Origin of the sequence: Pseudomonas sp. CHM02 (assembly GCF_000612585.1) — a bacterium.
Lineage (GTDB): Bacteria > Pseudomonadota > Gammaproteobacteria > Pseudomonadales > Pseudomonadaceae > Aquipseudomonas.
This window is the reverse complement of record NZ_JFCA01000046.1, coordinates 1-55,036: the sequence shown is the minus strand read 5'-3', so window position 1 is coordinate 55,036 and position 55,036 is coordinate 1. Positions and strand designations below refer to the sequence as shown.

Annotated in this window: 55 protein-coding genes; 28 read left to right on the top strand and 27 right to left on the bottom strand. The window is 61.1% G+C overall.

Features of this window, described 5'->3' with window-relative positions:
• Window positions 1–55: 55 nt before the first annotated feature.
• The gene (gene fadD2 / locus BM70_RS0124275; protein ID WP_025858445.1) at window positions 56–1,744 is read right to left on the bottom strand and encodes a long-chain-fatty-acid--CoA ligase FadD2; all 1,689 of its coding nucleotides are present in this window, start codon (window positions 1,742–1,744) and stop codon (window positions 56–58) included.
• A gap of 222 nt (window positions 1,745–1,966) precedes the next feature.
• On the opposite strand from fadD2, the gene BM70_RS0124270 reads away from it, so the two are divergent.
• Together BM70_RS0124270 and BM70_RS0124265 are read left to right on the top strand one after the other, a co-directional pair.
• On the top strand, window positions 1,967–2,911 hold the full coding sequence (locus BM70_RS0124270; RefSeq protein ID WP_025858444.1) for an alpha/beta hydrolase: 945 nt from the start codon (window positions 1,967–1,969) through the stop codon (window positions 2,909–2,911).
• Window positions 2,912–2,980: 69 nt separating this feature from the next.
• Window positions 2,981–3,451 (top strand): MaoC family dehydratase, encoded by a 471-nt coding sequence (locus BM70_RS0124265; protein ID WP_010208208.1) that lies wholly within the window; start codon window positions 2,981–2,983, stop codon window positions 3,449–3,451.
• 86 nt (window positions 3,452–3,537) lie between these two features.
• On the opposite strand, the gene BM70_RS0124260 is transcribed toward BM70_RS0124265, so the two are convergent.
• Entirely contained in the window at window positions 3,538–4,005 is a 468-nt protein-coding gene (locus BM70_RS0124260) for a PA2169 family four-helix-bundle protein (protein WP_025858443.1), read from the bottom strand.
• 205 nt (window positions 4,006–4,210) lie between these two features.
• On the opposite strand from BM70_RS0124260, the gene BM70_RS0124255 reads away from it, so the two are divergent.
• Window positions 4,211–4,447, top strand: coding sequence for a DUF3820 family protein (locus tag BM70_RS0124255; RefSeq protein ID WP_010208204.1), 237 nt, complete (start codon window positions 4,211–4,213; stop codon window positions 4,445–4,447).
• 11 nt (window positions 4,448–4,458) lie between these two features.
• Window positions 4,459–5,634: an aminotransferase class V-fold PLP-dependent enzyme gene (locus BM70_RS0124250; protein WP_025858442.1), complete on the top strand. Its 1,176-nt coding sequence runs from the start codon at window positions 4,459–4,461 to the stop codon at window positions 5,632–5,634.
• 144 nt (window positions 5,635–5,778) lie between these two features.
• Here BM70_RS0124250 and BM70_RS0124245 read toward each other — a convergent pair whose 3' ends face one another.
• The 3 genes from BM70_RS0124245 to zwf are packed head-to-tail and all read right to left on the bottom strand — an operon-like array spanning window position 5,779 to window position 8,628.
• Window positions 5,779–6,444, bottom strand: a complete 666-nt coding sequence (locus BM70_RS0124245; protein WP_025858441.1) for a bifunctional 4-hydroxy-2-oxoglutarate aldolase/2-dehydro-3-deoxy-phosphogluconate aldolase — start codon at window positions 6,442–6,444, stop codon at window positions 5,779–5,781.
• A 17-nt stretch (window positions 6,445–6,461) separates the two neighbouring features.
• A complete protein-coding gene (pgl, locus tag BM70_RS0124240; protein WP_025858440.1) occupies window positions 6,462–7,175 on the bottom strand; it encodes a 6-phosphogluconolactonase in 714 nt (237 codons plus the stop codon).
• Window positions 7,162–8,628, bottom strand: coding sequence for a glucose-6-phosphate dehydrogenase (zwf, locus tag BM70_RS0124235; RefSeq protein WP_025858439.1), 1,467 nt, complete (start codon window positions 8,626–8,628; stop codon window positions 7,162–7,164). The genes pgl and zwf overlap by 14 nt, the downstream gene beginning before the upstream one ends.
• Window positions 8,629–8,847: 219 nt before the next feature.
• Between zwf and BM70_RS0124230 the strand changes: the two genes are divergently transcribed.
• The gene (locus BM70_RS0124230; RefSeq protein ID WP_170039859.1) at window positions 8,848–9,708 is read left to right on the top strand and encodes a MurR/RpiR family transcriptional regulator; all 861 of its coding nucleotides are present in this window, start codon (window positions 8,848–8,850) and stop codon (window positions 9,706–9,708) included.
• Window positions 9,709–10,002: 294 nt separating this feature from the next.
• On the opposite strand, the gene BM70_RS0124225 is transcribed toward BM70_RS0124230, so the two are convergent.
• The 10 genes from BM70_RS0124225 to BM70_RS0124180 all read right to left on the bottom strand — a co-directional run bounded on the left by BM70_RS0124225 (window position 10,003) and on the right by BM70_RS0124180 (window position 21,220).
• Window positions 10,003–10,848, bottom strand: coding sequence for a D-hexose-6-phosphate mutarotase (locus tag BM70_RS0124225; protein ID WP_025858438.1), 846 nt, complete (start codon window positions 10,846–10,848; stop codon window positions 10,003–10,005).
• A 144-nt stretch (window positions 10,849–10,992) separates the two neighbouring features.
• Window positions 10,993–12,339, bottom strand: coding sequence for a carbohydrate porin (locus BM70_RS0124220; protein WP_025858437.1), 1,347 nt, complete (start codon window positions 12,337–12,339; stop codon window positions 10,993–10,995).
• A gap of 132 nt (window positions 12,340–12,471) precedes the next feature.
• Window positions 12,472–13,635 carry an ABC transporter ATP-binding protein gene (locus tag BM70_RS0124215; RefSeq protein ID WP_025858436.1) on the bottom strand — a complete coding sequence of 388 codons (1,164 nt, stop codon included), beginning with the start codon at window positions 13,633–13,635 and terminating at the stop codon, window positions 12,472–12,474.
• Between the two features lie 2 nt (window positions 13,636–13,637).
• The gene (locus BM70_RS0124210; protein WP_025858435.1) at window positions 13,638–14,483 is read right to left on the bottom strand and encodes a carbohydrate ABC transporter permease; all 846 of its coding nucleotides are present in this window, start codon (window positions 14,481–14,483) and stop codon (window positions 13,638–13,640) included.
• On the bottom strand, window positions 14,476–15,384 hold the full coding sequence (locus BM70_RS0124205; RefSeq protein WP_025858434.1) for a carbohydrate ABC transporter permease: 909 nt from the start codon (window positions 15,382–15,384) through the stop codon (window positions 14,476–14,478). The genes BM70_RS0124210 and BM70_RS0124205 overlap by 8 nt, the downstream gene beginning before the upstream one ends.
• Before the next feature lie 166 nt (window positions 15,385–15,550).
• Window positions 15,551–16,837 (bottom strand): ABC transporter substrate-binding protein, encoded by a 1,287-nt coding sequence (locus BM70_RS0124200; RefSeq protein WP_025858433.1) that lies wholly within the window; start codon window positions 16,835–16,837, stop codon window positions 15,551–15,553.
• Between the two features lie 104 nt (window positions 16,838–16,941).
• Complete coding sequence (locus BM70_RS0124195; protein WP_025858432.1) at window positions 16,942–18,201, bottom strand: AGE family epimerase/isomerase; 1,260 nt, start codon at window positions 18,199–18,201, stop codon at window positions 16,942–16,944.
• A 115-nt stretch (window positions 18,202–18,316) separates the two neighbouring features.
• Entirely contained in the window at window positions 18,317–19,162 is an 846-nt protein-coding gene (locus tag BM70_RS0124190) for a hypothetical protein (RefSeq protein WP_025858431.1), read from the bottom strand.
• A 114-nt stretch (window positions 19,163–19,276) separates the two neighbouring features.
• Window positions 19,277–20,275, bottom strand: a complete 999-nt coding sequence (locus tag BM70_RS0124185) for an NAD(P)-dependent oxidoreductase (RefSeq protein ID WP_025858430.1) — start codon at window positions 20,273–20,275, stop codon at window positions 19,277–19,279.
• Window positions 20,276–20,326: 51 nt separating this feature from the next.
• Window positions 20,327–21,220, bottom strand: a complete 894-nt coding sequence (locus BM70_RS0124180) for a LysR family transcriptional regulator ArgP (RefSeq protein WP_025858429.1) — start codon at window positions 21,218–21,220, stop codon at window positions 20,327–20,329.
• Between the two features lie 100 nt (window positions 21,221–21,320).
• On the opposite strand from BM70_RS0124180, the gene BM70_RS0124175 reads away from it, so the two are divergent.
• From BM70_RS0124175 to BM70_RS0124150, 6 genes are all read left to right on the top strand, one after another.
• Window positions 21,321–21,920 carry a LysE/ArgO family amino acid transporter gene (locus tag BM70_RS0124175; RefSeq protein ID WP_025858428.1) on the top strand — a complete coding sequence of 200 codons (600 nt, stop codon included), beginning with the start codon at window positions 21,321–21,323 and terminating at the stop codon, window positions 21,918–21,920.
• Between the two features lie 178 nt (window positions 21,921–22,098).
• Window positions 22,099–22,695 carry a superoxide dismutase gene (locus tag BM70_RS0124170; protein ID WP_003212997.1) on the top strand — a complete coding sequence of 199 codons (597 nt, stop codon included), beginning with the start codon at window positions 22,099–22,101 and terminating at the stop codon, window positions 22,693–22,695.
• Between the two features lie 130 nt (window positions 22,696–22,825).
• Window positions 22,826–23,047, top strand: coding sequence for a hypothetical protein (locus BM70_RS0124165; RefSeq protein WP_025858427.1), 222 nt, complete (start codon window positions 22,826–22,828; stop codon window positions 23,045–23,047).
• 212 nt (window positions 23,048–23,259) lie between these two features.
• Entirely contained in the window at window positions 23,260–25,311 is a 2,052-nt protein-coding gene (locus BM70_RS0124160; protein WP_025858426.1) for a bifunctional diguanylate cyclase/phosphodiesterase, read from the top strand.
• 127 nt (window positions 25,312–25,438) lie between these two features.
• Entirely contained in the window at window positions 25,439–26,782 is a 1,344-nt protein-coding gene (locus BM70_RS0124155) for an imelysin family protein (protein WP_025858425.1), read from the top strand.
• A 169-nt stretch (window positions 26,783–26,951) separates the two neighbouring features.
• Window positions 26,952–28,406, top strand: a complete 1,455-nt coding sequence (locus tag BM70_RS0124150) for a TrkH family potassium uptake protein (protein WP_025858424.1) — start codon at window positions 26,952–26,954, stop codon at window positions 28,404–28,406.
• Here the strand turns inward: BM70_RS0124150 and BM70_RS0124145 are convergent.
• The gene (locus tag BM70_RS0124145; protein ID WP_025858423.1) at window positions 28,363–29,421 is read right to left on the bottom strand and encodes an AraC family transcriptional regulator; all 1,059 of its coding nucleotides are present in this window, start codon (window positions 29,419–29,421) and stop codon (window positions 28,363–28,365) included. The two genes, BM70_RS0124150 and BM70_RS0124145, sit on opposite strands and share 44 nt — an antisense overlap.
• 160 nt (window positions 29,422–29,581) lie before the next feature.
• On the opposite strand from BM70_RS0124145, the gene BM70_RS0124140 reads away from it, so the two are divergent.
• From BM70_RS0124140 to BM70_RS0124125, 3 genes are all read left to right on the top strand, one after another.
• Window positions 29,582–29,893 carry a DUF962 domain-containing protein gene (locus BM70_RS0124140; protein WP_025858422.1) on the top strand — a complete coding sequence of 104 codons (312 nt, stop codon included), beginning with the start codon at window positions 29,582–29,584 and terminating at the stop codon, window positions 29,891–29,893.
• Between the two features lie 349 nt (window positions 29,894–30,242).
• Entirely contained in the window at window positions 30,243–30,425 is a 183-nt protein-coding gene (locus BM70_RS0124130; RefSeq protein WP_025858420.1) for a hypothetical protein, read from the top strand.
• Window positions 30,426–30,531: 106 nt separating this feature from the next.
• Window positions 30,532–31,728: an MFS transporter gene (locus BM70_RS0124125; RefSeq protein ID WP_025858419.1), complete on the top strand. Its 1,197-nt coding sequence runs from the start codon at window positions 30,532–30,534 to the stop codon at window positions 31,726–31,728.
• On the opposite strand, the gene arfB is transcribed toward BM70_RS0124125, so the two are convergent.
• The 3 genes from arfB to BM70_RS0124110 form a co-directional block, all read right to left on the bottom strand.
• Entirely contained in the window at window positions 31,725–32,138 is a 414-nt protein-coding gene (gene arfB / locus BM70_RS0124120) for an alternative ribosome rescue aminoacyl-tRNA hydrolase ArfB (RefSeq protein ID WP_025858418.1), read from the bottom strand. The genes BM70_RS0124125 and arfB overlap by 4 nt on opposite strands.
• Before the next feature lie 12 nt (window positions 32,139–32,150).
• Window positions 32,151–32,834: a pentapeptide repeat-containing protein gene (locus tag BM70_RS0124115; RefSeq protein WP_025858417.1), complete on the bottom strand. Its 684-nt coding sequence runs from the start codon at window positions 32,832–32,834 to the stop codon at window positions 32,151–32,153.
• A 104-nt stretch (window positions 32,835–32,938) separates the two neighbouring features.
• On the bottom strand, window positions 32,939–34,360 hold the full coding sequence (locus tag BM70_RS0124110) for an amino acid permease (RefSeq protein ID WP_025858416.1): 1,422 nt from the start codon (window positions 34,358–34,360) through the stop codon (window positions 32,939–32,941).
• A 639-nt stretch (window positions 34,361–34,999) separates the two neighbouring features.
• Here BM70_RS0124110 and BM70_RS33390 point away from each other — a divergent pair.
• Together BM70_RS33390 and BM70_RS0124100 are read left to right on the top strand one after the other, a co-directional pair.
• Entirely contained in the window at window positions 35,000–35,137 is a 138-nt protein-coding gene (locus BM70_RS33390) for a hypothetical protein (RefSeq protein ID WP_003175756.1), read from the top strand.
• Between the two features lie 73 nt (window positions 35,138–35,210).
• Window positions 35,211–36,170, top strand: coding sequence for a hypothetical protein (locus BM70_RS0124100; RefSeq protein WP_025858415.1), 960 nt, complete (start codon window positions 35,211–35,213; stop codon window positions 36,168–36,170).
• 194 nt (window positions 36,171–36,364) lie between these two features.
• Here the strand turns inward: BM70_RS0124100 and rluB are convergent, their stop codons facing one another.
• The 6 genes from rluB to BM70_RS0124070 form a co-directional block, all read right to left on the bottom strand.
• Window positions 36,365–37,576 carry a 23S rRNA pseudouridine(2605) synthase RluB gene (rluB, locus tag BM70_RS0124095; RefSeq protein WP_025858414.1) on the bottom strand — a complete coding sequence of 404 codons (1,212 nt, stop codon included), beginning with the start codon at window positions 37,574–37,576 and terminating at the stop codon, window positions 36,365–36,367.
• A 144-nt stretch (window positions 37,577–37,720) separates the two neighbouring features.
• The gene (locus BM70_RS0124090; RefSeq protein ID WP_025858413.1) at window positions 37,721–37,912 is read right to left on the bottom strand and encodes a DUF1289 domain-containing protein; all 192 of its coding nucleotides are present in this window, start codon (window positions 37,910–37,912) and stop codon (window positions 37,721–37,723) included.
• A gap of 118 nt (window positions 37,913–38,030) precedes the next feature.
• Window positions 38,031–38,969 (bottom strand): SMC-Scp complex subunit ScpB, encoded by a 939-nt coding sequence (gene scpB, locus BM70_RS0124085; protein ID WP_025858412.1) that lies wholly within the window; start codon window positions 38,967–38,969, stop codon window positions 38,031–38,033.
• A gap of 12 nt (window positions 38,970–38,981) precedes the next feature.
• A complete protein-coding gene (locus BM70_RS0124080) occupies window positions 38,982–39,680 on the bottom strand; it encodes a ScpA family protein (protein ID WP_164365898.1) in 699 nt (232 codons plus the stop codon).
• A 120-nt stretch (window positions 39,681–39,800) separates the two neighbouring features.
• Window positions 39,801–40,430 (bottom strand): L-threonylcarbamoyladenylate synthase, encoded by a 630-nt coding sequence (locus tag BM70_RS0124075; RefSeq protein ID WP_015885581.1) that lies wholly within the window; start codon window positions 40,428–40,430, stop codon window positions 39,801–39,803.
• Window positions 40,431–40,443: 13 nt separating this feature from the next.
• Complete coding sequence (locus BM70_RS0124070; protein WP_025858410.1) at window positions 40,444–41,307, bottom strand: PHP domain-containing protein; 864 nt, start codon at window positions 41,305–41,307, stop codon at window positions 40,444–40,446.
• A gap of 87 nt (window positions 41,308–41,394) precedes the next feature.
• Between BM70_RS0124070 and BM70_RS0124065 the strand changes: the two genes are divergently transcribed.
• From BM70_RS0124065 to BM70_RS0124035, 7 genes are all read left to right on the top strand, one after another.
• Complete coding sequence (locus BM70_RS0124065; RefSeq protein WP_025858409.1) at window positions 41,395–41,991, top strand: septation protein A; 597 nt, start codon at window positions 41,395–41,397, stop codon at window positions 41,989–41,991.
• 1 nt (window position 41,992) lies between these two features.
• Complete coding sequence (locus BM70_RS0124060; protein ID WP_025858408.1) at window positions 41,993–42,292, top strand: YciI family protein; 300 nt, start codon at window positions 41,993–41,995, stop codon at window positions 42,290–42,292.
• Between the two features lie 106 nt (window positions 42,293–42,398).
• Window positions 42,399–42,806: a translation initiation factor 2 gene (locus tag BM70_RS0124055; protein WP_025858407.1), complete on the top strand. Its 408-nt coding sequence runs from the start codon at window positions 42,399–42,401 to the stop codon at window positions 42,804–42,806.
• 7 nt (window positions 42,807–42,813) lie between these two features.
• A complete protein-coding gene (locus tag BM70_RS0124050) occupies window positions 42,814–43,491 on the top strand; it encodes a response regulator transcription factor (RefSeq protein WP_003193803.1) in 678 nt (225 codons plus the stop codon).
• Between the two features lie 145 nt (window positions 43,492–43,636).
• On the top strand, window positions 43,637–44,101 hold the full coding sequence (locus BM70_RS0124045) for a Spy/CpxP family protein refolding chaperone (protein WP_025858406.1): 465 nt from the start codon (window positions 43,637–43,639) through the stop codon (window positions 44,099–44,101).
• Window positions 44,102–44,169: 68 nt separating this feature from the next.
• Entirely contained in the window at window positions 44,170–45,513 is a 1,344-nt protein-coding gene (locus tag BM70_RS0124040; RefSeq protein WP_025858405.1) for a HAMP domain-containing sensor histidine kinase, read from the top strand.
• Between the two features lie 41 nt (window positions 45,514–45,554).
• Window positions 45,555–46,904 carry a CoA transferase gene (locus BM70_RS0124035; RefSeq protein WP_025858404.1) on the top strand — a complete coding sequence of 450 codons (1,350 nt, stop codon included), beginning with the start codon at window positions 45,555–45,557 and terminating at the stop codon, window positions 46,902–46,904.
• A 106-nt stretch (window positions 46,905–47,010) separates the two neighbouring features.
• Here BM70_RS0124035 and BM70_RS0124030 read toward each other — a convergent pair whose 3' ends face one another.
• A complete protein-coding gene (locus BM70_RS0124030; RefSeq protein WP_025858403.1) occupies window positions 47,011–47,874 on the bottom strand; it encodes a DNA-3-methyladenine glycosylase in 864 nt (287 codons plus the stop codon).
• On the bottom strand, window positions 47,871–49,298 hold the full coding sequence (arcD, locus tag BM70_RS0124025; RefSeq protein ID WP_025858402.1) for an arginine-ornithine antiporter: 1,428 nt from the start codon (window positions 49,296–49,298) through the stop codon (window positions 47,871–47,873). Before arcD (BM70_RS0124025) ends, BM70_RS0124030 begins: the two co-directional genes overlap by 4 nt.
• Window positions 49,299–49,748: 450 nt before the next feature.
• Here arcD (BM70_RS0124025) and arcD (BM70_RS0124020) point away from each other — a divergent pair, with 450 nt between their 5' ends.
• From arcD (BM70_RS0124020) to BM70_RS0124000, 5 genes are all read left to right on the top strand, one after another.
• Window positions 49,749–51,176, top strand: coding sequence for an arginine-ornithine antiporter (gene arcD, locus BM70_RS0124020; RefSeq protein WP_025858401.1), 1,428 nt, complete (start codon window positions 49,749–49,751; stop codon window positions 51,174–51,176).
• A 24-nt stretch (window positions 51,177–51,200) separates the two neighbouring features.
• Window positions 51,201–52,457 carry an arginine deiminase gene (gene arcA, locus BM70_RS0124015; protein WP_025858400.1) on the top strand — a complete coding sequence of 419 codons (1,257 nt, stop codon included), beginning with the start codon at window positions 51,201–51,203 and terminating at the stop codon, window positions 52,455–52,457.
• Window positions 52,458–52,526: 69 nt separating this feature from the next.
• Window positions 52,527–53,537, top strand: a complete 1,011-nt coding sequence (locus BM70_RS0124010; RefSeq protein WP_025858399.1) for an ornithine carbamoyltransferase — start codon at window positions 52,527–52,529, stop codon at window positions 53,535–53,537.
• A gap of 156 nt (window positions 53,538–53,693) precedes the next feature.
• A complete protein-coding gene (arcC, locus tag BM70_RS0124005) occupies window positions 53,694–54,623 on the top strand; it encodes a carbamate kinase (RefSeq protein ID WP_025858398.1) in 930 nt (309 codons plus the stop codon).
• 18 nt (window positions 54,624–54,641) lie between these two features.
• Window positions 54,642–55,004 carry a DUF5064 family protein gene (locus tag BM70_RS0124000; RefSeq protein WP_025858397.1) on the top strand — a complete coding sequence of 121 codons (363 nt, stop codon included), beginning with the start codon at window positions 54,642–54,644 and terminating at the stop codon, window positions 55,002–55,004.
• The last annotated feature ends 32 nt before the right edge of the window (window positions 55,005–55,036 follow it).

Below are 55,036 nucleotides of genomic sequence, written 5' to 3'. Positions count from 1 at the left end.
GGACGCATCGCCGGCAAGCCGGCTCCTACAGGGTGTGTTGCATTTCAATTCATGGTCAGGCGATGTCGCGCAACTCCCTGCGCAAAATCTTGCCCACCGGCGTCATCGGCAACGACTCGCGCAGCACAATATGCTTGGGCACCTTGTACCCGGTGAAGTTGGTCTTGCAGTACGCCTTCAACTCCTCAAGGCTCACCCCTTCCGCGCGCGCTACCACGAACAGCTTCACCGCCTCACCGGTGCGATCGTCCGGCACGCCGATCACCGCGCAGTTGGCCACCGCCGGGTGGGCCATCACCACGTCTTCGATCTCGTTGGGGTACACGTTGAAGCCCGAGACGATGATCAGGTCTTTCTTGCGGTCGACAATGCGCACGAAACCATCATCATCGATCACCGCGATGTCTCCGGTCTTCAGCCAGCCCTCGGCGTCCAGCGCCTCGGCAGTGGCGGCCGGTTGCTGCCAGTAGCCCTTCATCACCTGCGGGCCCTTGATGCACAGCTCGCCGCGCTCGCCCAATGGCAGCTCGACGCCCTGGTCATCAATCACCTTCATCGCCGTGGCCGGCACGGGAATGCCCACGGTGCCCAGGCGGGATTTGTTGCCGTAAGGGTTGGTGCTGGCCACCGGCGAGGTTTCCGTCAGGCCATAGCCCTCGCCAATCGCGCAGCCGGTGATCTGCTCCCAGCGCTCGGCCGTGGCCTTGATCAGCGCGGTGCCGCCGGAGTTGGTGAGCTTGAGGTGGGAGAAATCCAGGCTCTTGAAGTCCGGATGGTCCATCAATGCCACGAACAGCGTGTTAAGCCCCAGCAGCCCGGTAAAGCGCCACTTCTTCAGCTCCTTGATAAAGCCGCCGATGTCCCGCGGGTTGGTGATCAGCACGTTGTGGTTGCCGGACACCATCATGCACATGCAATTCGCGGTGAAGGCATAGATGTGGTACAGCGGCAGCGGCGCGATCATTACCTCCTGCCCTTCCTTGATCAGCGGGTGGCCGTCATCGCCGGTCTGGGACATGCAGGCGCGCACTTGCTGCATGTTCGCCACCAGGTTGCCGTGAGTGAGCATCGCACCCTTGGCCAGGCCGGTGGTGCCGCCGGTGTATTGCAGCACGGCGATATCGTCCAGCGTCACCGGGTGGCGCGTCACGCCCAGGCCCGCGCCCATGCGCAAGGCGCGCTTGAACGACACCGCGCGAGGCAGGCTGTAGGCCGGGACCATCTTCTTGACCTTGTCGACCAGGGTGTTGACCAGCCATCCCTTGGCGGCGGGCATGAAGTCGCCCATTTTCGCTTCGATCAGGTAGTCGATCTCAGTGTCGCTGCACACCTCCTGCACCCGCGAACCGAACAGGTTGAGGTAGACCAGCGCACGCACGCCGGCATCCTTGAACTGGTGGCGCATCTCGCGCGGGGTGTACAGCGGGTTGGTGTTGACCACGATCAGCCCGGCACGCAATGCACCGAACACGGCAATCGGGTAATGCAGCACGTTGGGCATCTGCACCGCGATGCGGTCGCCGGGCTTGAGGTCGGTGTGTTGCTGCAGGTAACCGGCGAACGCTGCGCTCTGGCGTTCAAGCTCGGCGTAGGTCAGGGTGATGCCCATGTTGCTGAATGCAGGACGGTCGGCAAAGGCCTTGCAGGAACGCTCGAACACCTCGATCACCGACTTGTAGGCCGAGAGGTCGATGTCGTTGGGAACGCCCGCCGCGCGTTTGTCATTCCAGAAATCAGGTTGCATTATTCTTGTCCTCTTACCTGAGTGTGTCCGGCCGCTGCAGGTGTAAAACCTCTACATCTATAAAAAGCGGAGCTTTGGGGACGTTAGCAGCTATGGCCAAACAGGCAAATACAGGAAAGAGCGTCATTAATTGCGTGAATCTTCCTACAAGGCCTTGCGCTGATCAGGCGCTTCCCGTGGGATGAGCTATACACTGCAACGACCCTGAGCAAAGGAAGCGCCATGAACCACAGCACCTTCTGGCTGACCGCGAATGACCGCAGCCGCCTGTACGTCAATCAATGGATGCCCGACGCCCCGCCCAAGGCCCTGGTGATGCTGTCCCATGGCATGGCCGAGCACAGCGGGCGCTATGCGCGCCTGGCCGAGGCCTTGTGCGGCGCCGGCTACGGTGTATATGCGCTGGACCAGCGTGGCCACGGCCGCACCGCCGACGAAGGCACCCTGGGCCTGTACGCCGAGAAGGACGGCTGGAACAAAGTGGTGGGCGACCTGGCCAGCCTCAACCAGCATATCGGCCAGCAACAGCCGGGGTTGCCGATCATTCTGCTGGGCCACAGCATGGGCAGCTACATCGCCCAAGCCTACCTGCTGCACCACAGTGCCAGCCTCAATGGCGCGATTCTCAGCGGTTCGAATTTCCAGCCAGTGGCGCTGTACCGCGCCGCACGGGTGATCGCCCGGGCCGAGCGCTTGCGCCAGGGCTTGCGCGGACGCAGTGCGCTGATTGAATTCCTGTCGTTTGGATCGTTCAACAAAGCGTTCAAACCCAATCGCACTGCTTTCGACTGGCTCAGCCGCGACCCGGCGGAAGTCGACAAGTACATCAACGACCCGCTGTGCGGGTTCCGTTGCACCAACCAGCTGTGGATCGACCTGCTCGGCGGCTTGCAGCAAATCAGCAAAGCGTCCAATCTCGCGCAGATCGATCCGGGCCTGCCGATCCTGGTAATGGGCGGCGAATGTGATCCGGTGAGTGAAGGCAAGCGTCTCAAAAGCCTGGCCCACGCCCTGCGTGACGCCGGCTGCCAGCACCTGCAACTGAATATCTACCCGCAGGCACGTCACGAAGTGTTCAATGAGACCAATCGTGACCAGGTCACAGCGGACGTGCTGACATGGCTCGACCAGGCCCTGACCTTGCGCAGGCCGACCCGCTGCGAATGACTTTTCTTTTAAAATCAGCCGTTTAAAATCGGCCGATAATGACCGTTTAGCCACAGGATGCACCTTTAGATGACCCAGGTAACCAACACCCCGTACGAAGCCCTCGAAGTCGGCCAGACCGCCAGCTACAGCAAATTGGTGGAAGAGCGCGATATCCAGCTGTTCGCCGCGATGTCCGGTGACCATAACCCGGTGCACCTGGATGCCGAGTACGCCAAGGCGACCATGTTCAAGGAGCGTATCGCCCACGGCATGTTCAGCGGCGCTCTGATCAGCGCGGCAGTGGCCTGCGAGCTGCCTGGACCGGGCACGATCTACATTGGCCAGCAGATGAGCTTCCAGAAGCCGGTGAAGATCGGTGACACCCTGACCGTGCGCCTGGAAATCCTCGAGAAACTGCCGAAGTTCCGCGTGCGCATCGCCACCCGTGTGTTCAACCAGCGCGATGAACTGGTGGTGGACGGCGAGGCGGAAATTCTGGCGCCGCGCAAGCAGCAAGTCGTGACGTTGACCGAGTTGCCGCCAATCAGCATTGGCTGATAGCAATTCAAGGGTCAACACAATGCAAATGTGGGAGGGGGCAAAAGCCCCCTCCCACATTTTCTACAGCGTTTACAGCCCAGGGCTTACGACTGAGCGCGAGCCTGGTTACGCAGGGCTTTCACCTGGTCGTGGTTGCGTTGTGCGCCGTGGAACTGACGCTCAACCAGGTCACGAATACCCAGCAGGTTGTGCTTGTTGATCTTCTCGATCGCTTCCTTGTAAGCCTTCAGAGCGTGGTCTTCGCCGCGCTCGGCTTCGTTCAGCACGGCCTCTTCATCTTTGCCGGTGACCAACGACTTCACGTCGACCCAGCCACGGTGCAGGGCGCCAGCCACACTGCCCGACTCTTCGGGATCGCCACCCAGGGCGCGAACAGCGGTTTGCAGCTCGGCGGCCGCGGTAGCGCAATCGGCGGAGCGTTTCACGAACAGGGCTTTGAGCTCTGGATGCTTGATGTCTTCAGCACAAGTCGCGAAGCCTTTCTGGCCGTCTTTGCTGGTCTCGATCAGGTCGTTGAGTACGGAGATCGATTCTTTGTTGATGTCAGTCATTTTTCAATTCCTTGTGCGGGTTAAGAAACTTATCTTAATGATTGCAGCGCCCGTGCCAGGTTTTCGATAACGACTTTATCCTTAATTTTCAATGACCTACGATTTATTGAACCATCTGTATGTACGTTATTTGCATGATCTGTCATTTGGCCTTCATGCAGAATGCCTGTATTTTCGAAGACCTCGCCTCTACCGCTCGAAGCTCATGAACCCGGAAAAACTCGAACTGCTGATCACCCGCGAAATGCCCTTCGGCAAATACAAGGGACGGATCATCGCCGACCTGCCCGGCCCCTACCTGAACTGGTTTGCCCGCGAAGGTTTCCCCCATGGCGAGCTGGGTGGTCTGCTGGCCCTGATGCAGGAAATCGACAGCAACGGCTTGTCTGAATTGTTAGAACCGCTGCGCGCAAAACACGGCAAACCCGCCCCTCGTCATTAAGAGCCCAGCCCATGCCACGGAATGCAGACAACGAGCTTCACTGGCAGGCCATCGCCCAGCGCTACCCGCTGGAGCCCGGCCCGATCAATCTGGAAAACGGTTACTTCGGCCGCATGAGCCGCGCGGTACAGGCGCACTACCTGGAGCAGGTTGCGTTTATCAACCGTAGCAACTCGTTGCATGTGCGCCAGCAATTCGAGCGTGGCGAAAACGACGCGATCCGCCGCCAACTGGCCGGGCTGATCGACGCCGACCCCACCGCTGTGGCCTTCACCCGCAATGCCACCGAAGCCCTGCAATCGCTGATCCGCAACTACAACCGCCTGCGACCGGGCGATCAGGTGCTGATCAGCGACCTGGAGTACGACACCGTGAAAGGCGCCATGCGCTGGCTGGCGAACTATCGCGGCGTGGAAGTCATCGAACTGTCCCACACGCACCCGGCGAATTTCGACAGCCTGGTGCAGACGTATCGCGATGCATTCGTGCAGTACCCGCGCTTGAAACTGATGGCACTGACCCACGTGACCCACCGCACCGGGCTGGTCATGCCGGTAGCCGCGATTGCCCAGGCTGCGCGGGAGCATCACATCGACGTGATCCTCGACGGCGCCCATGCCCTGGGCCAGATCGAATTCAACCTGGCCGAGTTGGGGATCCAGTTTGCCGGTTTCAACCTGCACAAATGGATTGGCGCCCCGCTGACGTTGGGTTTCCTGTACATCGCCCCGGAACGCCTGGCTGACATTGATCCAGACATGGGCGAGTTCCACTACCCCGCCACCGATGTCCGTGCCCGTACGCCCTACAGCACACCGAACTTTCCGGCCTTGATGACCTTGCCGCTGGTGTTCGAAGAGCATCGGCAACTGGGCGGCGCGGCGGCCAAAGGCGCACGGATGAACTATCTGCGCGACCTGTGGGTTAGCAAGGTGCGGGCGTTGTCGAGGATAGAGGTGCTGACACCGGATGATCCGAGGCTGTATTGCGGGATTACGGCGTTCAAGTTTGTCGGACGGGATCAGCAGGTGATGGTGGATCGTATGCTCAGGGACTATGACTTGTTTACCACCACGCGCACGGGCGCGGCGTTTGGGACCTGTATCCGCGTTACGCCTGGGTTGCTGACGTCGGCGGCGAACATCAATGTGCTGGTCAACGCCATTAATAAACTAAACGCAGATTAAACCTGTGGGAGCGGGCTTGCTCGCTCCCACATTTGGATCCGTGGTGGGTTTGAGGTTTTCTGCAGGCAAAAAAAAGCGGCACACCGACCAAGTGCACCGCAAAAATGCCGTTAAGCACAGCAACAACGATTCAGTAAAAGCAGATCAATCCAGCAGCGCCAGCGCCTCGGCGGTGACTTCCTGGATGCGGGCCCAGTCGCCGTTCTTGACCCATTCCGGGTCGAGCATCCAGCTACCGCCCACGCACATCACGTTTTTCAACGCCATGTAGTTTTTGATGTTGGCCGGGCCAACGCCGCCAGTCGGGCAGAATTTCACTTCGCCGAACGGGCCGCCGAGGGCCTTGATGGCGGCAACGCCACCGCTGACTTCAGCCGGGAACAGCTTGAAGCGACGATAACCCAGGCCATAGCCCTCCATGATGCCCGAGGCATTGCTGATGCCTGGCAGCAGCGGGATCGGGCTGTGCACCGAAGCTTCCAGCAAGTCGCGGGTAATGCCGGGGGTGACGATGAATTGCGAGCCGGCCACTTCGGCCGCTTCAAGCATGTGGCGGTCGAGCACGGTGCCGGCACCGGTGCACAGTTCAGGGCGTTGCTCGCGCAGCACCTGAATGGCCTTGAGGCCGAACTCGGAACGCAGGGTCACTTCCAATGCGGTCAAACCACCGGCTGCCAGGGCATCGGCCAGCGGCAGGATGTCCTGTTCGCGGGCGATGGTGATCACCGGCAGGATCCGCGCCTTGGCGCAGAGGCTGTCGATCAGGGCAACTTTATCCGCCATGGACACGGTCGGTTGAGGGCTTTTCATAGCGGCTGATCCTTGGCTCATGGGCACCAGTAAATCTCTAATGTAGGTTGCAAAAACGCGCGAATCGGCATGGCAGCAACGTCGTCACTGGCCAGCGCGGCGCTCAAGGTGGTCAATTTCGAACTGCCGGAAATCGACAGTACGGTGTAGTGGGCCGTGGCCAGTAACGCGCGACTCATGGTCAGGCGCTGGTGCGGCACGGTCGGCGCCAGCATCGGCCAGCAACGGCGGGTACCGTCGGCCTGCAGCGCTTCGGCGAGGTTCGGGCTGTTGGGAAACAGCGATGCGGTGTGGCCGTCATCGCCCATGCCCAGGACCAGCACATCAATGGCTGGCAGTTCGGCCAGCAGGCGATCGGCCTGCTCGGCAGCGTCTTCAAGATTGGCGGCAGCGCTGTAAAGGCTGAGGAACGTGGCCTTGGCCGCCGGGCCTTGCAACAAGTGTTGCTTCAACAGGCCGGCATTGCTGTCGGCGTGCTCCACCGGCACCCAGCGCTCATCGGCCAGGGTGATGGTGACCTTGGACCAGTCCAGGCCCTGCTTGGCCAGGTGCTGGAAAAACGCCACGGGGCTGCGGCCACCGGACACCACCAGGGTCGCTTCACCACGGGCACTGATGGCCGTGCGCAACTGCTCGGCCACGTCATTGGCCAGGCCTTCCGCCAACAGCACCGGGGTACGGTACTCGTGAGGCGTGACGCCCTGGGGCAGTTTCAATTCAGATATCGCCATACCACGACCTCCCATCCCGCGTGATCAGTGCAATCGAGCTCATCGGCCCCCAGGAGCCCGCCGCGTACGGCTTGGGCGCATCACCGGATTTTTTCCACCCGGCGATCAACTGGTCACACCACTTCCACGCGGCTTCGATTTCATCTTTGCGAACAAACAGGTTCTGATTGCCGCGCATCACTTCCAGCAACAACCGCTCGTAGGCATCCGGGATACGGGCGCTGCGGTAGGTGTCGGAAAAATTCAGTTGCAGCGGACCGCTGCGCAGTTGCATGCCCTTGTCCAGGCCCTGCTCCTTGGTCATCACACGCAAGGAAATACCTTCGTCCGGCTGCAGGCGGATGATCAGCTTGTTGCTGATCTGCAGACGCTGCTCGGGGGCGAAGATGTAGTGGGACGGTTCCTTGAAGTGGATGACGATCTGCGACAGCTTCTGCGGCATGCGCTTGCCGGTGCGCAAGTAGAACGGCACCCCGGCCCAACGCCAGTTGCGGATATCGGCACGCAGGGCGACGAAGGTCTCGGTGTCGCTCTGGGTGTTGGAATTCTCTTCTTCCAGGTACCCCGGCACGGGCTTGCCTGCGCTGTAGCCGGCGATGTACTGGCCGCGTACAACCTGAGTGGTCAGGCCATCCGGGCTGATGGGCGCCAGGGCCTTGAGTACCTTGACCTTCTCATCGCGGATGCTATCGGCGGACAGGTCGGCCGGCGGGTCCATGGCGATCAGGCAAAGCAGTTGCAGCAGGTGGTTCTGGATCATGTCCCGCAGCTGGCCGGCCTTGTCGAAGTAGCCCCAACGGCCTTCGATACCGACCTGCTCGGCCACGGTGATTTCCACGTGGGAGATGTAGTTCTGGTTCCACTGGGTTTCGAACAGGCTGTTGGCGAAACGCAGGGCGATCAGGTTCTGGACGGTCTCTTTGCCCAGGTAGTGGTCGATGCGGTAAGTGCGGTTTTCCGGGAAAAACTGCGCCACGGCATCGTTGACCTTGCGCGAGGACTCCAGGTCCGAACCGATGGGCTTTTCCAGCACTACGCGGGTGTTTTCGGCCAGGCCGACCTTGGACAGGTTCTCGCAGATCGCGCCATACACCGCCGCCGGGGTGGCGAAGTAGGCGATCAGGCGCTGCTCGGTGCCGGCGATTTCAGCCAGGGCCACGTAGTCATCGGCTTTCATGAAGTCGACGTGAACATAGGTCAGGCGCGCCAGGAAACGCTGGGCGATGGTCTCGTCCAGTTCCTTGCCGACGTATTTACGCAGTTCTTTTTCAATGTGCGCCAGGTGCTGCTGCTCGGAACCGGCTTCACGGGCCAGGGCCAGGATACGCGTGTCGTCGTGCAGGAGCGCGGCGCCATCCAGTTGATAGAGGGCAGGAAATAACTTGCGCAGCGCCAGATCACCCAAGGCGCCAAACAGGGCAAAGGTGCAGGGTTCTACGGTTATCGAAGGCATGATGTTTGTTCTTTTATCAAGTTAAGCTACAAATACCTTTTTTCAAGGCATCACTCAAGGAAAAATGTAGTAATAACCACAACATTCTCCCGAAATACGCATTCCGAGTGGTGGTGTTCAGCTACCCTCAGTAGGATAGGCCACCGCAAAAGACCACTCATCGATTGGTTGCCACCTTTTATTTGCATCGTCGCCCGAAGGAAAGACTGAATGGACCGCGTGCGAAATCTTCTGGAACAGATCCGGAACCGCCTCGAAGAATTGAACAAGGCCGAGAAAAAAGTCGCCGAGGTCATCCTGCTCAACCCGCAGCAGGCGACCCGCTTCTCCATCGCCGCCCTTGCCCAGGCTGCCTCGGTCAGTGAACCGACGGTCAACCGTTTCTGCCGTTCGTTCGGTGTCAGCGGTTACCCTGAACTGAAATTGCAGCTGGCGCAAAGCCTGGCCAGTGGCGCCGCATACGTCAGCCGCGCCGTGGAGGCCGATGATAACCCTGAGGCCTACACCCAGAAGATTTTTGGCAGCGCCATCGCGTCGCTCGACAGTGCCTGCCAGGCCCTGGACCCGGCCCTGATCAGCAAAGCCGTGGACCTGCTGATCCAGGCCCGGCAGATCCACTTTTTCGGCCTGGGTGCTTCGGCCCCGGTGGCCATGGATGCGCTGCACAAGTTCTTCCGCTTCAACCTGGCGGTGACCGCGCATGCGGACGTGCTGATGCAGCGCATGATCGCCTCGGTGGCGCACACCGGTGAGCTGTTCGTGATCATTTCCTACACCGGGCGTACCCGTGAGCTGGTGGAAGTGGCGCGCATCGCGCGGGAAAATGGCGCATCCGTACTGGGCGTGACTGCCGAGAACTCGCCGCTGGCCAAGGCCAGTACGGTGAGCCTGAACATTCCGCTGCCGGAAGACACCGACATCTACATGCCGATGACCTCGCGGATCATCCAGCTGACGGTGCTGGATGTGCTGGCGACCGGCATGACCCTGCGCCGTGGCGTGGATTTCCAGCCGCATTTGCGCAAAATCAAAGAGAGCTTGAATGACAGCCGGTATCCGGTGGGCGACGAGTTCAACTAAACCTGCAACACCGCTGCCGGTGAGAGGGAGCTTGTATGTGGTGAGCGGGCTTGCCCCGCGCTGGGTGGCGAAGCCGCCCTGAAAAACGGGCACCTCGGTACATCAGGTACATACACAGTGCCTGTAATGGGGCTGCTTCGCAGCCCAGCGCGGGGCAAGCCCGCTCACCACAGCAAGCCCGCTCACCACAGCAAGCCCACTCACCACAGCAAGCCCGCTCACCACAGCAAGTCTGCTCACCACAGCAAGCCAGCTCACCATAACAAGTCCGCTCACAACAACCGCAATGCCACGCTAAACCCCAGCTCTTGCCTGCAAGCTGAGATGCGCCCTCTCCCCCGGCGCCAGGCTCGCCCCGGCCATCGCCGACTCCACGCACACAAACCCCGACGCCTCGTTGAAGCTCACGCCCAACAGTGGCCGGCTGCCAGGGTGCCACACCACCGTGTCGGCGCTGTCGCCGGTGTCGATGCACAGTTCACGCTGCCAGGCGTGGTCCTTGAGCTGCAATTCGCCCTCGTGCTGGAACACCCGCTGGCACCCGCCCTCCACTCGCAGCTCGCCTTCCTGCTGGCAAACCTGGCGATTGAGCTGGTCGTAACCTTGCGCACCGTCGAGCCCAGACAGCGCTATCTCGTCGACGTGACCAATACGCCAGTAAGCATGCAAAGCGTGGCTCAACTGGCACGGCAACTCGTCCTGATGCTCGGTGCTCAGGCGTAGTTCCAGGGTTTCGCCCAGGTGTGCGTGCAGGTCGACCTGCCAGTCGCACAGCTGCAATTGCCAGTGCAAGCGTACGCCATCGTCGTCGGTGCTGCTGTCGAGCAGCTTCCAGTCGATCAGCCGCGCCCAGCCATGGGACGGCCAGGCGTTTTCGCTTGGATGACGGCCATACCATGGCCAGCACACCGGTACGCCACCACGGATGGCGCCGACTTGCGGCCACTTGGCTGCACACCACAGCCAGGGTTTCTGGCCACGAGGCTGGAAGTGCAACAGTTGCGCGCCCTGGCGACTGAACACCGCCTGGCACAGCGGATGGTCGATCACCAGCACGTCACGCATCTGGAAGCGCTCCCAGGCGAACACGGGACGCTCGCGCAGGGATTTGAAAAAGCGTTGCAGCGGATGCTCATGCATGTGCCACGGTCCTGAATATCATTGTCGCTGGCTTCGGTAGGAGCCGGCTTGCCGGCGCCCACAGTGGCCATCTCCCAAAAAAAAGCGGATAGCCATGGCTACCCGCAAAATGCGCACAGAGAGAAGGAGCTTATCGCAACAGCGTTAGAACGTAGACTGAATTTTCAGGCCAGCCACCAACGCGTTGTCGACTTTGTCCACGCCGCCAGGTTGGACGATGTATTGCAGGTTAGGACGTACGGTCAGCCAGTTGGTGACGTGGAAACCGTAGTTGAGTTCAACGTTGTACTCGGTCTCGCGAATTGGCGTGTACAGCGGATTGTCGTAGTCGTTCACACCATTGGCGACGTTGAGCAGTTCAGAGTTCTTCTTCACGTCATCGTTGACGTGCAGGCGAGCGACACCGATGCCGACGTCATCTTTTGGACGCGCGTCGAATGGGCCTTTGTACACCAGCATGATCGACTGATAGTTGTCGACCAGGTTGGTTTCCTTGTCGTGGAAGGTGGCATTGGCCGCGATGTTCAGGCCGCGGGAAGCGTCGCCGTTGTGCGTGGTGAGTTGCTGTTGAGCAACGAACCAGTAGCCTTTCTTGCTGCTGCGGGTACGGTAGGCGGCGCCAGTGGTCGCCGCATCGTTGCCGTTGATGTCTTCGCGGACGTCAGAAGCATCGGCGGCACTTTTGTAGTAACCCACACGGTATTCGCCCGGCAGGTTGTTGACCTTCGGCGACCAGACCAATTCCACCGGAATCACGGTGCCCTTGGTGCCACTGCCGCTGAGTTTGAAGCCGTTGCCGTGCTCCAGCTGCGATGGGTTCTGGTTGTAGGCACCGATCTGCGCATACAGCTCAGGCGTAATGTTGTACTTCACGCGGATCGCGGCCTGGCTGACGGGCCAGTTGTACCAGGTGTTTACATAGTTACCCACTTGCGAGCCGCAGAACGACAGGTTCTGGAAGTCGCACGGGAAGGTGTTGAAGTCTTCGCCTTCACCGAAGTAACCGAGTTTGACGTCCAATTTGTTGTCGAACATCTGGTGCTGGATCCAGAACTGGGTCAGACGCACCATGTGGCCACGGCCATACACTTCTTGAGACGAGCTCAAGGTGCCGGCACGCGGGTCGCCGATACGGTCGTTGGAGATGTTCTGGCCGTTCCGGCTGGTCATCTGGATCTTGGCCTGGGTGTTATCCCAGCCCCACAGCTTTTGCAGGTCGAGTGCTACGCCCAGACCAAACTGGTCAGCGTAACGACCGGTCTTGTCGTCGTTGTAGCCGCCGTGGGCGTTGTAGCCGGCTTCCCCTACGTAGTCAGCCTTGATGTCGATACCTTGCTCGATCAGCTTGGTACGCTCGCCACCCCAATCCCCGGTCATCCACTTCGAATCAGCACTGAATGCATCGGCCGCCATCGCATTGGCGGACAAAACCAGGGCTGCTGCAGCTGACATTTGGCAGATCAGCCGAGTGTTGTTGTGTTGCTTTTTCATCCCTACATCCTCGTCTTTATTGTTATTAAACTGTTTTTATCTAACGCGGTTTACTTTTTTATCTAAAACAACAACTTATCTGCTTCTGTGGGAGCCGGGCTTGCCCGCGATGCAGGCAACTCGGTCCTTCAGTTACAACGCAGTGATGCCATCGCGGGCAAGCCCGGCTCCCACAGGGACAGGCTGTGACTGCACAGTGCCCAGTCGCTCGCCGGTGTTGGCGTCGAACAGCAATACCTTGGAAGGATCGAATTGCAGGGTCAGGGTCTCGCCCACCTGCGGTGCCACGTCGGGTGCCAGGCGGCAGCAGACCTTGGTGTCATTGAGCTGCACGAACACCAGGGTGTCCGGGCCGGTGGGCTCGGTCACCTGGACTTCGGCACGAATGCTCGAGGCACTGTTGGCCTCGCCCGTCGCCAACATGATTTGCTCCGGACGCAGGCCCAGGATCACGTCGCGATCTTCAAGGCCCGCGTCGGTCACATTCAGCGCCAGCTCGCAACGAGCCTGGCCGCTGTCGAGCAGCGCCACCAGGTGACCGTCCTTGCGTTGCAGGCGCAGGGGCACGAAGTTCATCGGCGGCGAACCGATGAAGCTCGCCACGAACTGGTTGGCCGGGTTGTTGTAGATCTCTTTCGGCGTGCCGAACTGCTGGATAATGCCGTCCTTCATCACCGCCACTTTGTCGCCCAGGGTCATCGCTTCGATCTGGTCGTGGGTCACGTAGACCGTGGTGGTCTTGAGGCGCTGGTGCATCAGTTTCATTTCGGTGCGCATCTCGACACGCAGCTTGGCATCGAGGTTGGACAACGGTTCGTCGAACAGGTAGATCTTCGGCCGACGCGCCAGGGCACGACCCATGGCCACGCGCTGTTGCTGGCCGCCGGAGAGCTGGCCCGGCTTGCGGTTGAGCAGGTGTTCGATCTGCAGCAGCTTGGCCACGCGCGCCACTTCGGCGTCGATATCGGCCTGGGGCATCTTGCGAATCTTGAGGCCGAACTCGATGTTCTCGCGCACGCTCATGGTCGGGTACAGCGCGTAGGACTGGAACACCATGGCGATGTCACGGTCCTTGGGGCTCATGCCGCTCACGTCCTGATCACCGATCATGATCGCGCCGCCGGTGATGGTCTCAAGGCCGGCGATGCAGTTCATCAGCGTGGATTTACCGCACCCCGAAGGGCCGACCAGGATCAGGAATTCGCCTTCCTTGATCGACAGCTCGATGTTCTTCAAGGTGTCGGGCAGGCCGGCGCCATAGGTCTTGTTTACATTGCGAAGTTCAAGCGTAGCCATGATTACCCCTTGACCGCGCCGGCCGTGAGGCCGCGCACGAAATACTTGCCTGCGATCACATAGACCAGCAGGGTCGGCAGCCCGGCGATCATCGCCGCCGCCATATCCACGTTATATTCCTTGGCCCCGGTGCTGGTGTTGACCAGGTTGTTCAGCGCCACCGTGATGGGCTGGGAGTCGCCACTGGAGAACACCACACCGAACAGGAAGTCGTTCCAGATCTGGGTGAACTGCCAGATCAGGCAGACCATGATGATCGGCGTCGACATCGGCAGAATGATCTGACGGAAGATGGTGAAGAAACCGGCACCGTCCAGGCGTGCCGCCTTGATCAGCGCATCCGGAATGCTCACGTAGTAGTTACGGAAGAACAGCGTGGTGAACGCCAGGCCGTAGACCACGTGCACAAACACCAGGCCGGTGGTGGTGCTGGCCAGGCCCATCTTGCCGAGGGTGAACGAGGCCGGCAGCAGCACGGTCTGGAACGGCAGGAAGCAGCCGAACAGCAGCAGGCCGAAGAACAGCTGCGAACCACGGAAGCGCCAGAACGACAGCACATAACCGTTCAACGCACCGATGGCGGTGGAGATCAGTACGGCGGGAACGGTGATCTTGATCGAGTTCCAGAAGTAGCCATCCACGGTGGCCCAGGCCTTGACCCAGCCGATGCCGGAGACCACGGTCGGCCAGCTCAGCAGGTTGCCGGTGCTGATGTCTTCCGGGGTCTTGAAGCTGGTCAGCAGCATCACCACCAGCGGCACCAGGTACAGCAACACGGCGAGGATCAGCACCGCGTAGATCGCGATGCGACTCAGGCTGATGACAGGTTTGGAGGCGAGACTAGTCATTACGTTTGGTCCTCAGCTCGGAGTAGAGGTAAGGCACGATGATCGCGAGGATCGCACCGAGCATCAGGATTGCACTGGCCGAACCCATGCCCATCTGGCCACGGCTGAAGGTGAACGAGTACATGAACATCGCAGGCAGGTCGGACGAGTAGCCCGGGCCGCCGGCGGTCATGGCCGCTACCAGGTCGAAGCTCTTGATCGCAATGTGCGCCAGGATCATCACCGCACTGAAGAACACCGGACGCAGGCTTGGCAGCACCACGCTCCAGTAGATGCGCGGCATGCTCGCGCCGTCGATCTGCGCGGCGCGCACGATCGATTGATCGACACCGCGCAGGCCCGCCAGGAACATCGCCATGATGAAGCCGGAGGCTTGCCAGACGGCAGCGATCACCAGGCAGTAGACGACGCGGTCCGGGTCGATCAGCCAATCGAGACGGAAGCCTTCCCAGCCCCAGTCACGCAGGAGTTTGTCCAGGCCCATGCCCGGGTTGAGCAGCCATTTCCAGGCAGTACCGGTAACGATCATCGAGAGCGCCATCGGGTACAGGTAAATAGTGCGGATAAAGCCTTCACGACGGATTTTCTGGTCGAGGAAGATCGCCAGTGTCACGCCGATGACCAAGGTGATGCCGATGAACATCCCGCCAAAAACAGCCAGGTTCTTGCTCGCGACCCACCAGCGGTCGTTGTCGAACAACCGTGCGTATTGCGCAAGACCGGCCCATTTGTAGCTTGGCAGGAACGTGGAATTGGTGAACGAGAGTACAAACGTCCACAGGATGTAGCCGTAGAAGCCCACCAACACGATGAACATGCTGGGCGCCAGCACCAGTTTGGGTAGCCAGCGCTGCAGTGCATCGAACGGCGAGGCTTTGCTGAACACAGCAACAGAACTCATGGGGAAATCCAATACAGGGAAAAAGGACTACAAGGTGAGTCGCTAGTCGAGCGCGGTTTCTGTGGGAGCTGGCTTGCCTGCGATGGCGTCACCTCGGCCTAAACGACACACCGAGTTGCCTGCATCGCGGGCAAGCCCGGCTCCCACAGAAAGCCGCTACCAGACGTTACTTGGCTGACTTGATCGCAGCGCCCAATTTCTTGGCGGTGTCGGCCGGGTCGGCTTTCGGGTCGTTGATGTAGTTGGTCACGACGTCAAAGAACGCACCTTGCACCGCCAGGGTGGTGGCCATGTTGTGCGCCATGCTTGGCTGCAGGCCGCCAGTCTTGGCGTCTGCCAGGAAGTCCTTGGCAGCGGTCTGGGCGCAGGAGTCGAAGCCATAGGAGTCCATTTTGTTCAGCATGTCGTTACGCACAGGGATCGAACCCTTGTTGATGCTGAACACTTTCTGGAAGTTTTCACCCAGCACGACCTTGGCGATGTCCTGCTGACCAGCAGCCGTGCCTTTGTCTTTCTGCTTGAACACCGCCAGGGAGTCGATGTTGTAGGTGAAGGCTTTGTCGGTGCCCGGGAAGGCTACGCACTCGTAGTCCTTGCCGGCGACTTTCTTAGCGGCCGTCCATTCGGACTTGGCCCAGTCACCCATGATCTGCATGCCGGCCTTGCCGTTGATGACCTTGCCTGCTTCGAGGTTCCAGTCCTGGCCTTTACCGTCGACGTCCATGTAGGTCGCGACTTTCTTCAGCTCAGTGAGGGCCTTGACCATTTCCGGACCGGTCAGTGCGCCGTTGTCCAGGTCGACCAGGGCTTTCTTGTAGCCATCGGCCCCCATCACCGACAACACCACCGCTTCGAACACGGTGCTGTCCTGCCAAGGCTGGCCACCGTGGGCGAGCGGAATGAAGCCCGCGGCCTTGAGCTTGTCGCCGGCGGCGTAGAATTCTTCGAGGGTGGTCGGGTTCTTGGTGATACCGGCTTTCTTGAAGACTTCCGGGTTGATCCACAGCCAGTTCACGCGGTGGATGTTGACCGGTACGGCGACGTAGTCACCTTCGTACTTCACGGTATCGGAGACTTTCTTGTCGAGCAGGGAGTCCCACTTTTCTTCTTTGGCGACGTCTTTGAGCACGTCGGTGTCGAGCAGGCCGGTGGAGGCCCATTCCTGGATGTCGGGGCCTTTGATCTGGGCAACACCTGGCGGGTTGCCTGCAACCGCGCGGCTTTTCAGCACGGTCATGGCGGTGGCACCACCGCCACCTGCGACGGCACCGTCTTTCCAGGTGAAGCCGTCTTTCTCAACTTGGGCCTTCAGGACATCTACAGCCGCCTTCTCACCACCCGAGGTCCACCAATGCACAACTTCAACCGTCCCTTTCGAGTCGGCGGCAAATGCACTGAGGGGAAACAACGAGGCAATGGAAATAGCGACGGCGAGGCGATTAATCGCGTTCATCTGAGTACCTTTTCTTGTTGTTATGCATGCAAGTCTTAAGCTTGCGCTGCACGGAGTTTAAACATGGTTTTTTGAAGCGCAGGTAACAAAGGGACGCACAAATGTCACCAGCTGGTGACATAGCGCCCAGCCCCGATGGCACTGGCCATGCTGGGTGCCAAGGGCAGTGCAGGCAGCACGACCGCTTGCCAGGCATGGTACAGGTCCGGCTTGCCACCCCAGATCTTGCTGCTGGGTTGGTTGTGCGGGCTGAGTTCGTGGTGCCAGCTGCCGTGGATACGGTCGATAAAGTGGGTTTCGCAAAACTCCCAGAACCGCCGGTACCAGGTTTCGTAATGCAACTCGCCCGTGCGCTTGAGCAAGGCCTGGGCAGCGGCACTGGCTTCGGCGTGAGTCCAGTGCAGACGTTCGCGCACCACCGGCCGGTGGTTCCAGTCCAGGGTGTAGACGATGCCCGGGGCGCCATCCACGGACCAGGCGTATTCGCAGGCACTGGCAAACAGGCCCTTGGCGTCGGTCACCAGCCAATCCGCCGTGGCCAGCCCGGCTTGCAGGCGCGCCGCTTCCAGGTGCAGCACCAGCCGCGCCCACTCAAAGCCGTGGCCGGGGGTGATGCCGTAAGGGCGGAAGCCGTCTGCTGGGTTGTCTTCGTTGTAGCCCAGCAAGGGTTGCCAATGAACGTCGAAATGCTCGATGACCATGAACTGATTGCTGGCAGCGTGGGTGTGGATAACGCGCTCGACGATGCGCAGCGCGCGGTCCAGCCAGCGTGTATCGCCGGTCACATCGGCCAGGGCGAGGAAGGCCTCGGTGGCGTGCATGTTGCTGTTGGCGCCGCGATAGGCTTCGACACCGCTCCAGTCCTGGGCAAAAGACTCGAGCATCACGCCCTCCTCTTCACTCCAGAAAAACTGGTCGATGATATGGACCGCGTCGTCCAGCAGGTTTTGCGCACCGGGAGCGCCCGCCACCACCGCCGAGCTTGCGGCCAAGGCGACAAAGGCGTGCAGATAGGCGGCCTTGCCACGGTTGCCATCGAGGGCGTGGGGCGCGGCGAACCAGCCACCGTGCTCACTGTCACGCAACGGGCCACTCAGGGCTGCAACACCGTGTGCCACCAGCTCGGCATACCCCGGCAAACCCAGGGCATGAGCCATGGCGAAGCTGTGGGTCATGCGGGCGGTGTTCATGGTTTCGGCGTGGGCATCGGCCGGCAACTGGCCTTTGTCGTCCAGATTGCCGAAGCCATCGGGCAGTCGAGACGCCTTGGCGAATGCCAGCAGGCGCCGGCCTTCGGCAGCGAGCCAGGCGTGATGGGCAGGCGCGTTCAGCCAACTGCTGGCAGGCAGTGGTTGCGTGGTCATGGGTGGCCCTTATTATTTTTTGTGGGATGACCGGAGTCTAAACAAGGGCGCGGTAGCGGCAAGTAACGAAGGGGATAGGAAATGTCACCGAATGGTGACATTTCCATCAGGACGCTTATTGGCCGAGCGGGGTGATTTTCGCCGGCGCGTTGAGCTGCTGGTTGAGGGTCTGCACCTGGCTCTGCAAGGTGGTGATATTGCGCGTGGTCTGGATGCGGAACACATCGAACTCTTTGTTGGTCGGCGCATCACTGTTGGCCGGCGCGTTGTCCTGGGCGCTCTTGAGCACGACAAGGTCCTGCTCGATACGCGCAATGGCTGCGCTCGGGTTGCCCTGCTTCTTCAACGCCGCCACGTCAGCGGAAAGCTCCTTGATCTCGGCATCACGCTTGCCGGCATCACCTTGTGCCGCCTTGAGGGTCGCCACGGCGTCGGTCAATGCCTGGACCTGGCCTTGCAGCTTGCTGTTGGCGTTGGACAGGTCGGTGGTACTGGCTGTCATCTGGGCCAGGCGCTTGTCCAGCTCGGTGGCCTGGCCGGCCACGCCGACTTGCTGCTTACCCTGCTCCAGCAGCTGGCTTTCGAGTTGCTTGATCTGCAATTTCAGCGCTTCGCTGCCATTGTTGACGCTGGCTTCACTGGCCACCACCTTGCCGGAAATATCCTGCAGGCGCCCCGCCGCTTCTTCGCTGATGCGCGCGAAGCTTTCCTGGGTGGCAACCAGTTGCTGGCCCATCAGGGAAATCTGCTGGAAGCTCCACCAGGCCAGGCCCGCAAAGGCGATCAGCAGCGCACCGATCAAGGCCCACAACGGGCCGGTGCTGGCGCTCTTGACCTTGACCACCTTGGTCGTGCGCGAACGCACCGAGGTGGCGGGAGAAGGTTCGAAATCATCGTCATCCCCGACATCCGCCCGCAAACTGGGAACGTTGTCGAAGTCGTCTTTAGCATCGTTGCGCATGAATCAACCCTGAATCGGTGAAGTGGCGAGCGACGGGAGTATAAACCGCGTTCCCGGCGCACTGATCGACCCGGGAGGCTAAATTCGGTTCCCGAAGTGTTGCCTCTTGTGTGCTTACTTGAACCCCGGATCCTGGGCTTTCCACCAACTGCAGAACTCGTCGAGGGCGGTCCACAGGCTGACTTTGGGCTCGTAGTCCAGATAATGCCTGGCGCGGCTGATGTCGAGGGTGAAATCTTTGTTCATCACTTGCATGCCCAGGCGCGACAGTGCCGGTTCCGGACGACCGGGCCACATCGCGCAAAACGCTTCGTTGAGCGCCGCCACGCTGTAGGACAAACCGGAGGACCGATACCGCGTCACTTGCGGCAACTCCATTTGGCGCATCACGTAGTTCACCACATCCCACACCGGCACTGGCGTACCGTTGCTGATGTTGTAGGCCTTGCCCAGCGCCGAGCCGGGGGCGAGCAGGCTGCTGAGCAGCGCTTCGTTGAGGTTGTGCACGCTGGTGAAATCGACCTTGTTCAGGCCGTCGCCGACGATGGCCAGGCGGTTCTTGCGCTGCATGTTCAGCAGACGCGGGAAGATGCTCATGTCACCGGCGCCGGTCACGAAGCGCGGGCGCAGGGCCAGCACTTCGAGGCCGAACTCCTGGGCACCGAACACCTTCTGCTCCGCCAGGTACTTGGTGGCGGCATAGGGGTGCTTGAAACGCTTGGGGACTTGCTCTTCGGTCAGGCCCAGGTGATCGCGGCCGTCAAAGTAGATCGACGGCGACGACAGGTGCACCAGCCGGCCCACACGTTGCTTGAGGCAGGCTTCGACGACGTTCTCGGTCACCAGCACGTTGCCTTGATGAAAGTCCTGATACTTGCCCCACAGCCCGACGGCGCCGGCACAATGCACAACGGCTTCGACGTCGCGACACAGGTCACGCACCAGGTCGGCGTCATTCAAATCACCCTGGATAAACTCGGCGCCACGCCTGACCAGGTGTTCCACACCTTCGGCACGTCGCCCGTTGACCCGCACGTCCAGGCCCTGCTCCAAAGCGAAACGCGCAAAGCGTCCGCCAATGAAGCCGCTTGCGCCGGTGACCAGAATCTTCATGTATTACCCCGTGTTCTTTCGTTTTCATCGCTGTTGCCTTGACGCACGTCATCACGCCAACGGCACCAACCATTGGCCACACGCCTGGGCCAGGTGGTCGGTCAGCAAGCCCAGCAGTTGCCCGCCACTGCGCCAATGATGCCAGTACAACGGCACATCGATGGGCTTATCTGGCAATAACTCGACCAATATGCCCTTTTCCAGTTGGTCGCGTACCTGTAATTCCGGCACCAGCCCCCAGCCAAGGCCGGCTTCGGTCAGGCGGATAAAGCCTTCGGACGATGGGCATAAATGGTGCTCGAAACCGCCGTCCACCCCGAGTGAAGCCAGGTAGCGGTGTTGCAGGAAATCGTCCGGGCCGAACACCAAGGCCGGCGTGCGCGCCAGTTGATCGGCGCGCACGCCATCCGGAAAGTGCCGGGCGATAAAGGCCGGGCTGGCCAGCGCGCGATAACGCATGGCACCCAGCAACAGGCTGCGCGCGCCCGCCACCGGACGCTCGCTGGCGCAGATACAGGCCGCCACCTCACCGGCGCGCATGCGCTTGAGGCCCACGGTCTGGTCTTCCACGACCAGATCCAGCAGCAGGTGCTGCTCGGCGCAAAAACCGCTGACGGCCTCGGCCCACCAGGTGGCGAGGCTGTCGGCGTTCAACGCGATGCGCAGGCGTTCGGGCATGCCCTCCTCATCCAGCGCCGGCACCTGGCTTTGCAGGTCTCTTTCCAGCAGGCGTACCTGTTGCACATGATTGAGCAGTCGACGGCCAATGTCGGTAGGAGTGGGCGGCGTAACCCGCACCAACACCGGTTGGCCGATGCGTGCCTCCAGCAACTTGATGCGCTGGGAAATCGCCGATTGCGACAGCCCCAGTACTTGAGCGGCGCGCTCGAAGCCCGCCTGTTCCACCACCGCCGCCAGGGCAGAAAGCAATTTATAGTCGAACATCAGTTTCTCTAATGAGCGATCAGCACTATTTGTTTTTCTTATACAGCTACTGCATGGAAGATAGCCAGCATCGTTTCGGCCTGAGCAAGGATCTTCAACTATGTGGCAAAGCTATATGAATGGCCTGTTGGTGGCCCTGGGGCTGATCATGGCCATCGGCACCCAGAACGCTTTTGTACTGGCGCAAAGCCTGCGTCGTGAGCACCATTTGCCTGTGGCGGCGCTGTGCGTGATCTGTGATGCACTGCTGGTGGCCGCCGGCGTTTTCGGGCTGGCGACGATTCTGGCCCAGAGCCCGATCCTGCTGGGCGTTGCCCGCTGGGGCGGCGCCGCGTTCCTGCTGTGGTACGGTGCATGCGCGCTGCGTCGGGCCTGTGCGAAACAGAGCCTTGACCAGGTGGGCAGCCTCAAGGTGCGCTCACTGCGCGCGGTGCTGCTCAGCGCCCTGGCGGTGACATTGCTCAACCCCCACGTGTACCTGGACACGGTGCTGCTGATTGGCTCACTCGGCGCCCAGCAAACCGAACCCGGCGCCTATGTGGCCGGTGCCGCCAGCGCATCGCTGCTGTGGTTCTCCACCCTCGCACTCGGCGCGGCGTGGCTGGCACCGTGGCTGGCGCGCCCGGCCACATGGCGTTTGCTGGACCTGTTGGTGGCCGTGATGATGTTCAGCGTGGCCTATCAATTGATCAGCGCCTGACGAATATTCCAAAACGCTCTGGAACCTCTATCCCACACAGTTGTTGCGTGGTTTTGCCGCACCCCCGGTGCTATGATCCGGACCCTGCGCCGCAAAGAGTACAAACTCCCCGGCGCTTGTTTGGCCGCCCGTGATCGGCCTTGCGCTCACCGCAACTGACCTGATTAGGAGAATCATCATGGCTTTCGAATTGCCGCCGCTGCCCTACGCACACGATGCCCTGCAGCCGCACATTTCCAAGGAAACCTTGGAATACCACCACGACAAGCACCACAACACCTATGTCGTGAACCTGAACAACCTGGTGCCAGGCACCGAGTTCGAAGGCAAGACCCTGGAAGAGATCGTCAAATCCTCTTCGGGCGGTATCTTCAACAACGCCGCTCAGGTCTGGAACCACACCTTCTACTGGAACTGCCTGGCGCCAAACGCCGGCGGCCAACCGACCGGCGCGCTGGCTGAAGCCATCAACGCTGCGTTCGGTTCGTTCGACAAGTTCAAGGAAGAGTTCACCAAGACGTCCGTCGGCACCTTCGGTTCCGGTTGGGGCTGGCTGGTGAAAAAGGCTGACGGTTCCCTGGCCCTGGCCAGCACCATCGGCGCCGGCAACCCGCTGACCAGCGGCGACACCCCGCTGCTGACCTGCGACGTGTGGGAACACGCCTACTACATCGACTACCGCAACGTGCGTCCAAAGTATGTGGAAGCGTTCTGGAACCTGGTCAACTGGAAGTTCGTGGCTGAGCAGTTCGAAGGCAAGACCTTCACTGCCTAAGCACTGCTTGCAGTAAAAAAAGAGCCCGGCGAATGCCGGGCTTTTTTGTCGGCGTTGGAACCGAGCGGCGTGACGCTGCCACCCAGGCAGGGAGAGGAATTCGCCCCTCACCCCTGTCGGAGAAATGACCATGACCATTGGAGCACTCGCAACACTGCCTATCATTGGCGACCTCGCCAAAGCCGCTGGAGAGATCACCAAAGCGATCACCCCGCTCATCCAACCCTTCGCCGATGCCGCCGCGAAGAAACTGTTTGCCGAAGACACCACCGCTCAGAACGATCAAAAGAAAATAGACTTCACGACGACGGTAGAAAAAAAGATTACCTACGATTTTTCCAAGCCAGCATAACCCTCCCACCGTCTTACATGAGCTGAGTGACTGCTGTTTTTTGGGGCAGGCGGACGCCAATCCGCCTGGCCTTTCGGTGGCCCGGCCCCACGCAAACCGCCCCTCCCCGCATCAAACCCGCCCTTGCCCCAATGTTCCTTTGACTGCCATCACCAGATTGCCAATACTCATGGCATATTGAAGGCCACCCGCATGAGACAAGGAATGCCCCTTTGAAGCTGGAACTCAAGAACAGCTTGTCGGTGAAGTTGCTACGGGTTGTGCTGCTGTCGGCATTGATCGTGGGCGTGGCGCTGAGCGTGGCGCAGATCGTTTTCGATGCCTACAAGACGCGCCAGGCCGTGGCCGGCGATGCCCAGCGCATCCTCGACATGTTTCGCGACCCCTCGACCCAGGCCGTCTACAGCCTGGACCGCGAGATGGGCATGCAAGTCATTGAGGGCCTGTTCCAGGATGACGCGGTGCGCATGGCATCCATCGGCCATCCCAACGAAACCATGCTGGCCGAGAAAAGCCGCGCCTTGCAGCAAGCCCCCAGCCGCTGGCTGACCGACCTGATTCTTGGCCAGGAACGCACCTTTACCACGCCCCTGGTCGGCAAAGGCCCGTACAGCGAGTACTACGGCGACCTGAGTATCACCCTCGACACCGCCACGTATGGCCAGGGTTTTATCGTCAATTCAGTGATCATCTTCATTTCCGGGGTGCTGCGTGCCTTGGCCATGGGCCTGGTGCTGTACCTGGTCTACCACTGGCTGCTGACCAAGCCACTGTCGCGGATTATCGAGCACCTGACCTCGATCAACCCCGACCGCCCCAGCGAACACAAGATCCCCCAGCTCAAGGGCCACGAGCGCAATGAGTTGGGGCTGTGGATCAATACCGCCAACCAGTTGCTCGAATCCATCGAACGTAATACCCACCTGCGCCATGAAGCCGAAAGCAGCCTGCTGCGCATGGCCCAGTATGATTTCCTGACCGGCCTGCCGAACCGCCAGAAACTGCAGGAGCAACTGGACAAGATCCTCATCGACGCCGGCCGTAGGCAACGGCGCGTGGCGGTGTTGTGCGTGGGACTGGATGACTTCAAGAGCGTCAACGAGCAGTTCACCTACCAGGCCGGCGACAAATTGCTGTTGGCCCTGGCCGACCGCCTGCGCGCCCATAGCGGCCGCCTCGGCGCACTCGCCCGGCTGGGCGGCGACCAATTCGCCCTGGTACAGGCCGATATCGACCAGCCCTACGAGGCCGCCGAACTGGCACAGAGCATCCTCGACGACCTGGAAGCGGAGTTCGCCCTCGACCACGAAGGCATTCGCCTGCGCGCCACTATCGGCATCACCTTGTTCCCGGAAGACGGCGACAGCACTGAAAAGCTGCTGCAGAAAGCCGAACAGACCATGACCCTGGCCAAGACCCGTTCGCGCAACCGCTATCAGTTCTATATCGCCAGCGTCGACAGCGAAATGCGCCGGCGCCGCGAACTGGAAAAAGACCTGCGCGACGCCCTCAGTCGCGACCAGTTTCACTTGGTGTACCAGCCGCAGATCAGCTACCGCGACAATCGCGTGGTCGGCGTCGAAGCCCTGATCCGCTGGCAGCATCCGGAACACGGCATGGTCCCACCCGACCTGTTCATCCCTTTGGCGGAACAGAACGGCACGATCATTTCGATTGGCGAATGGGTGCTGGACCAGGCTTGCAGGCAACTGCGCGAATGGCATGACCTGGGGTTCACCAGCCTGCGCATGGCGGTCAACCTGTCCACTGTGCAACTGCACCACACCGAGTTGCCGCGGGTGGTCAACAACCTGATGCAGATCTACCGCCTGCCACCGCGCAGCCTGGAGCTGGAAGTCACCGAAACCGGCCTGATGGAAGACATCAGCACCGCTGCCCAGCACCTGCTGAGCCTGCGCCGTTCCGGGGCATTGATTGCCATTGATGACTTCGGCACCGGCTATTCGTCCCTCAGTTACCTGAAAAGCCTGCCCCTGGACAAGATCAAGATCGACAAGAGCTTCGTCCAGGACCTGTTGGACGATGACGACGACGCCACCATCGTGCGCGCGATCATCCAACTGGGCAAAAGCCTGGGCATGCAGGTGATCGCCGAAGGCGTGGAAACCGCCGAGCAGGAGGCCTACATCATCTCCGAAGGCTGCCATGAAGGTCAGGGTTACCACTACAGCAAACCCTTGCCTGCACGGGAGCTGGCGGCTTTTTTGAAGCAGTCGGAGCGCAATAACGCGGCGATTCTCTGACCGGTCAAAACGATACTGAATATTTCCCGCGTATAACCCTTTACACAAAATGCAAATCTTTCGCATTATGTCGCAGTTTTTGCGCTCCCCCGCGCGCCCTATCAACAACCGAAGCAGGATGTTCGCCATGATTCGTATGCCCCTGGCCACCGCCAGTCTGCTGGCCATTGCCATTTCTCTCGCCGGTTGCGGCGAAGGTAAAGACAAGGCCGCAGCACCCCAGGCGCCGACCCCGGCTGCCAGCACTACCGCTCCAGCGGCTGCCACGCCTGCTGGCCAGGTCGACGAAGCGGCCGCCAAGGCCGTGGTCGCGCATTACGCTGACATGGTGTTCGCGGTGTACAGCGATGCCGAGTCCACCGCAAAAACCCTGCAGACCGCGGTTGACGCGTTCCTGGCCAAGCCGAACGCCGACACCCTGAAAGCCGCGCGTGATGCCTGGATCGCCTCCCGCGTTCCGTACCTGCAGAGCGAAGTGTTCCGTTTCGGCAACACCATCGTCGACGACTGGGAAGGCCAGGTGAACGCATGGCCGCTGGACGAAGGCCTGATCGACTATGTCGACAAGTCCTACGAACACGCGCTGGGTAACCCGGGCGCCACCGCCAATATCATCGCCAACACCGAGATCCAGGTCGGCGAAGACAAGATCGACGTGAAAGACATCACCCCGGAAAAACTCGCCAGCCTCAATGAGCTGGGCGGTTCCGAGGCCAACGTCGCCACCGGCTACCACGCCATCGAATTCCTGCTGTGGGGCCAGGACCTGAACGGTACCGGCCCTGGCGCCGGCAACCGTCCTGCGTCGGACTACCTGACCGGCGACGGCGCCACGGGCGGCCACAACGAGCGTCGTCGCGCCTACCTGAGCGCCGTGACCCAACTGCTGGTCAGCGACCTCGAAGAAATGGTCGGCAACTGGAAACCCAACGTCGAAGACAACTACCGCGCCACCCTGGAGGCAGAACCCGCCACCGACGGCCTGCGCAAAATGCTGTTCGGCATGGGCAGCCTGTCCCTCGGCGAGCTGGCCGGTGAGCGCATGAAGGTTTCCCTGGAAGCCAACTCGCCGGAAGACGAACACGATTGCTTCAGCGATAACACCCACAACTCGCAGTTCTACGACGCCAAGGGCATCCGCAACGTCTACCTGGGCGAGTACACCCGCGTCGATGGCACCAAGCTGACGGGCGCCAGCCTGTCGTCCCTGGTGACCAAGGCCGACCCGGCTGCCGACAACGCCTTGAAGGCTGACCTGGCGGCGACCGAAGCGAAGATCCAGGTCATGGTTGACCACGCCAACAAGGGTGAGCACTACGACCAGTTGATCGCTGCCGGTAACGAGGCCGGCAACCAGATCGTGCGCGACGCCATCGCCGCGCTGGTCAAGCAGACCGGCTCGATCGAAACGGCGGCGGGCAATCTGGGCATCAGCGACCTGAACCCGGATAACGCTGATCACGAGTTCTGATCAGTGCCGTGTTGAAAAAGGCGACCTTCGGGTCGCCTTTTTTATGCGCGGATGTCGACAATCAATCTAACGCCGCTCCCACATTAGACTCACATCGCTTCCAAGCCCCGGTTTACAAGACCTGCACCGTAGGTAGAATGGCGCCACCCCCAACACCCGAGCTCACTTCATGGCGTTGCCGACCCTACGCATCATCGGTTTCATCATCGGCATCTTCCTGATCACCCTCGCAATCGCCATGGTCGTGCCCATGGCGACCCTGGTGATCTTCGAACGCACCAGTGACCTGCCCTCTTTCCTGTGGGCCAGCATGATCACCTTCATTGCAGGCCTGGCCCTGGTGATCCCCGGTCGCCCCGAGCATGTGCACCTGCGCCCGCGGGACATGTACCTGCTTACAGTGACAAGCTGGCTGGTGGTGTGCATCTTCGCCGCGCTGCCGTTTCTGTTGACCCAGCACATCAGCTACACCGACTCGTTCTTCGAAAGCATGTCCGGTATCACCGCCACCGGCTCCACGGTGTTGAGCGGCCTGGACACCATGTCGCCGGGCATCCTGATGTGGCGTTCGCTGCTGCACTGGCTGGGCGGCATCGGTTTTATCGGTATGGCGGTGGCGATCCTGCCACTGCTGCGTATCGGTGGCATGCGCCTGTTCCAGACCGAATCCTCGGACCGCTCGGAAAAGGTCATGCCCCGCTCGCACATGGTGGCGCGGCTGATCGTGGCGGCGTATGTGGGCATCACCATCCTCGGCAGCCTGGCCTTCTGGTGGGCCGGCATGGGTCTGTTCGATGCGATCAACCATGCGATGTCGGCGATTTCCACCGGCGGGTTCTCCACCTCCGATGAATCCCTGGCGCACTGGAAACAACCGGCCGTGCACTGGGTGGCGGTGGTGGTGATGATCCTCGGCAGCCTGCCGTTCACCCTGTACGTGGCCACCTTGCGCGGCAACCGCAAGGCGCTGATCAAGGATCAGCAGGTACAAGGTTTGCTCGGTTTGTTGCTGGTGACCTGGCTGGTGCTCGGCACCTGGTACTGGTGGACCACCAATCTGCATTGGCTGGAGGCGCTGCGACATGTGGCGCTGAACGTGACATCGGTGGTCACTACCACAGGTTTCGCGCTGGGGGACTACAGCCTGTGGGGCAACTTCTCACTGATGCTGTTCTTCTACCTGGGCTTCATCGGTGGCTGCTCAGGCTCTACGGCCGGCGGGATCAAGATCTTCCGCTTCCAGGTCGCCTATATCCTGCTCAAGGCCAACTTGAACCAGCTGATTCACCCGCGCGCGGTGATCAAGCAGAAATACAACGGCCACCGTCTCGACGAAGAGATCGTGCGTTCGATCCTGACCTTTTCGTTTTTCTTCGCCATCACCATCTGTGCCATCGCCCTGGCCTTGTCGCTGCTGGGCCTGGACTGGATGACCGCCTTGACCGGCGCCGCGAGTACCGTGTCCGGCGTGGGTCCTGGGCTGGGAGAAACGATTGGCCCGGCGGGCAACTTCGCCAGCCTGCCGGATGCAGCCAAGTGGATTCTGTCGCTCGGCATGCTGCTGGGCCGGCTGGAGATCATTACAGTCTTTGTGCTGTGCATTCCGGCGTTTTGGCGCCACTGACCGTCGACGTGTCCAGCAACCGCGCCCGGTACTCGCCAGGCGTGGCATCGAACCAGCGACGAAACGCACGGAAGAAGTTGCTCGGGTCGGCAAACCCCAGCAGGTAGGCGATCTCCAGCAGGGTCATGCTCGGCTGCGCCAGGTACTGCTCGGCCAGTTCACGGCGGGTGTCGTCAAGCAAGGTCTGGAAGCTCGTACCCTCTTCCTGCAGGCGCCGCTGCAAGGTGCGCTGGGACAGGTGCAACGTCTGGGCCACCACTTCACGCTTTGGCTCGCCCTGGGGCAACAGGCGGCACAGCACTTGCCGCGCCTTGTGGGTCACGCGGCTTTCCGAAAAACGCGCCAGGTATTCGCCGGCAAATCGATCATGCAGCAACGCCATGGCCTCGTTGGCCGTGGGCAGGGGCGCGTCCATGTCGGCACGCTCGAAAATCAGCGCGTCATAGGGCGCGTTGAATTCCAGCGGCGCGTGGAACGCTTGTTTGTACGGGGCCAGGTCCGCCGGTTGCTCACCTTGCAGCACCACCTTGCGCGGCTGCAGGGTTCGGCCGGTCAGCCAGCCGCAGAGGGCCAGGGCACTGGCCAGCGAGGCTTCGGCGCTTTGCCGGGTGGGCGGCAAGTGATCGCCATGCACCGTCAGAATCAGCGCATAACCCTCGGGGATCAGTCGGAAACTCAGGTCGGCACTTTCGGCGATGATCCGCTGATAGCGCACCAGGCGCATAAACCCTTCAGCCAGCGTATTGCTGGACATCAGTGCATAACCCGCCACATGAAACGACGCCGGGCGTACCACCTTGCCCATGTTCAAGCCAATCGCCGGGTTGCCCGACAACTCCACCGCCCGTTGCCACAGCCGGGTCATGGAGTCTTGGGGAAACCGCGCGTCGGGGTCGCTCAGGGCGGCGTAGTCCAGGCCTAGCTGCTTGAACAAGGCGCGGCAATCCAGGCCGTCCATTTCCAATGCCTTGACTATCCCCATCGCCCAGCTTGCAGAAGTTGTTCGTTCGCTCATGGCGTCTTCTTAAAAAAGCAGGCTCACACGGCAGCCAGGAAGCCAAGGATACTAAAGTGGCATCTATTGTCACTGGCTGTTACCACTGATCACTCTAGACTCAAATAAGCTCCCCGCCGAACATCTGTTGGGCGGCCTAACAATCAAAGGGCCGGTCACCGTGGAAAACATCAAGCGATTCAACAGCTTTGCCGATTTTTATCCTTATTACCTGAGCGAGCATGCCAACAGCACCTGCCGGCGCCTGCATTTCATTGGCACCACGCTGGTGATCGGCATCCTGGCGTATGCCATTGGCAGAGGTTCGCTGGGCTTGTTGATTGCCTTGCCGATTGCCGGCTACAGCTTCGCGTGGATCGGCCATTTCTTCTTCGAAAAGAACCGCCCGGCGACCTTTCAGCACCCGTTCTACAGCCTGCTGGGGGATTTTGTGATGTACCGCGACATGATTTTGGGCAAGGTACCTTTTTAGCAAGGCGACCGTTTAAACGATGAAAGTTCATACATCTGTCGACATAAAAATCTTTTTGTCATTTGCACTGCTGTATCCTGCCAAGGCTTTTTGAGAGCGCGGAATCACCTGCGATTGAAAAAACAGACTTTGCGAGGAGCGACGACGATGCACGAGATACCTAATCTCCCCTTCCCAAGCCTGCACCCTACAGAGCAGCCAACACCGCAGCAGGCCAGCGACAAACAGCCTGAGGCCAAAGAAGCAAAACCAGTCGACAGCGAAAGCCAGGACTGACGCCGTACCAGACCGTGTGGAAAGCGCGACATTGAGCGCTTTCCACACTGCCTGAATGAATCGAGACCCCGCCATGACCGATACCCTTCCTGACAACCCGGATACCGCCGTACTCGACGCAGCCCTGCAGATGGTCGAGATCTGGAACCGCCTCAGCGCGGACAAACAGGCCGTGCTGCTCAAGCGCTTCGGCACCCAGGAAAACGCCTTGGCCGCGCTGGTCACCACCCAACTGCTGGCCCCCGCACACGCCTGACGCCGTTTTGATCCGAGGTTTTTTGCGTTTTACCGCCCTGCGCGGGGCAAACCACCGGTATCATTAGCAGCCTATCTTTACCTGCTGCAACAGTGGACCCTCTCCCATGCCCGATACCCAGCGCCCCATGGCGGTCACGCTGCAAGTTGTTTCCATCGTCTTGTTCACCTTCATCGGCTACCTGAATATCGGCATCCCCCTGGCCGTGTTGCCGGGCTATGTCCACAGTGAGCTGGGCTACGGCGCGGTCATCGCCGGCCTGGTGATCAGCGTGCAATACCTGGCGACCCTGCTGAGCCGCCCCTATGCGGGCAAAATCATCGATAACCTGGGCAGCAAGCGCGCCGTGTTGATCGGTTTGGCGGGCTGCGGGCTGAGCGGTGTGTTCATGCTGCTCGCAGCGTGGTTCTCGAGCCTGCCGGCGTTGAGTCTGGGCAGCCTGCTGATCGGCCGTCTGGTGCTGGGCAGTGCTGAAAGCCTGGTGGGCTCGGGTGCCATCGGCTGGGGCATCGGCCGGGTCGGTGCGGCAAATACCGCCAAGGTCATCTCCTGGAACGGCATCGCCAGCTACGGAGCGCTGGCCATCGGTGCACCGTTGGGCGTACTGCTGGTGCGCAACTTCGGGCTGTGGAGCATGGGTGTCAGCATCATCCTGCTGGCGATTGTCGGCCTGTTGCTGGCCTGGAACAAAGTCGCCGCCCCCATCGTCGCCGGCGTGCGCCTGCCCTTCATGAATGTACTGGGCCGGGTATTGCCCCACGGCTGCGCATTGGCGCTGGGGTCCATTGGCTTTGGCACCATCGCTACATTCATCACCCTGTATTACACCACCCAGCATTGGGATAACGCGGTGTGGGCCCTGAGCCTATTCGGCGCCAGTTTTATCGGCGCACGGCTGCTCTTCGGCAATCTGATCAACCGCATCGGCGGGTTTCGTGTGGCGATTGCCTGCTTGTCGGTGGAGATTCTCGGCCTGCTGTTGCTGTGGCTGGCACCGGACGCGAACCTGGCCCTGGCCGGCGCAGCGTTGAGCGGTTTCGGTTTTTCCCTGGTGTTTCCGGCCTTGGGCGTCGAAGCCGTCAACCTGGTGCCGGCGTCCAGCCGTGGCTCGGCGGTAGGGGCTTATTCGCTGTTCATTGACCTGTCGCTGGGCATCACCGGCCCGCTTGCCGGGGCTGTAGCGGCAGGCTTCGGCTTTGCGTCGATCTTCCTGTTCGCCGCCCTCGCCGCCCTTGGTGGTTTGCTGCTGAGCGTGTACCTGTACCGCCAGGCACCCAAGGCCCGTGAAGCCCGCGGCGACTAGAAGTCGACCTTGCCACGCCCGGCCTTGATGCTGCCGCGCTTGGTCTTGGATTCGAGGCGGCGCTTTTTCGAGCCCAGGGTCGGCTTGGTCGGGCGGCGCTTCTTCTCCACCTTGGTGGCGCTGAGGATCAACTCCACCAAGCGCTCCAGTGCGTCCGCGCGGTTCTGCTCCTGGGTCCGGTATTGCTGGGCCTTGAGCACCAGCACACCTTCGCTGGTGATACGGCTGTCGCGCAGCGCCAGCAGCCGCTCCTTGTAGAACGGCGGCAGCGACGATGCCGGGATATCAAACCGCAGGTGCACCGCGCTCGACACCTTGTTGACGTTCTGCCCACCGGCGCCCTGGGCACGAATGGCGGTCAGCTCGATCTCGGCATCGGGCAAGTGCACAGTGTTGGAAATCACCAGCATCGATCAAGAACCTTAAGCAACGGACAAGCCCAATTCGGACAACAGCATCGACGCCTGGGCTTTGGAAATCACGGCGCCTTTGAACAGTCTGGCATCATTGAGGCGAAACCCGCTCAAATCCGCCCCACGCAAGTCGGCACCGGCGAAATTGGCGCCGTTGATACGGGCGTGGGCGAGGCTGCAGTCGATCAGTTCGGCCTTGCGAAAGTCCGCATCCGACAAATCGCTGTCGGAAAAATCCAGGTTGTTCAGCACCGTGCGCGCGAACGACAACCCGGACAGGAAAGCGCTGTTCAGACGGGTTTCGCTGAAACTCAGGCCCAGGGAGGCGCAATGGGTGAAGTTCGCGCCAGTCAACTTGCAGTGTTCAAAATTCGCCTGGGACAGCTTGCTGCGCTGCCAACGGGTGTTGTTCAGGTCGCAACTGTGGAACTGCGCCTCCAACAGGTTAGCCGCTTCGAAAATGGCCTGGCCGGCCCGGCAACTTTTCCACTGCGTCCCTTCCAGGCGTGAACCGAGAAAGGAGGCCTGGACCAGGATGCAGCGTTCGAACACCCAATGATCCAGCGCCATACGCGACAGATCGGCGCCACTCAGGTCGACGCCGACCAGGCGCAAAGGACCACCGTGCTGGTCGATTAGGTCTTCCAGATCCGCGCGCTGCAAGGTGCCGCCGTCGATATCGGTGTGCTGCATGGGGCCTCCGGGTGAGCGTCAATACAAAACCAGGCGCGAGTCTACCTTGTCGCCGCCCACAAAAACCCGGCACAGCGCCGGGTTTTCCGTTCAGGCGAAGCCGCTTACTTCAACGCAGCACTCGCGGTGGTCAGTGCCGCTTCGGCACTGCGCTTGTTCTTGATCCAGTAACACACCGCCATGAACGCCACCCACACCGGGATCGCGTACACCGAGACCTGAATCCCCGGGATCATCAGCATGATCACCAGGATAAACACCACGAACGCCAGGCACACATAGTTGCCGTACGGGTACCACAGCGCCTTGAACAACGGCACTTGGCCGGTGCGGTTCATGTGCTGGCGGAACTTGAAGTGCGAGAAGCTGATCATCGCCCAGTTGATCACCAGCGTGGCCACGACCAGGGACATCAGCAGTTCCAGCGCGTGTTGCGGGATCAGGTAGTTCATCAGCACCGCCACCAGGGTGATCGCCGCCGAGGCGAGGATAGAACGCACCGGCACGCCGCGCTTGTCGATCTTCGCCAGTGCCTTGGGCGCGTCGCCCTGCTCGGCCATGCCCAAGAGCATGCGGCTGTTGCAGTAGGTGCCGCTGTTATACACCGACAACGCCGCGGTCAGGACCACGAAGTTGAGGATATGCGCGGCGGTGTTGCTGCCCAGCATCGAGAACACCTGCACGAACGGGCTGCCGCTGTAGGCGTCGCCGGAGGCGTTGAGGGTCGCCAGCAGGCTGTCCCAAGGCGTCAACGACAGCAGCACCACGAGGGCGCCGATGTAGAAGATCAGGATGCGGTAGATCACCTGGTTGATCGCTTTCGGGATCACGGTGCGTGGCTGGTCGGCTTCGGCCGCGGTGAAGCCGAGCATTTCCAGGCCACCAAAGGAGAACATGATGATCGCCATGGCCATCACCAACCCGCCGACGCCGTGGGGGAAGAAGCCGCCGTGGTCCCACAGGTTGCTCACCGAGGCCTGCGGCCCGCCGCTGCCGCTGACCAGCAGGTAGCTGCCCAGGGCGATCATGCCGACGATGGCCACCACCTTGATGATGGCGAACCAGAACTCGGCTTCACCAAAGACTTTGACGTTGGCCAGGTTGATCAGGTTGATCAGCACGAAGAACGCCGCGGCCGAGACCCAGGTCGGGATCTCCGGCCACCAGTAATGCACGTACTTGCCGACGGCCGTCAGCTCCGACATGCCCACCAGGATGTACAGGATCCAGCAGTTCCAGCCCGACAGGAAGCCGGCGAAACCGCCCCAGTACTTGTGGGCAAAGTGGCTGAAGGAACCGGCGACTGGCTCTTCGACGATCATTTCGCCGAGCTGGCGCATGATCATGAAGGCAATGAAGCCGCAGATGGCATAGCCCAGGATCATTGACGGGCCAGCGGACTTGAGCACCCCGGCCGAGCCGAGGAACAGACCGGTGCCGATGGCGCCACCGAGGGCGATCAACTGGATATGGCGGTTTTTCAGGCCGCGTTTCAGCTCGCCTGAAGAGGAATGGGGTCCACTCATGAAAAGGGTCTCACGCAAGGTTTGAGGATGTTGAATGCAGGTTGCTGCCTTGAATTACCGACTCAAGCAGCGCCGCTCAAACCCCAGCGCAGGCACCAGGAGTACAGCGTCTTTCTAACGGTCATGCGTCACCTGTTTGTTTTTATCTGTGACGAAATCGAACCCGTCCGGCTCGTGGCCAGGCGGAGTGATCAGGGTGGGTACACCCTGAGGTCTTGGCCTTTTGCGTGGTTACGCAAGGGGGTCACAGTAAAACGCGGCGCATTGTACACCGCTCGACAGCTTGGGGCGGCCCTCGGAGGACGCGTGCGACGATCTGTCAGATAATCCTTACAGGGCGGGATAGCGCAATAATGTCGCCATGTACGCGTAAATTAATCGTTACAGCATGGAAAATTCACGTTACAGCTGTGATTTGAATAAAAATTGTCGGTAGGAAATTTCCCACAATTTAGCCGCGCCAGTTGACTGTTTTTCCTCAAGAAAAAATAAAACCTTGAAAACAGAACAAAAAATCCAAATGAGACCGTTTCAATAAATTTTTTGCATTCTGAAACACTCTCTTCTAGGTTCTCCCCCACTTGCCAGCGAAGCCCGTTGGCAAGCCGTTCTCAAACAACGTCCTCTAGGAGATACACCATGCAAGCACTGGAAAACGACCTGGAAACCGAACTGCAACTCGACGATTGGTTTGAAGCGCCGACCCATGAGGCCGCCGTTGAAATGATGCAAGCCGATGCCGTTGTGCCCTTTGGCACCGCGATGTGGCCTTTCTAAAAAACGGCAGGCATTCGGCAGGTGCTGTGCACGGCACCTGCCCCCTTACCCCAGGCACAGAAGGAAGTACGTCATGGACAAGGCCCGCGCCGTCGAACACTTTCTCTACTACCTCGCGCACCATCCGGCGCTCAACGGCTTGAGCCGCCCCACCGTGTTGCTGGGCCATACCGAGCGCTACGACGCCATCGCCCAGGCGATCACCCACGGCAGCGCCGCTCGTTTCAACTTCCAGCTTCAGCGCCTGGACCAGGCTGCCAGCGACACCTTGGCCGAGGCCATCGAGGCCTGCGACCTGTACCTGTTTCTCTACGATTCCTCCACCTTGCCCACCCCTCGCGCCGAAGGCCCGGACTTTATCCGTGCCCTGCAAGGCGTGATGGCCGAACACTGGAAGAAATCCCTGCTGTTCAAGGACTATGGTGACTATTTCTACGACACCTTCAGCATCGAGCCCCAGCGCATTGCCGACCTCAATGCCACGCTGATCCGGCGCATGTCCCAGGCCACGGTGCTGAGCTTTACCGACAAGCACGGCTCACGGCTGGAAGCGCCGATGAGCAGCATCAAGAAGTGGACCAATATCAACGGCGTCGGCAACCACGACCTGGCCCCTGGCGAGATCGCCACCCACAGCGAAGCCATCAATGGCCAGGTACGCTTTGTCGGCACCTTTCTCAGCACCATCCCGTTCGCGCGCAAATATGGCGTGCTGGCGTCACCGCTGGAGCTGTGGATCGAAAACTCGAACGTCTGCAGCGTGGCCAGCGATGTGCCGGGGCTGGCGGATGACTTCAACAAATACCTGAATGCCAGCCCGTCCAACCGGCGTGTCGAGGAATTGGGGATTGGCACCAATGAAGGCGTGAAGGACCTGTATGCGCGCAACGCCGGGTTCGAGGAGCGCCATTGTGGGTTGCACTTGGGCCTGGGCGGCGGGCAAAAAGGCAGTCATCACCTGGATTTGATCTTTTCCAGCGGGGTGTTGGCGCTGGATGACAAGCCGGTCTTCGACGGCACCTTCGCGTTTTAGAAGGACATCAGGATGACGAGGCCCCCTGTGGGAGCCGGGCTTGCCCGCGATGGCGGTGGATCAGTTGGCATATCTACCCAATGACCCACCGCCATCGCGGGCAAGCCAGCTCCCACAATTGAATGCATTTCAAATCCAGATCCAAAAAAAAACGCCAACCCTAAGGTTGGCGTTTTTGCGCAGCGCTTAGCGCATCACTGCGGCTTCTTGCGACCAAAACCCGGACGCTGACCCGAACCGGCCGGGGCGCCACGGCGCTTGCCCGATGGCTCGTCCGCGACCAGTTTCGGGCCAGGACGTTTGTTCGCCGCCGGCTTGGCTGGACGCTTGGTGCTGGCGTTGTCTGCCGGGCGATCCGCTTCACCTCGGTTGCTGCGACCACCCGACGGGGCAGGACGCGGCGCACGTGGCGCACGCTCACCTTCCTGACGCGAAGGGGCGGTCGGGCGGCGCTCGCCTTCGATCTGCGGCTCACGGGAGATACGACCGCCGGTCGCGGGCGCATTCAGCGCCGGGCGCAGGGTGCGGGCAACACGTTCGGTACGGGCCACAGGGCGCGACGATTTACGCTGCATACGCTCAAGCTTGTCTTTGCTCTTGGCGTTCATCTGCGGCATCGCGACCGGCGTCAGGCCGACTTCGGCGCTGAGGATGTCGACTTCGTACTGGCTCATTTCGCGCCAGCGGCCCATCGGCAGGTCGGAGTTGAGGAACACCGGGCCGAAACGCACGCGCTTCAGGCGGCTGACCACCAGGCCCTGGGATTCCCACAGGCGACGTACTTCACGGTTACGGCCTTCCATCACCACGCAGTGGTACCAGTGGTTGAAACCTTCACCGCCGGGCGCTTGCTTGATGTCGGTGAACTTGGCCGGGCCGTCCTCGAGAACCACGCCGGCTTTCAGGCGCTCGATCATCTCGTCATCGACTTCACCGCGCACACGCACGGCGTATTCACGGTCCATCTCGTAGGACGGGTGCATCAGACGGTTGGCCAGCTCACCGTCGGTGGTGAACATCAGCAAGCCAGTGGTGTTGATGTCGAGACGGCCGATGTTGATCCAGCGGCCTTCTTTCGGCTTTGGCATCTTGTCGAACACGGTCGGACGGCCTTCCGGGTCGTCACGGGTGCAGATCTCGCCATCGGGCTTGTTGTACATGATCACGCGGCGCACCGATTCGGCGGCCTCTTCACGCTTGATGACCTTGCCATCAATGGTGATTGCATCGTGCAGGTCGACGCGCTGGCCGAGGGTGGCCTCGACGCCGTTGACCTTGATGCGCTTCTGGGTGATCCAGGCTTCGACGTCGCGGCGCGAGCCCACGCCGATACGCGCCAGCACCTTTTGCAGTTTTTCGCCTGCTGGGCCGATTTCCTGGCTGTCGTTCTGGTCTTTGTCGTTCATCTTAAGCACCTCCCGGTGGGTCGATTCAGGCGTGGCCTGAAGAGTGTTGAAAGCGGGGCTTTGGCCGAATAGCTCGGCAAAGGGTCGCGAATCATACGCGCATGGCGCGCGTTGCGCATCAGAGACTAGTCGATCAGGCCGCAATCATTTGCTTTTCCGCCGACCGGTGGCGCCCAGGGCCAGCAGGCGCAGCTCGGCCTCGGCCAGGACAGTGCGCTTGTCGGCCTTGTCGAGCTTCTTCCAGGCACGGATTTCGCGCTTGCTGCGGCCGCAGCCGACGCAGATGTCATCGCTGAACTTGCAGATGCTAATGCAGGGATCTTTCGTGGAACTCATGGCGCATCCTTTGTAGGAGCCGGCTTGCTGGCGATGGCATCACTGCGGTGTGCCTGACATACCGAGGTGATGCCATCGCCAGCAAGCCGGCTCCTACAGGGTTCAGTGGTGGACGTTGTCAGTCTTCGAACTGGCGGCGCTCGGCTTCGATGGCTTCGGCCAGGGCCCGGGCTTCGTCTTCTTCGTCGCTCAAAGGCGGTTGTTCGAGAGCGGCGACGGCAGCCAGGAGTTTCTCGCGGGCTTCGGCCACGCCGAGGATATCGTCTTCGGGCTCAGGCTCGAATTCAGGTTCGATCTCGGGCTCGACGTCCACGTTCACTTGGGCTTCAGGCTCGGCCGCGCCATCACGCAGCAGGTCGTCGAAGTCAGTCTTGATGCCCTGTTCCATATCGTCCAGTTCCAGCAACAACGTATGGAAGCTGGTCTCGTCCTTCGGTTCTTCCGGCTCGGCGCTGGCGTCGGCCAATTCCTGCAGGCTCGCGGGGACCCGCGCGTCGTCGAAGTCGAGCACCGGCTCGGCCTCCATCTCGCGCAGTTCGGCGAGCGGCGGCAGGTCGTCGAGGTTCTTCAGGTTGAAGTGGTCGAGGAACACCTTCGTGGTAGCAAACATCGCTGGTTTGCCGGGCACGTCGCGGTAACCGACGATACGGATCCACTCACGCTCCAGCAGGGTCTTGACGATATGGCTGTTGACCGCCACACCCCGCACGTCCTCGATCTCGCCACGGGTGATCGGCTGGCGATAGGCGATAAGCGCCATGGTCTCCAGCATCGCCCGCGAATAACGCTGCGGGCGTTCTTCCCACAAGCGACCGACCCACGGGGAAAACTGCTCACGGATCTGCAGGCGATAACCCGACGCCACTTCGCGCAGCTCAAAGGCACGGCCGTCGCAGGATTTGCGCAGGATCTCCAGCGCCTTCTTGAACACCGGCGGCTCGGGGCGCTCGGCTTCTTCAAAGAGTTCGAACAGGCGCTCCAGGGATTGCGGCTTGCCCGAGGCCAGTAGGAAGGCTTCCAGCAAAGGGGCCAGTTCGCGGGGTTCAGTCAGATTCATCGATTCAGCTCTTTATTCGGCTCGCGCCCGCACGTGGATAGCCGCAAAAGGCTCATTCTGGACCAGCTCGACCAAGGACTCCTTCACCAACTCGAGGATCGCCATAAAGGTCACCACCACCCCCAGGCGCCCTTCTTCCGCCGTGAACAGCTCGACAAACGGCACGAAACCGCCGCCCTTGAGGCGCTCGAGCACATCGCTCATGCGCTCGCGGGTCGACAGCGCTTCGCGGCTGACCTGGTGGCTTTCAAACATGTCGCCACGGCGCAGTACTTCGGCCATGGACATCAGCAACTCTTCCAGGCTCACGTCCGGCAGCAGCTTGCGCGCCCGGGCCTCGGGCGCGTCGAGCTTGGGCACCACCACGTCGCGGCCCACGCGGCTCAAGCCGTCGATGCCTTCGGCGGCGGCCTTGAAGCGTTCGTACTCTTGCAGGCGGCGGATCAGTTCGGCGCGCGGGTCGTCTTCTTCGGCTTCCACCGTTTCCGAGCGCGGCAGCAGCATGCGCGACTTGATCTCGGCGAGCATGGCGGCCATCACCAGGTACTCGGCGGCCAACTCCAGGCGCACCGACTGCATCAGCTCGACATAGCCCATGTACTGACGGGTGATTTCCGCCACCGGGATGTCGAGGATGTTGATGTTCTGTTTGCGGATCAGGTACAGCAGCAAGTCCAGCGGGCCTTCGAAGGCTTCCAGGAAGACTTCCAGCGCGTCCGGCGGAATGTACAGGTCCAGGGGCATTTCCATCACCGCCTGGCCATACACCATGGCAAACGGCAGTTCCTGCTGGGCGCCCGCCTGGCTGTCGACGGTTTCCACGACCGACATTCAGGCCTCGACCATGAACGGAGCCGGGTCGCCACAACCCACACGGATCACTTCGGGTTCGCCGTCCGCCAGGTTGATCACGGTGGAGGCCTTGCCGCCGCCAAAACCGCCGTCGATGATGAGATCGACCTGCTTCTCCAGCAGTTGGCGCATTTCGTACGGGTCTTCCAGCGGCTCGGTGTCGCCGGGCATGATCAGCGACACGCTCATCAACGGCTCACCCAGCTCGGCCAGCAGCGCCAGGGCGATGGGATGCTCCGGCACCCGCAGGCCGATGGTGCGTTTCTTCGGGTGCAGCAGCAGGCGCGGCACTTCGCGGGTGGCGTTGAGAATAAACGTGTAGGGCCCCGGCGTGTGGGCCTTGAGCAGGCGGAAGGTGCCGGTGTCGACCTTGGCGAACAGCCCCAACTGGGACAAGTCGCTGCAGATCAGCGCGAAGTTGTGCTTGTCGTCCAGTTGACGCAAGCGTCGTACACGCTCGACCGCGCCTTTGTCGCCGATCTGGCAACCGATGGCGTAGGACGAATCGGTAGGGTAGATCACCACGCCACCGGCGCGAATGATCTCCACGGCCTGTTTGATCAGGCGCGCCTGGGGGTTTTCCGGATGAATCTGGAAGAATTGACTCACGTGTTCTACCTGTTCAGACGGTGGCAATAATGGGGTCATGCTTGAATCGCCCCCACAAGAGCGGCAAATCTTCCGGGACCGCACGGTACTCGCCGATCTCGGACCAGCCGCCTGGGCCATGAAAATCACTGCCGGCGCTGACCAGCAGACCAAATTCGCGAGCAAGAATCGCCAGGCTGCCCACCTGTTCGGCGGGTTGATGCCCGTTGACCACTTCGATTGCGTGGCCGCCCGCTCCAATATAGTCGGCAATCAGCTTGCGGCGCTTGCTGCGGGTGAAATCGTAATGCCAGGGGTGGGCCAGGCTGACCCAGGCGCCGGAGGCCCGCAAGGTCTCGACGGTGTCCTCCAGGGTCGGCCAGTGTTGCTTCACATCCCCCAATTTGCCAGCGCCCAACCATTTGCGAAAGGCTTCGGCGCGGTCCTTGACGAAACCTTCACGCACCATCCAGTCGGCAAAGTGCGGCCGGGCCGGGGCATTGCCGCTGTCGCCCAGTTCCTGCTGGATGGCGCGGGCGCCTTCCAGGGCGCCGGGCATGCCTTTAAGGCTGAGCTTGCGGCTTATTTCTTCGGACCGCAGCCAGCGGCCATCGTGCAATTGGGCGATGGCTTCGACCAAAGGCGGGGCTTTTTGGTCGAAACCATAGCCGAGCACATGAATGGTGGCGCCGCCCCAGGTGCAGGACAATTCCACGCCGTTGACCAGGTGCATGCCCAGCGCCTGCGCGGCGTCGCGGGCTTCGTCGAGGCCTTCGAGGGTGTCATGGTCGGTCAACGACAGGACTCGCACGCCTTTTTCAAACGCACGCGCAACCAGTACCGCGGGCGCCAGGGCGCCGTCGGAGGCCGTGCTGTGGCAGTGCAAATCAACATTCACGGGGATGTGTAACCTCAAGTCAGCTGGCGCTTTCGCTACCTAGGATGTTTGTTATTATGCCGCCACATCCAGCTTCTGGCTCTTACTGTGAAACAATTCATCGACTTCATCCCGCTGTTGCTGTTTTTCATCGTTACCAAACTCGACCCCAGGGTCATCGATATCGCCGGTCACCCAGTGTCGTTCGGAGGCATCTACAGCGCCACCGCCGTACTGATCATCAGCTCTATCATCGTCTACGGCGCCATCTTCATCTCCCAGCGCAAGCTGGAAAAAAGCCAATGGCTCACCCTGGTCGCCTGCCTGGTCTTCGGCGGACTGACCCTGGCCTTCCACAGCGAAACCTTCCTCAAATGGAAAGCGCCGGTGGTCAACTGGCTGTTCGCCCTGGTCTTCATCGGCAGCCACTTCATTGGTGACCGCCTGCTGATCAAACGGATCATGGGCCATGCGCTGACCCTGCCGGACCCGGTGTGGACCCGCCTGAACGTAGCCTGGATCGTATTCTTCCTGTTCTGTGGCGCCGCCAACCTGTTCGTGGCCTTTACCTTCCAGGACTACTGGGTCGACTTCAAAGTGTTCGGCAGCCTGGCCATGACCGTGTTATTCCTGGTCGGCCAAGGTATCTACCTGTCGCGCCACCTGCATGACACCGCCCCTACCACGCCAAAAACCGAGGACTGACATGCTCTACGCCATCATTGCCACCGACGTTGCCAACTCGCTGGAAAAACGCCTGAGCGTGCGCCCGGCCCATGTCGAGCGCCTCAAACTGCTGCAGGCCGAAGGCCGCATCGTACTGGCCGGCCCGCATCCGGCGGTGGACAGCAATGACCCGGGCGATGCCGGTTTCACCGGTAGCCTGATCGTCGCCGAGTTCGCCTCCCTGGCCGATGCCCAGGCCTGGGCCAAGGCAGACCCTTATGTTGCGGCCGGCGTTTACGCTGATGTCGTGATCAAGCCGTTCAAGCAAGTCCTGCCTTGATTCCGGCTTCGCCGAACCTAATCGGTTCGGCGTACTCCTAATTGCTCATTATTCTCGGTAACCTGCCGACAACATTCTGAATATTCGTGTGGAATCAGGAGTTCCGATGCGCTTACGTCAGTTGTGTCTGTTGGCAGTGTTAATGATCGGGGCTACGGCCCACGCTGAAGAAACCTCAAGCACCGGCAGTTCCACGCCCCTGTCCTTGAGTGCCGGCGCCCAGATCACCGAGTTGCAGCAACGTTTGAAAGAAAGCGAACGCCAGCGTGAAGAACTGAGCAAGCAACTGCAAAGTGCAGATGCTGCCCGCGAAAGTGCCCAATTGAATCGCCTTCGCCAAGAGAACCAACGCCTGGCCCAGCAACTCAAAGAGACACAGGGCGGAGCCTTGACCCGATGGCTGACCGAGCAACAACAGTGGTTCGTCACCGGTGGGGCCGTCGCACTGATCGCCCTGCTGTGCGGGATCTTCGCCAGCGGTGGGCACCGTCGCCGTCGACAATGGCTAAATTGAGTGAGTCATGAGCGAGCTGTTACTGATAGATGATGACCAGGAGCTCTGCGAGCTGCTGACCAGTTGGTTGAGCCAGGAAGGCTTCCAGGTGCGCGCCTGCCATGACGGTTTGAGCGCCCGCAAAGCCTTGGCCGACAGTGCCCCGGCCGCGGTCGTGCTCGACGTGATGCTGCCCGACGGCAGTGGGCTTGAGCTGCTCAAGCAATTGCGCAACGACCATCCGGAGCTGCCCGTGCTGATGCTCTCGGCCCGCGGCGAACCACTGGACCGCATCCTCGGCCTGGAACTGGGCGCCGACGATTACCTGGCCAAGCCCTGCGACCCACGCGAGCTCACCGCTCGCCTGCGCGCCGTACTGCGCCGCAGCCACCCGGCGGCCGTGTCCACCCAGCTTGAGCTGGGTGACCTGTGCTTCAGCCCCGTGCGCGGCGTGGTCAGCATCGATGAACAGGAATTCGCCCTCACCGTCTCCGAAAGCCGCTTGTTGGAAGCCCTGCTGCGCCAGCCCGGCGAACCATTGGACAAACAGGAACTGGCGCAAATCGCCCTGGGCCGCAAGCTGACCCTTTACGATCGCAGCCTCGACATGCACGTCAGCAACCTGCGCAAAAAAATCGGCCCCCACCCGGATGGCCGGCCACGGATCGTGGCGCTGCGTAGCCGGGGCTACTATTACAGCCTCTGAAATCGGGAGCCCCTGGGCTCCTGGTTTTGTCAGCGCCCCCCCAATCGTCTTTACCCAAGCTTTACCCACACCTGACCGCCGCTGACCTTGATCTCCGTAATCTACTCACATCCGGACTCACCGGAATAGAGACAGGAGAATCACCATGCGCAAGACCCTTATCGCTTTGATGTTCGCCGCTGCCCTGCCGACCGTTGCCATGGCTGCAATGCCCGAAGGCCCAGGCCCGATGGGCGAACCTTCCGGCCACATGATGGGTGGCCCGGGCCACGGCGGTGAACACGGTCCGCGTGGCAAAGGCGGCCCCTTCAGCCAACTGGACCTGACCAAGGAACAGCGCCAGCAGATCGGCAAACTGATGGGCGACCAATGGCACGCTCGCAAAGACCTGGTCAAAAAGTACCTGGACAAACTGCCCGCTGCTGACCAGAAAGCCATGCAGGACGAAATCGCCGCCGGCAAGCAGAAAACCCAGGCTGACATCCGTGCCGTGCTGAAACCCGATCAGCAGAAGAAATTCGACGAGATCGTCAAGAAGCAAGAACAACGCCGCGCCGAATGGAAGGAATTCCAGGCCTGGAAAGCGCAACAGCCGCAAAAAGCGCAATAATGCCCACGCGTTAACACTCCCAGCCCAGTGGCCCGTGCCGCTGGGCTTTTCCTGTTTGAGGGTTTCCTGTGCGTTCATTGTTCTGGCGCATCCTGGCCAGTTTCTGGCTGGCCATCGCCCTGGTTGCCGGGTTGTCGATCCTGCTTGGGCACATGCTCAATCAAGATGCCTGGATTCTCAGCCGTCACCCCGGCCTCAACAACCTCGCCGAAGAGTGGACCCAACTCTACGAAGCCCAGGGTGAGGACGCCGCCCAGGATTTGTTGCAACAGCGCAAGCGCCAGTACCACATCGATGTGCAAGTGCTGAATGAAAGCGGCGAACCGGTGGTGCGTGGCACCTTCCCACGCCGCGCCGCCGCGTTCGAGGCACGCCAGAACGACAGCCAGGACGGCCACCTGCCCTGGCGTCGCCTGACCGCCGAATACACCAGCGAAAAGACCGGCGACACCTACCTGCTGATCTACCGCATCCCCCACCCGGAACTCGATGCCTGGCACCGCAGCAGCCTGCTCTGGCCGCTGAGTGCACTGGCGATTGCGCTGGTGGTGCTGACCCTGTTCAGCCTGCTGGTGACACTGTCCATCACCCGCCCCCTCAGCCGTTTGCGCGGCGCGGTGCATGACCTCGGCCAGACCACCTACCAGCAGAACAGCCTGGCGCGCCTGGCCAACCGCCGTGATGAGTTCGGCGTGCTGGCCACTGACTTCAACCGCATGGGCGCACGCCTGCAAAGCCTGATCGGCAGCCAGCGCCAATTGCTGCGCGACGTTTCCCACGAATTGCGTTCGCCCCTGGCCCGCCTGCGTATCGCCCTGGCCCTGGCCGAACGCGCCAGCCCCGAAGAGCGGGAAAAACTCTGGCCGCGCCTGACCCGTGAATGCGATCGCCTGGAAGCGCTGATCAGCGAGATCCTGGTACTCGCCCGCGTCGATGCCGACAATGCCAGCGCCGAAGACGTCGACCTCAGCGCCTTGCTCAAGGCGCTGCAAAAGGACGCTCAATTGGGCGCGCCGGACCAGGTGGTACAACTGAGCGCCGAGACCGACCTGCACCTGAAAGGCTGGCCGACCATGATCGAACGCGCCGTGGACAACCTGCTGCGCAATGCCCAGCGCTTCAACCCACAAGGCCAGGCGATTGAGCTGCACGCCCAGCGTCAGGGCGAACGCATCCTGATCAGCGTGCGCGACCACGGCCCCGGCGTTGAAGCCGAACACTTGAACCAGCTGGGCGAACCGTTCTACCGCGCCCCCGGCCAGACAGCACAAGGCCACGGCCTGGGCCTGGCGATCGCCCGTCGCGCCGCTGAACGCCATGGCGGCAGCCTGATCCTCGCCAACCATGCTGACGGCGGCTTTATCGCCAGCATCGAGTTGCCGTTGGAACCTGGGGTTGCCACACCGGCCTGACGATCTTCTATAGTGGCCCTTCTCTTAAGGAGGGCCCTTTGATGACTGACCTGCTGACCCCCATCCAAGCCGCACTCGATCTACCGCCTACGCCACTGACCTTTACCGAAGCCGGCGCCCTGTCCTCCACCTTCGCAGTGACCGACCTGGCCAGCGCCAGTATCGGCGCCGCCGGCCAGGCCGTGGCCCAGTTGATCCAGCAACAGACCGGGCGCCTGCCCAGTGTCATTGTGGACCGGCGCCTCGCGTCCTTCTGGTTTTCCTCCTCGATTCGCCCGACAGGCTGGGACGTCCCACCGCTGTGGGATCCGGTGGCCGGCGACTACGCCAGCGCCGATGGCTGGATTCGCCTGCACACCAATGCGCCTCACCATCGTGCCGCCGCCGAGCGGGTGCTGGGCAAAGCCGCCGACCGCAGCGAGATGTCCGCCTATGTAGCCAAATGGAAAGCAGCCGAGTTGGAGCAGGCGATTGTCGACGAGGGTGGTTGCGCGGCGCAGATGCGTTCGTGGCAGGCCTGGCAGTCGCACCCGCAAGGGTTGGCAGTGAATGCCGAGGAACTGGTGCAGCGCCAGACCTTTGCAACCACCACCAACAAGCCCTGGCTCGGCTCGGTTGCGCGGCCACTGGCGGGCCTCAAGGTACTGGACCTGACCCGCGTGTTGGCCGGCCCGGTAGCCAGCCGCTTTCTCGCAGGCCTGGGCGCTGACGTGCTGCGCATCGATTCGCCCACCTGGAATGAGCCCGGCGTAGTACCGGAAATGACCCTGGGCAAACGCCGCGCCCGCCTGGATCTGAAAAGCCCGGAAGGCCGGCAGGTTTTCGAAGGTCTGCTCAAGGAAGCCGACATCCTGTTTCACGGCTACCGCGCCGATGCCCTGGAACAGCTGGGTTACACCGCCGATGGACTGCAAACCCTCGCCCCCGGCCTGATCGACGTGAGCCTCAACGCCTATGGTTGGAGCGGCCCGTGGCGCAACCGTCGTGGTTTCGACAGCCTGGTGCAGATGAGCAGCGGAATCGCCGCCGCCGGCATGGCCTGGAAACAGACGGACAAACCGGTGCCGCTGCCGTTGCAGGCGCTGGATCACGCCACCGGTTACTTGATGGCGGCCAGCGCGATTCAGGCCTTGAGCGAACGCTTGAAGTCAGGGCGTGGTGGGTCGGCACGGTTGTCGCTGGCGCGCACGGCGAAGTTGCTGGTGGACGCCGGACAGGTGCCGGAGCAGCCGGCATTGCACGCCGAGGAAGCAAGCGATCAAGGCCTGGTGGTGGAACAGACAGCCTGGGGCCAGGCACATCGATTGCTTGCGCCGTTGACCATCAGCGGTACACCGTTGCAGTGGGATTTACCGGCTGGGGAATTGGGCTCACACCGGCCTCAGTGGTGACCTGTAGGCCGCCATCGCCGGCAAGCCGGCATCTACAGGTAATCACATTCCAACGGTAGGAGCCGGCTTGCCGGCGATGAGGCCGTTATAGGCACTATCAATACTATCAATCCGCCCGCTGCAACGACGTCCACAAATGCTGCGCCGCATACGCCCTGAGCGGGCGCCAAGCCTCCGCCCGCGCCAACAACTGCCGCGCCGAAACCGGCCCACCTTCCAACGCCACCAGCGCATTGATCAACCCGATATCCCCCGACGCAAACGCATCCACCTCGCGCATCTGACGCATGGCGATGTACTGCGCGGTCCAGTCGCCAATGCCCGGCAACGCCACCAACCGCGCCACACCGGCCTTGAGGCTGGCCTGGGGTTCGAACAATCGGGGATCATCCAGCAACGCCTGGGCCACACCCGACAAGGTCCGCCCACGCGCCTTGGGCATGCCCAGCGTCGCCAGGTCCGCCGCCGCCAACACCTCGGCGGCGGGGAACACATGGGTGATACCGACATGCGGCGTTGCCAACGGCTGACCGTATTGCGCCACCAACTTGCCCGCCAGACGAATCGCGGCCACCACGGTGATTTGCTGGCCCAGCACCGCGCGAATCGCCAGCTCCAGACCATCCCAAGTGCCCGGCACACGCAAGCCCGGACGCGCTGCGACCAGTTGCGCCATCAATGGGTCCGTCGCCAGTTGCGGGTTGATCAACTGGGGCTGGGCATCCAGATCGAACATCGTACGCAGGCGCCGTTCGGTCTCAGGCAACGCCGCCGGGTCTGGAAAACCCACCTCCACGTCCAGCCAATCGCCATCCCCCATTGCCACGCTGATCCAGCCGTGCTGCCCGCCGAGGCTGATACTGCGCCGGTAGACCCCCGCCTCGACCGTCTCCATCCCGCCGATCGTCCGCGCCGACAGAAACGCCACCATTGCGGCCCAGTCGTAGGGCGGCTGATACGCCAGTCTCACAACGCCAACACCCCGCTGTACAACCCATACGCCGCCAGCCCCGCGCCGGCGATCACGCAGCTGAAAATGCCTTTTTCCATGTGGGTAAACAAGGGTTGGCCCTGCTCACGCTTGGCGAGGGCAAACAGGATCACGCCAGGGGCATACAACAGCGCCGACAGCAGCAGATACTTCAAGCCGCCGGCGTAGAGCAGCCACACCGCGTAGCCGAGGGCGATCAGGCCCACCAGCAAGTCCTTGATGCGCTGGCCATGGGCGCCCTGGTAGGTTTCGCCGCGCCCGCTCAACAGCACCGCATAGGCGGCCGACCACAGGTAGGGCACCAGGATCATCGATGAGGCAAGGTAAATCAGGGTGGTGTAGGTGCTGTGGGAAAACAGCGTGATCACCAGAAACAGCTGGATCATTACATTGGTCAGCCACAGCGCATTGACCGGCACCTGGTTGGCGTTTTCCTTTTTCAGGAAGGCCGGCATGGTCTTGTCATGGGCCGTGGCGTAGAGGATTTCCGCGCAGAGCAACGCCCAGGATAACAAGGCGCCAAGCAACGAGACCGCCAGGCCGATGCTGATCGCCATCGCGCCCCAGGGCCCGACGATATGTTCCAGCACCCCCGCCAGGGACGGGTTTTGCAAGTGCGCGAGTTCCGGCTGGCTCATGATCCCCAGGGACAGCACGTTAACCAGCACCAGCAACGCCAACACACCCAGGAAGCCGATCACCGTGGCGCGGCCCACGTCCGAGCGCTTCTCGGCCCGCGCCGAGTACACGCTGGCGCCTTCGATGCCGATAAACACAAACACGGTGACCAGCATCATGTTGCGCACTTGGTCCACCACGTTGCCGATATTCGGATTGCCCACGCCCCAGATATCACGGGTGAAGATCTCGGCCTTGAAGGCCACGCCGGCAATCACGATAAACATCAGCAACGGGACGATCTTCGCGACGGTGGTGATCTGGTTGATGAACGCGGCCTCCTTGATCCCACGCAGCACCAGAAAATGCACGGCCCACAGCAGCAAGGACGCACAGCCGATGGCCACCGGCGTGTTGCCCTGGCCGAACACCGGAAAAAAGTAACCGAGGGTACTAAACAGCAACACGAAGTAACCGACGTTGCCCATCCACGCGCTGATCCAGTAACCCCAGGCCGACGAGAAGCCCATGTAGTCGCCGAAGCCTGCCTTGGCATAGGCATATACGCCCGAGTCCAATTCAGGCTTGCGGTTGGCCAGGGTCTGGAACACGAACGCCAGGGTCAACATGCCCACGGCAGTGATCGCCCAACCGATCAGTACAGCCCCCACCTCGGCACGCGCGGCCATGTTTTGTGGCAGCGAGAAAATCCCCCCGCCGATCATCGACCCCACCACCAGGGCGATCAGGGCACTGAGCCGAAGTTTCTGGGCGGGTTGGGACATGAACACTCCTGAATGAATAAAACGCTTTTAGCTGACAACTGTGCACTCAACTAATTAACCCAGCGAGTGTAGCGTTTATTAGAGACCGCGATAAAACACGGCGCTAATAACCCCAGGGCATGACAATTTATAGGGTTTAGGCTTATTTAGAATTTAAATACGGAAACTATTTTGTCGTTTATTGGCTACTTATTGTCGTCTGTATGAAAAGTTTGCGCATTCGGAAAAACGGACTAGCTTAAACCGTCCACACGTAGCACTAAATGATTAACCAATACCGCAGGGATCGCTCTGGAAAGCACCTTTTGCGAGGAAAACCATTGCCCACGGCTTTGCACCCTAAGTCATTAATTCACAATGGAATGTGCCAATGAAGTGATCTGAGTCAGCTGTTTGATTAGCGCACGGATTTATTCTGTGGTCTCTCTTCTCCTGCATTGGAGTCATGCGATGTCTGAATCTCCCGGAAAACTTCGATTAGGCGCACTGGTTGCACTTGTCGTCGGTTCAATGATTGGTGGCGGGATTTTCTCTCTGCCGCAAAACATGGCCGCCAGCGCTGACGTAGGCGCCGTATTGATCGGTTGGGTGATTACGGCAGTGGGCATGTTGACCCTCGCGTTCGTGTTCCAGACCCTGGCCAACCGCAAGCCCGACCTCGACGGTGGGGTGTACGCCTACGCCAAGGCCGGGTTCGGCGATTACATGGGCTTCTCGTCGGCCTGGGGCTACTGGATCAGCGCGTGGCTGGGCAACGTCGGCTACTTCGTATTGCTGTTCAGCACCCTCGGTTACTTCTTCCCGATCTTTGGCGAAGGCAATACGCCGGCCGCCGTCATCGGTGCATCGGTGCTGCTGTGGGCCGTGCATTTCCTGGTGCTGCGCGGCATCAAGGAAGCGGCGTTCATCAACCTGGTGACCACCGTCGCCAAAGTGGTGCCGCTGGTGCTCTTTGTGTTGATCGCGCTGTTCGCGTTCAAGCTGGATATCTTCACCGCTGATATCTGGGGCGTGAAAAACCCCGACCTGGGCAGCGTGATGAACCAGGTGCGCAACATGATGCTGGTCACCGTGTGGGTGTTCATCGGCATCGAAGGCGCAAGCATCTTCTCCTCCCGTGCGGAAAAACGCTCCGACGTCGGCAAGGCCACGGTGATCGGTTTTATCACCGTGCTGTTGTTCCTGATGCTGGTGAACGTGCTGTCCCTCGGGATCATGACCCAGCCGGAACTGGCCAAGCTGCAGAACCCGTCGATGGCCGCCGTGCTGGAGCATGTGGTGGGCCACTGGGGCGCGGTGCTGATCAGTGTCGGCTTGATCATCTCGCTGCTGGGGGCGTTGCTGTCGTGGGTGCTGCTGTGTGCGGAGATCATGTTCGCCGCCGCCAAGGACCACACCATGCCGGAGTTCCTGCGCAAGGAGAACGCCAACCACGTGCCGGTCAACGCCCTGTGGCTGACCAACGCAATGGTGCAGATATTCCTGGTGATCACGCTGTTTTCCTCCAGCACCTACCTGTCGCTGATCTACCTCGCCACCTCGATGATCCTGGTGCCCTACCTGTGGTCGGCGGCCTACGCGCTGCTGCTGGCGGTGCGCGGCGAAACCTACGAAACCGCCCTGGCCGAGCGCAGGAAAGACCTGTTCATTGGCGCCATCGCCCTGATCTACGCGGTCTGGCTGCTCTACGCCGGCGGCACCAAATACCTGTTGCTCTCCGCCCTGCTCTACGCCCCCGGCGTGATCCTGTTCGCCATGGCCAAGCATGAACTGGGCAAACCGATTTTCACCAACGTCGAGAAGCTGATTTTCGCCGCAGTCGTCATAGGCGCCCTCGTGGCGGGCTATGGCCTCTACTCCGGCTTCCTGACCCTGTAATTATTGTTCACTGGAGGATCTGAAATGACCACGGAAAAAGTGAAGTACGGCGTACATTCCGAAGCCGGCAAACTGCGCAAAGTCATGGTGTGCTCCCCAGGCTTGGCCCATCAGCGACTGACCCCCAACAACTGCGATGAACTGCTGTTCGATGACGTGCTGTGGGTGGCCCAGGCCAAGCGCGACCACTTCGACTTCGTGACCAAGATGCGCGAGCGGGACATTGATGTGCTGGAAATGCACAACCTGCTGACCGACATCGTCGCCATCCCCGAAGCGCTGGACTGGATCCTGGAGCGCAAGATCACTTCCAATACCGTGGGCCTGGGCCTGGTCGATGAAGTCAGCTCGTGGCTGCGCAGCCTGGAGCCGCGCAAAGTCAGTGAGTTCCTGATTGGCGGCGTGTCGGCCGATGACCTGCCGAGCAGCTTCGGCGGCAAGACCATCGAGATGTTCCGCGACTTCCTCGGCCACTCAAGCTTCATCCTGCCGCCGTTGCCCAACACCCAGTTCACCCGCGACACCACCTGCTGGATCTACGGCGGTGTGACGCTCAACCCGATGTACTGGCCGGCGCGACGCCAGGAAACCCTGCTGGCCTCGGCCATTTACAAATTCCACCCCGAGTTCACCAACGCGGACTTCCAGATCTGGTACGGCGACCCCGACCAGGAACACGGCGCTTCCACCCTGGAGGGCGGCGACGTCATGCCGATTGGCAACGGTGTGGTGTTGATCGGCATGGGCGAGCGCTCGTCCCACCAGGCCATCGGCCAACTGGCGCGCAACCTGTTCAAGAACAAAGCCGTGGAACGCGTGATCGTGGCCGGCCTGCCTAAGTCCCGCGCGGCGATGCACCTGGACACCGTGTTCAGCTTCTGCGACCGCGACCTGGTCACCATCTTCCCCGAAGTGGTCAACCAGATCGTGCCGTTCACGTTGCGCCCGGATGAAAGTAAGCCACACGGCATCGACATCCAGCGCGAGAAAACCAACTTCCTCGAAACCGTGGCCGCGGCCCTCAACCTCAAGGCGTTGCGTGTGGTCGAGACCGGCGGCAACAGCTTCGCCGCCGAGCGCGAGCAGTGGGACGACGGCAACAACGTGGTGGCGGTGGAGCCTGGCGTTGTGATCGGTTACGACCGCAACACCTACACCAACACCCTGCTGCGCAAGGCCGGTGTGGAAGTCATCACCATCAGCGCCGGTGAACTCGGCCGGGGCCGTGGCGGCGGCCACTGCATGACCTGCCCGATCATCCGCGACCCTATCGACTATTAATTTCCAGGCCTTGGCCGTCGCCCATGAGGCGCCGGCCAGGGGGATAACCTAAACAGAAGGAGATCCATCATGGCTTTCAACATGCGCAACCGCAGTTTGCTGTCGCTGATGCACCACACCACCCGCGAGCTGCACTACCTGCTGGACCTGTCCCGCGACCTCAAGCGCGCCAAGTACACCGGCACCGAGCGTGCGCACCTGAAGGGCAAGAACATCGCGCTGATCTTCGAAAAAACCTCGACCCGCACCCGTTGCGCCTTCGAAGTCGCGGCCCATGACCAGGGCGCCCACGTCACCTACATCGACCCGGTGTCGTCGCAGATCGGCCACAAAGAAAGCATGAAAGACACCGCCCGCGTATTGGGCCGGATGTTCGACGCCATCGAGTACCGTGGCTTCGAGCAGGAAATCGTCGAAGAACTGGCCCAGTTCGCCGGCGTGCCGGTGTTCAACGGCCTCACCGCCGAATTCCACCCGACCCAAATGATCGCCGACACCCTGACCATGCGCGAGCACAGCGACAAACCGCTGCATGACATCAGCTACGCCTACCTGGGTGACGCCCGCTACAACATGGGCAACTCGCTGCTGATGATCGGCGCCAAGCTGGGCATGGACGTGCGCATCGGCGCGCCGAAAGCACTGTGGCCACACGAAGACTTCATCAAGCAGTGCCAGGCGTTTGCCGAGGAAAGCGGCGCACGCATCACCATCACCGAAGACCCGAAGGAAGCGGTGAAAGGCGTGGACTTCATCCACACCGATATCTGGGTGTCCATGGGCGAGCCGGTGGAAGCGTGGGACGAGCGCATCGAGCAACTGCTGCCGTACCAGGTCAACGCCAAGATGATGAAAGCCTCGGGCAACCCGCGCGTGAAGTTCATGCACTGCCTGCCGGCGTTCCACAATAGCGAAACCAAGGTGGGCAAGGACATTGCCGCGCGTTATCCGAACCTGGCCAATGGCGTGGAAGTGACCGAGGACGTATTCGAGTCGCCGGCCAACATCGCGTTTGAACAGGCGGAGAACCGCATGCACACCATCAAGGCGATTCTGGTGTCGGCACTCGCGGATATCTAAACCTCTAGTTGGCAATGAGGACAAATGTGGGAGCCGGGCTTGCCCGCGATGCAGGCAACTCGGTCTTTCAAGAAGGCTGCAGTGATGCTATCGCAGGCAAGCCAGCTCCCACATTGACCGCGTTCCTTCATCAGAACTTTCAGAAGGACATTCTGTATGCGCATCGTCGTAGCCCTGGGCGGCAACGCCCTGCTCCGCCGTGGTGAACCCATGACGGCGGACAACCAACGCGCCAATATCCGCATCGCCACCGAACAGATCGCCAAGATCCATGCCGGCAACGAACTGGTCATCGCCCACGGCAATGGCCCGCAGGTCGGCCTGCTGTCGTTGCAGGCGGCGGCCTACACCCAGGTGTCGCCGTATCCGTTGGACGTGCTCGGCGCCGAGACCGAAGGCATGATCGGCTACATCATCGAACAGGAACTGGGCAACCTGCTGGACTTCGAAGTGCCATTCGCGACCCTGCTCACCCAGGTCGAAGTGGACGCCAAGGACCCGGCCTTCCAGAACCCGACCAAGCCCATCGGCCCGGTGTACGCCAAAGCCGAAGCGGAAAAACTCGCCGCCGAAAAAGGCTGGGCCATTGCGCCGGATGGCGACAAGTACCGCCGCGTGGTCGCCAGCCCACGGCCAAAACGCATCTTTGAAATCCGCCCGATCACCTGGCTGCTGGACAAAGGCAGCATCGTGATTTGTGCCGGCGGCGGCGGCATTCCGACGATGTACGGCGAGGACGGCAAACTGCGCGGCATTGAAGCCGTGATCGACAAAGACCTGTGTTCGTCACTGCTGGCATCGCAATTGAAAGCCGACTTGCTGGTGATCGCCACCGACGTCAACGCGGCCTTTATCGACTACGGCAAGCCGACTCAGAAAGCCATCGGCCAGGCCCACCCGGACGAAATCGAAAAACTCGGCTTCGCCGCCGGCTCCATGGGCCCCAAGGTACAAGCGGCCTGCGAGTTCGCCCGCCAGACTGGAAAAACCGCTGTCATCGGTTCACTCTCGGACATCGAAGCCATCGTCCAGGGCAGCGCCGGTACGCGCATCAGCACGGCAACACCTGGCATCACCTATCTGTGAAGTAGAGGAGATACGCCTATGGCCACCTTTGAACCCGGTCACTTGCACGTTGAACGTCACGCGCTGAATGCCCAGGACTACAGCTACAACCTGTGCATCGACTATGAAGTCAGCCAGGACCCCAAGGAAGGCAAGGGGATGCTGTTCAAGCTGCATGGATCGGTACAAGGCAAGGACCTGAAGGAGGAGTTTTTCCTGCCCAAGGACCAGGCGTTCGACTTTGCCCGGCATGCGATGAACATCGCGCAGAAATACGGCATGCCGAAGATTGCCGTGTTGAATGGCTCGATGCACAAGCAGTACGACCTGATGTTCGAAGATGTGCGGCATCAACTGGATGTGAAGGCAGGCGATCCGGTCAAGCCCGAACACCTCGAATAACCCACCCTCGTGTAGGAGCCGGCTTGCCGGCG

Bases quoted from the DNA above. Each gene is read 5' to 3' on its own strand.
- arcD (WP_025858402.1), bottom strand. From the start codon at position 49,298: ATGTCCCAACCCGCCCAGAAACTTCGGCTCAGTGCCCTGATCGCCCTG.
- BM70_RS0124225 (WP_025858438.1), bottom strand. From the start codon at position 10,848: ATGCATGAGCATCCGCTGCAACGCTTTTTCAAATCCCTGCGCGAGCGT.
- BM70_RS0124165 (WP_025858427.1), top strand. From the start codon at position 22,826: ATGACCATTGGAGCACTCGCAACACTGCCTATCATTGGCGACCTCGCC.
- BM70_RS0124145 (WP_025858423.1), bottom strand. From the start codon at position 29,421: ATGAGCGAACGAACAACTTCTGCAAGCTGGGCGATGGGGATAGTCAAG.
- pgl (WP_025858440.1), bottom strand. From the start codon at position 7,175: ATGGCGATATCTGAATTGAAACTGCCCCAGGGCGTCACGCCTCACGAG.
- BM70_RS0124220 (WP_025858437.1), bottom strand. From the start codon at position 12,339: ATGAAAAAGCAACACAACAACACTCGGCTGATCTGCCAAATGTCAGCT.
- BM70_RS0124060 (WP_025858408.1), top strand. From the start codon at position 41,993: ATGCTCTACGCCATCATTGCCACCGACGTTGCCAACTCGCTGGAAAAA.
- BM70_RS0124170 (WP_003212997.1), top strand. From the start codon at position 22,099: ATGGCTTTCGAATTGCCGCCGCTGCCCTACGCACACGATGCCCTGCAG.
- BM70_RS0124190 (WP_025858431.1), bottom strand. From the start codon at position 19,162: ATGCGCAACGATGCTAAAGACGACTTCGACAACGTTCCCAGTTTGCGG.
- BM70_RS0124110 (WP_025858416.1), bottom strand. From the start codon at position 34,360: ATGAGTGGACCCCATTCCTCTTCAGGCGAGCTGAAACGCGGCCTGAAA.
- BM70_RS0124245 (WP_025858441.1), bottom strand. From the start codon at position 6,444: ATGAAAAGCCCTCAACCGACCGTGTCCATGGCGGATAAAGTTGCCCTG.
- BM70_RS0124260 (WP_025858443.1), bottom strand. From the start codon at position 4,005: ATGACTGACATCAACAAAGAATCGATCTCCGTACTCAACGACCTGATC.
- BM70_RS0124255 (WP_010208204.1), top strand. From the start codon at position 4,211: ATGAACCCGGAAAAACTCGAACTGCTGATCACCCGCGAAATGCCCTTC.
- BM70_RS0124035 (WP_025858404.1), top strand. From the start codon at position 45,555: ATGACTGACCTGCTGACCCCCATCCAAGCCGCACTCGATCTACCGCCT.
- BM70_RS0124205 (WP_025858434.1), bottom strand. From the start codon at position 15,384: ATGAGTTCTGTTGCTGTGTTCAGCAAAGCCTCGCCGTTCGATGCACTG.
- BM70_RS0124185 (WP_025858430.1), bottom strand. From the start codon at position 20,275: ATGAAGATTCTGGTCACCGGCGCAAGCGGCTTCATTGGCGGACGCTTT.
- BM70_RS0124050 (WP_003193803.1), top strand. From the start codon at position 42,814: ATGAGCGAGCTGTTACTGATAGATGATGACCAGGAGCTCTGCGAGCTG.
- BM70_RS0124270 (WP_025858444.1), top strand. From the start codon at position 1,967: ATGAACCACAGCACCTTCTGGCTGACCGCGAATGACCGCAGCCGCCTG.
- BM70_RS0124150 (WP_025858424.1), top strand. From the start codon at position 26,952: ATGGCGTTGCCGACCCTACGCATCATCGGTTTCATCATCGGCATCTTC.
- BM70_RS0124125 (WP_025858419.1), top strand. From the start codon at position 30,532: ATGCCCGATACCCAGCGCCCCATGGCGGTCACGCTGCAAGTTGTTTCC.
- BM70_RS0124210 (WP_025858435.1), bottom strand. From the start codon at position 14,483: ATGACTAGTCTCGCCTCCAAACCTGTCATCAGCCTGAGTCGCATCGCG.
- zwf (WP_025858439.1), bottom strand. From the start codon at position 8,628: ATGCCTTCGATAACCGTAGAACCCTGCACCTTTGCCCTGTTTGGCGCC.
- BM70_RS0124115 (WP_025858417.1), bottom strand. From the start codon at position 32,834: ATGCAGCACACCGATATCGACGGCGGCACCTTGCAGCGCGCGGATCTG.
- BM70_RS33390 (WP_003175756.1), top strand. From the start codon at position 35,000: ATGCAAGCACTGGAAAACGACCTGGAAACCGAACTGCAACTCGACGAT.
- fadD2 (WP_025858445.1), bottom strand. From the start codon at position 1,744: ATGCAACCTGATTTCTGGAATGACAAACGCGCGGCGGGCGTTCCCAAC.
- BM70_RS0124045 (WP_025858406.1), top strand. From the start codon at position 43,637: ATGCGCAAGACCCTTATCGCTTTGATGTTCGCCGCTGCCCTGCCGACC.
- BM70_RS0124215 (WP_025858436.1), bottom strand. From the start codon at position 13,635: ATGGCTACGCTTGAACTTCGCAATGTAAACAAGACCTATGGCGCCGGC.
- BM70_RS0124055 (WP_025858407.1), top strand. From the start codon at position 42,399: ATGCGCTTACGTCAGTTGTGTCTGTTGGCAGTGTTAATGATCGGGGCT.
- BM70_RS0124180 (WP_025858429.1), bottom strand. From the start codon at position 21,220: ATGTTCGACTATAAATTGCTTTCTGCCCTGGCGGCGGTGGTGGAACAG.
- BM70_RS0124100 (WP_025858415.1), top strand. From the start codon at position 35,211: ATGGACAAGGCCCGCGCCGTCGAACACTTTCTCTACTACCTCGCGCAC.
- scpB (WP_025858412.1), bottom strand. From the start codon at position 38,969: ATGAATCTGACTGAACCCCGCGAACTGGCCCCTTTGCTGGAAGCCTTC.
- BM70_RS0124130 (WP_025858420.1), top strand. From the start codon at position 30,243: ATGACCGATACCCTTCCTGACAACCCGGATACCGCCGTACTCGACGCA.
- arfB (WP_025858418.1), bottom strand. From the start codon at position 32,138: ATGCTGGTGATTTCCAACACTGTGCACTTGCCCGATGCCGAGATCGAG.
- BM70_RS0124175 (WP_025858428.1), top strand. From the start codon at position 21,321: ATGTGGCAAAGCTATATGAATGGCCTGTTGGTGGCCCTGGGGCTGATC.
- BM70_RS0124155 (WP_025858425.1), top strand. From the start codon at position 25,439: ATGATTCGTATGCCCCTGGCCACCGCCAGTCTGCTGGCCATTGCCATT.
- arcA (WP_025858400.1), top strand. From the start codon at position 51,201: ATGACCACGGAAAAAGTGAAGTACGGCGTACATTCCGAAGCCGGCAAA.
- BM70_RS0124010 (WP_025858399.1), top strand. From the start codon at position 52,527: ATGGCTTTCAACATGCGCAACCGCAGTTTGCTGTCGCTGATGCACCAC.
- BM70_RS0124200 (WP_025858433.1), bottom strand. From the start codon at position 16,837: ATGAACGCGATTAATCGCCTCGCCGTCGCTATTTCCATTGCCTCGTTG.
- BM70_RS0124250 (WP_025858442.1), top strand. From the start codon at position 4,459: ATGCCACGGAATGCAGACAACGAGCTTCACTGGCAGGCCATCGCCCAG.
- BM70_RS0124090 (WP_025858413.1), bottom strand. From the start codon at position 37,912: ATGAGTTCCACGAAAGATCCCTGCATTAGCATCTGCAAGTTCAGCGAT.
- BM70_RS0124265 (WP_010208208.1), top strand. From the start codon at position 2,981: ATGACCCAGGTAACCAACACCCCGTACGAAGCCCTCGAAGTCGGCCAG.
- BM70_RS0124195 (WP_025858432.1), bottom strand. From the start codon at position 18,201: ATGACCACGCAACCACTGCCTGCCAGCAGTTGGCTGAACGCGCCTGCC.
- arcC (WP_025858398.1), top strand. From the start codon at position 53,694: ATGCGCATCGTCGTAGCCCTGGGCGGCAACGCCCTGCTCCGCCGTGGT.
- BM70_RS0124000 (WP_025858397.1), top strand. From the start codon at position 54,642: ATGGCCACCTTTGAACCCGGTCACTTGCACGTTGAACGTCACGCGCTG.
- rluB (WP_025858414.1), bottom strand. From the start codon at position 37,576: ATGAACGACAAAGACCAGAACGACAGCCAGGAAATCGGCCCAGCAGGC.
- arcD (WP_025858401.1), top strand. From the start codon at position 49,749: ATGTCTGAATCTCCCGGAAAACTTCGATTAGGCGCACTGGTTGCACTT.